At 43.9% G+C, this 57,671-nt stretch carries 56 protein-coding genes and 1 pseudogene (1 of these 57 running past the window's edge); 20 read left to right on the top strand and 37 right to left on the bottom strand.

From position 1 onward, the window contains the following. On the top strand, window positions 1-154 hold the 3' end of the coding sequence (locus F0231_RS18655) for a PhnA domain-containing protein (RefSeq protein WP_171761199.1). It extends 404 nt beyond the left edge of the window; only the last 154 of its 558 coding nucleotides appear in the window; its start codon lies off the left edge, out of view; it ends in the stop codon at window positions 152-154. A gap of 87 nt (window positions 155-241) precedes the next feature. On the opposite strand, the gene F0231_RS18650 is transcribed toward F0231_RS18655, so the two are convergent. The 10 genes from F0231_RS18650 to F0231_RS18605 form a co-directional block, all read right to left on the bottom strand. Further along, a complete protein-coding gene (locus tag F0231_RS18650) occupies window positions 242-973 on the bottom strand; it encodes a hypothetical protein (protein WP_171761198.1) in 732 nt (243 codons plus the stop codon). Window positions 974-1,203: 230 nt separating this feature from the next. Continuing rightward, window positions 1,204-2,517 carry an MATE family efflux transporter gene (locus F0231_RS18645; protein ID WP_171761197.1) on the bottom strand — a complete coding sequence of 438 codons (1,314 nt, stop codon included), beginning with the start codon at window positions 2,515-2,517 and terminating at the stop codon, window positions 1,204-1,206. A 108-nt stretch (window positions 2,518-2,625) separates the two neighbouring features. Continuing rightward, complete coding sequence (locus tag F0231_RS18640; RefSeq protein ID WP_171761196.1) at window positions 2,626-4,362, bottom strand: ABC transporter permease subunit; 1,737 nt, start codon at window positions 4,360-4,362, stop codon at window positions 2,626-2,628. A gap of 4 nt (window positions 4,363-4,366) precedes the next feature. Next, a complete protein-coding gene (locus tag F0231_RS18635; RefSeq protein WP_171761195.1) occupies window positions 4,367-5,872 on the bottom strand; it encodes an ABC transporter substrate-binding protein in 1,506 nt (501 codons plus the stop codon). Window positions 5,873-5,911: 39 nt separating this feature from the next. Beyond that, window positions 5,912-6,709 (bottom strand): ABC transporter ATP-binding protein, encoded by a 798-nt coding sequence (locus tag F0231_RS18630; RefSeq protein WP_171761194.1) that lies wholly within the window; start codon window positions 6,707-6,709, stop codon window positions 5,912-5,914. A 7-nt stretch (window positions 6,710-6,716) separates the two neighbouring features. Then, on the bottom strand, window positions 6,717-7,481 hold the full coding sequence (locus F0231_RS18625; RefSeq protein ID WP_171761193.1) for an ATP-binding cassette domain-containing protein: 765 nt from the start codon (window positions 7,479-7,481) through the stop codon (window positions 6,717-6,719). A gap of 134 nt (window positions 7,482-7,615) precedes the next feature. Continuing rightward, complete coding sequence (locus F0231_RS18620) at window positions 7,616-8,314, bottom strand: DUF1223 domain-containing protein (protein WP_171761192.1); 699 nt, start codon at window positions 8,312-8,314, stop codon at window positions 7,616-7,618. A 122-nt stretch (window positions 8,315-8,436) separates the two neighbouring features. Continuing rightward, window positions 8,437-8,631, bottom strand: coding sequence for a hypothetical protein (locus tag F0231_RS18615; RefSeq protein ID WP_171761191.1), 195 nt, complete (start codon window positions 8,629-8,631; stop codon window positions 8,437-8,439). Between the two features lie 286 nt (window positions 8,632-8,917). Beyond that, window positions 8,918-9,877, bottom strand: coding sequence for a TerC/Alx family metal homeostasis membrane protein (locus tag F0231_RS18610; protein ID WP_171761190.1), 960 nt, complete (start codon window positions 9,875-9,877; stop codon window positions 8,918-8,920). A gap of 469 nt (window positions 9,878-10,346) precedes the next feature. After that, window positions 10,347-12,098, bottom strand: a complete 1,752-nt coding sequence (locus tag F0231_RS18605; RefSeq protein WP_171761189.1) for a bifunctional UDP-sugar hydrolase/5'-nucleotidase — start codon at window positions 12,096-12,098, stop codon at window positions 10,347-10,349. A 229-nt stretch (window positions 12,099-12,327) separates the two neighbouring features. On the opposite strand from F0231_RS18605, the gene F0231_RS18600 reads away from it, so the two are divergent. Further along, window positions 12,328-13,959: an ATP-dependent endonuclease gene (locus F0231_RS18600; protein WP_171761188.1), complete on the top strand. Its 1,632-nt coding sequence runs from the start codon at window positions 12,328-12,330 to the stop codon at window positions 13,957-13,959. A 100-nt stretch (window positions 13,960-14,059) separates the two neighbouring features. Here the strand turns inward: F0231_RS18600 and F0231_RS18595 are convergent, their stop codons facing one another. Together F0231_RS18595 and F0231_RS18590 are read right to left on the bottom strand one after the other, a co-directional pair. Further along, complete coding sequence (locus tag F0231_RS18595; protein ID WP_171761187.1) at window positions 14,060-14,542, bottom strand: DUF1097 domain-containing protein; 483 nt, start codon at window positions 14,540-14,542, stop codon at window positions 14,060-14,062. A gap of 172 nt (window positions 14,543-14,714) precedes the next feature. Further along, window positions 14,715-15,620: a LysR substrate-binding domain-containing protein gene (locus F0231_RS18590; RefSeq protein ID WP_171761186.1), complete on the bottom strand. Its 906-nt coding sequence runs from the start codon at window positions 15,618-15,620 to the stop codon at window positions 14,715-14,717. 253 nt (window positions 15,621-15,873) lie between these two features. Here F0231_RS18590 and focA point away from each other — a divergent pair, with 253 nt between their 5' ends. Next, window positions 15,874-17,325, top strand: coding sequence for a formate transporter FocA (gene focA / locus F0231_RS18585; RefSeq protein WP_171761185.1), 1,452 nt, complete (start codon window positions 15,874-15,876; stop codon window positions 17,323-17,325). A gap of 129 nt (window positions 17,326-17,454) precedes the next feature. Here focA and F0231_RS18580 read toward each other — a convergent pair whose 3' ends face one another. The 3 genes from F0231_RS18580 to F0231_RS18570 all read right to left on the bottom strand — a co-directional run bounded on the left by F0231_RS18580 (window position 17,455) and on the right by F0231_RS18570 (window position 18,962). Next, window positions 17,455-18,024, bottom strand: coding sequence for a YceI family protein (locus F0231_RS18580; protein WP_171761184.1), 570 nt, complete (start codon window positions 18,022-18,024; stop codon window positions 17,455-17,457). Continuing rightward, complete coding sequence (locus F0231_RS18575; protein ID WP_171761183.1) at window positions 18,021-18,560, bottom strand: cytochrome b; 540 nt, start codon at window positions 18,558-18,560, stop codon at window positions 18,021-18,023. Before F0231_RS18575 ends, F0231_RS18580 begins: the two co-directional genes overlap by 4 nt. A 153-nt stretch (window positions 18,561-18,713) precedes the next feature. Further along, a complete protein-coding gene (locus F0231_RS18570) occupies window positions 18,714-18,962 on the bottom strand; it encodes a DUF2164 domain-containing protein (RefSeq protein ID WP_171761182.1) in 249 nt (82 codons plus the stop codon). A gap of 104 nt (window positions 18,963-19,066) precedes the next feature. On the opposite strand from F0231_RS18570, the gene F0231_RS18565 reads away from it, so the two are divergent. The 4 genes from F0231_RS18565 (at window position 19,067) to dcuC (ending at window position 23,296) form a co-directional block, all read left to right on the top strand. Next, on the top strand, window positions 19,067-19,702 hold the full coding sequence (locus F0231_RS18565; RefSeq protein ID WP_171761181.1) for a hypothetical protein: 636 nt from the start codon (window positions 19,067-19,069) through the stop codon (window positions 19,700-19,702). 74 nt (window positions 19,703-19,776) lie between these two features. Further along, window positions 19,777-20,568 carry a lipase gene (locus F0231_RS18560; protein WP_171761180.1) on the top strand — a complete coding sequence of 264 codons (792 nt, stop codon included), beginning with the start codon at window positions 19,777-19,779 and terminating at the stop codon, window positions 20,566-20,568. A 270-nt stretch (window positions 20,569-20,838) separates the two neighbouring features. Further along, on the top strand, window positions 20,839-21,678 hold the full coding sequence (locus F0231_RS18555) for an EAL domain-containing protein (RefSeq protein WP_171761179.1): 840 nt from the start codon (window positions 20,839-20,841) through the stop codon (window positions 21,676-21,678). 250 nt (window positions 21,679-21,928) lie between these two features. After that, window positions 21,929-23,296 carry an anaerobic C4-dicarboxylate transporter DcuC gene (gene dcuC / locus F0231_RS18550; RefSeq protein ID WP_171761178.1) on the top strand — a complete coding sequence of 456 codons (1,368 nt, stop codon included), beginning with the start codon at window positions 21,929-21,931 and terminating at the stop codon, window positions 23,294-23,296. A gap of 77 nt (window positions 23,297-23,373) precedes the next feature. Here the strand turns inward: dcuC and F0231_RS18545 are convergent, their stop codons facing one another. Both F0231_RS18545 and narQ read right to left on the bottom strand, forming a co-directional pair. Further along, window positions 23,374-24,006, bottom strand: coding sequence for a response regulator (locus F0231_RS18545; RefSeq protein ID WP_171761177.1), 633 nt, complete (start codon window positions 24,004-24,006; stop codon window positions 23,374-23,376). Then, window positions 23,993-25,726, bottom strand: a complete 1,734-nt coding sequence (gene narQ, locus F0231_RS18540) for a nitrate/nitrite two-component system sensor histidine kinase NarQ (protein ID WP_171761176.1) — start codon at window positions 25,724-25,726, stop codon at window positions 23,993-23,995. The genes F0231_RS18545 and narQ overlap by 14 nt, the downstream gene beginning before the upstream one ends. 243 nt (window positions 25,727-25,969) lie before the next feature. Between narQ and napF the strand changes: the two genes are divergently transcribed. The 6 genes from napF to F0231_RS18510 all read left to right on the top strand — a co-directional run bounded on the left by napF (window position 25,970) and on the right by F0231_RS18510 (window position 30,552). Then, window positions 25,970-26,452, top strand: coding sequence for a ferredoxin-type protein NapF (gene napF / locus F0231_RS18535; protein ID WP_171761208.1), 483 nt, complete (start codon window positions 25,970-25,972; stop codon window positions 26,450-26,452). A gap of 14 nt (window positions 26,453-26,466) precedes the next feature. Next, window positions 26,467-26,778 carry a chaperone NapD gene (locus F0231_RS18530; RefSeq protein ID WP_171761175.1) on the top strand — a complete coding sequence of 104 codons (312 nt, stop codon included), beginning with the start codon at window positions 26,467-26,469 and terminating at the stop codon, window positions 26,776-26,778. Further along, window positions 26,775-29,264 (top strand): periplasmic nitrate reductase subunit alpha, encoded by a 2,490-nt coding sequence (gene napA, locus F0231_RS18525; protein WP_171761174.1) that lies wholly within the window; start codon window positions 26,775-26,777, stop codon window positions 29,262-29,264. Before F0231_RS18530 ends, napA begins: the two co-directional genes overlap by 4 nt. Before the next feature lie 72 nt (window positions 29,265-29,336). Further along, window positions 29,337-29,792 carry a nitrate reductase cytochrome c-type subunit gene (locus F0231_RS18520; RefSeq protein WP_171761173.1) on the top strand — a complete coding sequence of 152 codons (456 nt, stop codon included), beginning with the start codon at window positions 29,337-29,339 and terminating at the stop codon, window positions 29,790-29,792. Window positions 29,793-29,822: 30 nt separating this feature from the next. Next, window positions 29,823-30,401 carry a NapC/NirT family cytochrome c gene (locus F0231_RS18515; RefSeq protein ID WP_171761172.1) on the top strand — a complete coding sequence of 193 codons (579 nt, stop codon included), beginning with the start codon at window positions 29,823-29,825 and terminating at the stop codon, window positions 30,399-30,401. Window positions 30,402-30,414: 13 nt separating this feature from the next. After that, window positions 30,415-30,552, top strand: coding sequence for a TIGR02808 family protein (locus tag F0231_RS18510; protein WP_171761171.1), 138 nt, complete (start codon window positions 30,415-30,417; stop codon window positions 30,550-30,552). A 121-nt stretch (window positions 30,553-30,673) separates the two neighbouring features. Here F0231_RS18510 and F0231_RS18505 read toward each other — a convergent pair whose 3' ends face one another. Continuing rightward, window positions 30,674-31,291, bottom strand: a complete 618-nt coding sequence (locus F0231_RS18505) for an OmpA family protein (RefSeq protein WP_171761170.1) — start codon at window positions 31,289-31,291, stop codon at window positions 30,674-30,676. A gap of 256 nt (window positions 31,292-31,547) precedes the next feature. Between F0231_RS18505 and F0231_RS18500 the strand changes: the two genes are divergently transcribed. Further along, complete coding sequence (locus tag F0231_RS18500; RefSeq protein ID WP_171761169.1) at window positions 31,548-32,168, top strand: thioredoxin domain-containing protein; 621 nt, start codon at window positions 31,548-31,550, stop codon at window positions 32,166-32,168. 17 nt (window positions 32,169-32,185) lie between these two features. Next, entirely contained in the window at window positions 32,186-32,659 is a 474-nt protein-coding gene (locus F0231_RS18495; protein ID WP_171761168.1) for an FKBP-type peptidyl-prolyl cis-trans isomerase, read from the top strand. A gap of 80 nt (window positions 32,660-32,739) precedes the next feature. Here F0231_RS18495 and F0231_RS18490 read toward each other — a convergent pair whose 3' ends face one another. The 4 genes from F0231_RS18490 to F0231_RS18475 form a co-directional block, all read right to left on the bottom strand. Continuing rightward, on the bottom strand, window positions 32,740-33,111 hold the full coding sequence (locus F0231_RS18490) for an NUDIX hydrolase (RefSeq protein ID WP_171761167.1): 372 nt from the start codon (window positions 33,109-33,111) through the stop codon (window positions 32,740-32,742). A 207-nt stretch (window positions 33,112-33,318) separates the two neighbouring features. Next, window positions 33,319-33,975, bottom strand: coding sequence for an ATP-dependent zinc protease (locus F0231_RS18485; RefSeq protein ID WP_171761166.1), 657 nt, complete (start codon window positions 33,973-33,975; stop codon window positions 33,319-33,321). 55 nt (window positions 33,976-34,030) lie between these two features. Then, window positions 34,031-35,212 carry an amino acid aminotransferase gene (locus tag F0231_RS18480; RefSeq protein WP_171761165.1) on the bottom strand — a complete coding sequence of 394 codons (1,182 nt, stop codon included), beginning with the start codon at window positions 35,210-35,212 and terminating at the stop codon, window positions 34,031-34,033. 154 nt (window positions 35,213-35,366) lie between these two features. Beyond that, window positions 35,367-36,224: an AraC family transcriptional regulator gene (locus F0231_RS18475; protein WP_171761164.1), complete on the bottom strand. Its 858-nt coding sequence runs from the start codon at window positions 36,222-36,224 to the stop codon at window positions 35,367-35,369. A gap of 125 nt (window positions 36,225-36,349) precedes the next feature. Here F0231_RS18475 and F0231_RS18470 point away from each other — a divergent pair, with 125 nt between their 5' ends. After that, window positions 36,350-37,735, top strand: a complete 1,386-nt coding sequence (locus tag F0231_RS18470) for an MATE family efflux transporter (protein ID WP_171761163.1) — start codon at window positions 36,350-36,352, stop codon at window positions 37,733-37,735. An 89-nt stretch (window positions 37,736-37,824) separates the two neighbouring features. Here the strand turns inward: F0231_RS18470 and nrdG are convergent, their stop codons facing one another. Both nrdG and nrdD read right to left on the bottom strand, forming a co-directional pair. After that, window positions 37,825-38,295, bottom strand: a complete 471-nt coding sequence (nrdG, locus tag F0231_RS18465) for an anaerobic ribonucleoside-triphosphate reductase-activating protein (RefSeq protein WP_171761162.1) — start codon at window positions 38,293-38,295, stop codon at window positions 37,825-37,827. Window positions 38,296-38,397: 102 nt separating this feature from the next. Then, window positions 38,398-40,518 carry an anaerobic ribonucleoside-triphosphate reductase gene (nrdD, locus tag F0231_RS18460; protein WP_171761161.1) on the bottom strand — a complete coding sequence of 707 codons (2,121 nt, stop codon included), beginning with the start codon at window positions 40,516-40,518 and terminating at the stop codon, window positions 38,398-38,400. A gap of 294 nt (window positions 40,519-40,812) precedes the next feature. Here nrdD and F0231_RS18455 point away from each other — a divergent pair, with 294 nt between their 5' ends. Then, a complete protein-coding gene (locus tag F0231_RS18455) occupies window positions 40,813-41,703 on the top strand; it encodes an endonuclease/exonuclease/phosphatase family protein (protein ID WP_171761160.1) in 891 nt (296 codons plus the stop codon). Here the strand turns inward: F0231_RS18455 and F0231_RS18450 are convergent. From F0231_RS18450 to F0231_RS18440, 3 genes are read right to left on the bottom strand one after another with little or no spacing between them, the layout of a single operon-like run. Further along, entirely contained in the window at window positions 41,683-42,141 is a 459-nt protein-coding gene (locus tag F0231_RS18450; protein WP_171761159.1) for a YeeE/YedE family protein, read from the bottom strand. The genes F0231_RS18455 and F0231_RS18450 overlap by 21 nt on opposite strands. Before the next feature lie 14 nt (window positions 42,142-42,155). After that, window positions 42,156-42,569, bottom strand: a complete 414-nt coding sequence (locus F0231_RS18445; protein WP_171761158.1) for a YeeE/YedE family protein — start codon at window positions 42,567-42,569, stop codon at window positions 42,156-42,158. Then, a complete protein-coding gene (locus F0231_RS18440) occupies window positions 42,570-42,893 on the bottom strand; it encodes a metalloregulator ArsR/SmtB family transcription factor (protein WP_253825831.1) in 324 nt (107 codons plus the stop codon). It abuts the gene before it with no gap. Between the two features lie 161 nt (window positions 42,894-43,054). On the opposite strand from F0231_RS18440, the gene F0231_RS21180 reads away from it, so the two are divergent. Both F0231_RS21180 and F0231_RS18435 read left to right on the top strand, forming a co-directional pair. Next, window positions 43,055-43,180, top strand: a complete 126-nt coding sequence (locus tag F0231_RS21180) for a hypothetical protein (protein WP_301337929.1) — start codon at window positions 43,055-43,057, stop codon at window positions 43,178-43,180. A 166-nt stretch (window positions 43,181-43,346) separates the two neighbouring features. Continuing rightward, complete coding sequence (locus F0231_RS18435; protein ID WP_171761206.1) at window positions 43,347-43,529, top strand: hypothetical protein; 183 nt, start codon at window positions 43,347-43,349, stop codon at window positions 43,527-43,529. Between the two features lie 71 nt (window positions 43,530-43,600). Here F0231_RS18435 and F0231_RS18430 read toward each other — a convergent pair whose 3' ends face one another. The 9 genes from F0231_RS18430 to F0231_RS18390 all read right to left on the bottom strand — a co-directional run bounded on the left by F0231_RS18430 (window position 43,601) and on the right by F0231_RS18390 (window position 55,959). After that, window positions 43,601-44,293 carry an aspartate/glutamate racemase family protein gene (locus F0231_RS18430; RefSeq protein WP_171761157.1) on the bottom strand — a complete coding sequence of 231 codons (693 nt, stop codon included), beginning with the start codon at window positions 44,291-44,293 and terminating at the stop codon, window positions 43,601-43,603. 114 nt (window positions 44,294-44,407) lie between these two features. Then, entirely contained in the window at window positions 44,408-45,502 is a 1,095-nt protein-coding gene (locus F0231_RS18425) for a carbohydrate porin (protein ID WP_171761156.1), read from the bottom strand. Between the two features lie 448 nt (window positions 45,503-45,950). Further along, entirely contained in the window at window positions 45,951-47,729 is a 1,779-nt protein-coding gene (phaC, locus tag F0231_RS18420; protein ID WP_171761155.1) for a class I poly(R)-hydroxyalkanoic acid synthase, read from the bottom strand. Window positions 47,730-47,787: 58 nt separating this feature from the next. Beyond that, on the bottom strand, window positions 47,788-48,135 hold the full coding sequence (locus F0231_RS18415; RefSeq protein WP_171761154.1) for a phasin family protein: 348 nt from the start codon (window positions 48,133-48,135) through the stop codon (window positions 47,788-47,790). 34 nt (window positions 48,136-48,169) lie between these two features. Further along, window positions 48,170-49,378, bottom strand: coding sequence for an acetyl-CoA C-acetyltransferase (locus F0231_RS18410; protein ID WP_171761153.1), 1,209 nt, complete (start codon window positions 49,376-49,378; stop codon window positions 48,170-48,172). Window positions 49,379-49,389: 11 nt separating this feature from the next. Then, window positions 49,390-50,130 carry an SDR family oxidoreductase gene (locus tag F0231_RS18405; RefSeq protein ID WP_171761152.1) on the bottom strand — a complete coding sequence of 247 codons (741 nt, stop codon included), beginning with the start codon at window positions 50,128-50,130 and terminating at the stop codon, window positions 49,390-49,392. Window positions 50,131-50,769: 639 nt separating this feature from the next. Further along, window positions 50,770-53,829: an efflux RND transporter permease subunit gene (locus tag F0231_RS18400; protein ID WP_171761151.1), complete on the bottom strand. Its 3,060-nt coding sequence runs from the start codon at window positions 53,827-53,829 to the stop codon at window positions 50,770-50,772. Then, complete coding sequence (locus F0231_RS18395; RefSeq protein WP_171761150.1) at window positions 53,826-54,881, bottom strand: efflux RND transporter periplasmic adaptor subunit; 1,056 nt, start codon at window positions 54,879-54,881, stop codon at window positions 53,826-53,828. Before F0231_RS18395 ends, F0231_RS18400 begins: the two co-directional genes overlap by 4 nt. A 1-nt stretch (window position 54,882) precedes the next feature. Further along, window positions 54,883-55,959: an efflux RND transporter periplasmic adaptor subunit gene (locus F0231_RS18390; RefSeq protein ID WP_171761149.1), complete on the bottom strand. Its 1,077-nt coding sequence runs from the start codon at window positions 55,957-55,959 to the stop codon at window positions 54,883-54,885. A gap of 182 nt (window positions 55,960-56,141) precedes the next feature. On the opposite strand from F0231_RS18390, the gene F0231_RS18385 reads away from it, so the two are divergent. After that, the gene (locus tag F0231_RS18385; protein WP_171761148.1) at window positions 56,142-56,855 is read left to right on the top strand and encodes a TetR/AcrR family transcriptional regulator; all 714 of its coding nucleotides are present in this window, start codon (window positions 56,142-56,144) and stop codon (window positions 56,853-56,855) included. A 136-nt stretch (window positions 56,856-56,991) separates the two neighbouring features. On the opposite strand, the pseudogene F0231_RS21175 reads toward F0231_RS18385, so the two are convergent. Then, a pseudogene (locus F0231_RS21175) lies at window positions 56,992-57,671 on the bottom strand (hypothetical protein); the annotation flags it as partial.

Here is a 57,671-nt window from a genome sequence, read left to right as displayed (position 1 = left end):
TAAAGACCTACCAGTTAAAGGCACTAACCAAGTAATCAAGCAAGGTACGGTTATCCGAGGCATCAGTGTTGGCGACGATCCTAAGCTAGTTTCTGGTAAAACAAACGGCGGTCAATCGATGTACGTTATCGCTGAGTTCTGCCGTAAGAAGTAATCACAAGTTACTCTCGACAGACAAAGCAAAGGCGCTCACTGGAGCGCCTTTGTTGTTTTTAACGTCTAGGAAGAGATCCTGCACTACTTAACCCTTATTTAAACAGTCCATATAGTAGTCGGGCCAGAAGTAATAAATGAGTTTTGCCTTATTAGACCAATCGACAACAAGGCCATCGACCCCTGCCCCAAATTGATAGAATTTCATTAAGTCACATGTTTCGAAAGTCGTGAAACGAGCAAACATACTCGCCCAGACGTTAGACTTAGAATTGTCGATCTCTTTGACTTGTGTTTGATAGAGGTGTTCGAACCCAGCAACCTTATACCCATCGTCCGCAAGTTGCGCTAAACCTCGTAAGTACTCATCAAAGGAGAGCTTTTCTTCAATCGGAGCATTGTATGAAATATAGAGGTAGAGGAATTTAGCATTAGGGTCACCTTTCTCTGCTGCATACCAAAGTCGATTCAGTCCACGTTTTTTGTCGCCACAAGCATAATAGTAACTGCCTAAAAAGTAGTACTTGAATGTAATCATGTCAGGGTATTGTTCGAAATTGCTGTCATCAAGCGTTTCGAGTAAGTCGTTCGACTTCTCAAAATCCAACTTAACACCAATTCCATAACGATATTTCAACGCGGCAAGGTAGTAATCAATCGGTTCAGAGAGTTGCTCAACACTGAATGACTCTAGTTCGTTCTCTACTCTTCCTTGCAAAGATTGCTTGGCCGTTTGCTGGAAAAAAGGCGCGCATTCACTCGCTAGTGAAGAGAAGGAAATGAGTAGAGTCAATGGAGCCAAGAGTCTTATGATATTCATTAGATTAACAGTTACTTTGTAAACTCAAACCATAATGAATATATGTACTGGTAATATCCATACTCATTATTCATTTACGTGCACAAGATGGCTATTTGAGTTACTCAATCTTCCCCGCTCCCGTTTGAATCGCTCAAATCTACCTGCCGATGAACCCATGCAGCAACGGTGCAGAACAAAAGTGACGACGTAACGGCTCTCAAAGACCTACCAGAGCGTCTTTGTTGTTTCTAGCTTGTCGGAAGACACTTGTCTCTCACCTTCCCTATATATGGATATAAGAAGAGAAAACGTCCGATGTAAAACAGCGTGAATGCGAGCCATAATCCGTGGTTGCCCCAAATCGGAACCATCAAAAATTGCACAGCGAGAAAGACTAGCAACGTCATGGCTGTGGAGTTTCTTACTGGGCGAGTTGTTCCTGTTCCAGTGAAAATACCGTAGAAGGTTAATCCGTACCCTGCTACTAGCGGGAAGACCAACAGCCAACGGGACATATCTTCGTAGATCGCAATCAGCTCAGGTAGTGTTGTAAACAGCATTACAATCTGAGATTTAAATATCCAAGTAAGCAGCGTCAATACGACCACAAATGCCGTTGTCCATACAGTAGTCAGCTTGAGAACTTGTTTGAGTAACGCTGGATTCTTTTGACCGACTGCTTTACCTGCAAACACGCTTGAAGCATTGGCAACGCCATCATACATATAGCTGATTATGAAAGTGACTTGCATCAAAATTGCGTTAGCCGCGAGCACATCAGCACCCAGCTGAGAACCTACACGGGCGAACATATTGAAAAATGTCAGCAGACACACTGTTCTTAGTAGTAAGTCGAGATTAGAAGAGACAATCACATTTAAATCTGCTCGACTCATTTTTGCAGTATCAAGATACTTGAGCAGAGAGAAACTGCATGTTTTGACGACAAGAAGAGCACCAATCGCAAATGTCGATACTTGCGCGATCAGCGTAGCGTATGCGACACCAGCGATTCCTAGATCCAGATAAAGCACAAAGATGATATCTAGTACGATGTTAAGCACATTGCCAAACACCTGTGTATAGAGTGTTTCTTTGGCTTTCGCCTGCCCCATTAACCAACCGATGACGGTGTAATTAAGCAGGACAAAAGGCGCGCCGAAGATCATGATATCAAAATAGACTTGAGCGCTATCGGCCACCGCTGACTCTGGGTTGATGATCAACAGTGCTCCTTGCCATATTGGTGCTTGAAGCAGAATAAATACACACCCTACTGCAAAGGCTAAAATGGCAGGCTGAAACAAACTACTAGCAATATCTCTATTCGAGTTTTTACCTAACGCAATCGCACTTTGACCTGTCGTGCTGACACGGAAGAAACCGAACAACCAATATAAGGTATTCATGATAACGGTACCGATCGCCACACCACCGAGAAGTTCAGCAACGCCCAGTCGACCGATGACTGCCGTATCCACAGCCCCGAGCAGTGGTTGTGTCATAGTCGATACGATAAAAGGTAACGCGATCTTAAAATAATCTTTATGAGATAAGGTCATGATTTAATCTTGGAAGTGTCTATAACTCGATAATGGCTCCTGAAAGAGTGCTTGGGGCCAATATCGAATCATGAAAGTTGAGACGGCATTATAGAATGATAATCGTTATCAGTCATCAAATAACAAGTTGATTGCGATGCCTAATAAGACTAACCCACCTATGGGTAACAAGACAGCTTGTGGCGCGCGTTCTATGTATGGAAGATTCTCTGCAATCAATAAGCCCCACTCTGGTGACGGTGGCTTTACCCCCAAGCCGATAAAGCTCAGTGATGTAAGGCTTAATGTAATGACTGGCAGTCGCAATAGAGCGTGCCTAAACAAAGGCGGGAGTATATAAGGCAATGTGTAGTACCTTAGAATGCGCCACTGACTTGTTCCCCAAGTTGGGGCCAAATGCGTCGAAGGATGTGCTTTTGCCTCACGGACTAAACTTGCACAATGTGCCGCCAACGGAGCCCAAGAGACGAGAACAATAGCGATCAAAGCGCTATTAGGGTTCATATTCGTCAGACCTGCCACCAGCAATCCCGCAATAATGTATGGAATACCCTTGGTGATCTCGATTAAGCCCTGTGTATATCGAGTAAAAAATCCCATGAACATACCGACTATCAACGCTAAAGCAGTAGCGATTATGCCTGCGTGAACGGTTGATAGCATCCCCATGCCTACTCGAGCTAGTAGATCGCGTCCTATCGCATCGGCCCCAAACGGCGCAGCAAAACTTGAATTTTCTAATCGCATAAATTGACTCGTAAACGGGTCACGGATTGACGCCCACAACACACAACCAATCATTAATGCAAAAATAGAGAAACTCGCCAAACGTTTCGCTTTACTCTTGGTGAAGCTAAATGTCGAATGGGTACTGATCAACTTACCACTAGACAATGCATTCCCAAGAATGGTTTTCTCAACAAATAAACTCAAACTGCTGATCAGAATCGAGAATGCAAAAAGCGCTAACAAACCACCTTGGAGTACGGGCAAATCTTGGGCTTTTACCGCTCCAAGCAACAAACGTCCTAACCCTGGGATAGAAAAGATCATTTCGACCGCAACGGCGCCGCCAGTTAAGCCAATAATGATCATCGCAACCTGTGAAACGAGATTACTCAACGCTCTCTTTACAGCAAAACGTGCAATCTGCCACGGTTTAATGTTGGCAGCTAACCAAGTGATTACCCAAGGCTCATTCAGCACTCTCTTCAAACTATCATTTAACAGGCGACTAAAGAGCCCGCTTGCAGGTAGTGCGAGCGCTAAACACGGTAACCATAGATTTTGGATACCTTGCCAGCCAAACGGCGGAAACCAACCTAACCAGATAGAGAAGAATAGAATCAAAAGAGAGGCAATCACATACTCTGGCAATGCGACCAGCACAGAACTCAAACTGTTGTGTCCTGAGTCTAATTTCCCCTTGAACCACCGCCTTATCGTGTACAGCGCACTAACCAACGACAAAACAGCAGCCATTCCTAACGTTGTCGCCATCAAAAATAGTGATGTTTTGGTTGTAGATAGGACACTTTGCGATACGGATGAGCCGTCAATCCATGAACGACCTAAATCACCTTGAATCACACCCATGAACCAATCCCAAAGCCTTTGTGTTGCACTTCGGTCTAGTTGAAGGTCTTCCCTGATTGCTTGTAGTGCTTCGGCCGTAAGCAGTTGCTGTTGCCCTGACCTCGCTCTTAATATTGACTGAGAAGGATCAATGCCCGCAATATCAGGCATCAATCCAACTAAGATCACAACCGCAATCAAAGAAAGCAGTCGTGATAGCCAAGGCAAAAGTGCGTTAAAGCCTACTCGCAGCGTAACTGCTGAGTGCATTAACTTACTGTACCTGAGTAAACTGAGTAACTAAGCGGCGTTCACGTGGGTCGCGCTCAACGTTGCTTACTGATGGTGTTTCACCTTGAATTACACGCTCATGCAGTAACGGAATCGCTGCGTAGTCTTCAAGAATCTTGCGTTCCGCTGCGATAATTGCTTTGTTACGAAGCTCACCAAGTGGTTGTAGATCAGCATTATCTAACGCTTTGTCTACTGATTCAGAACAGTATAAACCAAGGTTGAATGAACCATCACAGCTGAAGTCACTTTGCATGTACGCCACTGGGTCACCAGAATCGAGCACTGTTGCACGTGACAAGATGAAGGCATCAAACTTACCTGCCAACGCGTCATTTTCAATTTGTGCATACTCACGAATGTCTAGCTCTACAGCAAAACCAGCTGACTCTAACTGTTGCTTTAAAATCGCAGCGACTTCAGGCAGTTCTGCTCGGTCAGTAAAAGTACCGATGACAATCTTCTCGCCCTTGGCTTTTTTCTGCTCTAACGTAGGCATATCAGCACGAAGTGGCGCAGCCCAAGCAAGTGCAGGACCTAAAAGACCTTGCGCGATATCTGCATGGTTCTCATAAACGGTTTTTACGATTTGTTCACGATCAACCGCTGCTGCGGCAATCTTACGCATTTCTAGCTGGCTGAATACATCAGAGGTGTTGTTTAAGTAAAGGGTATTGGTACGCGGCATAGCAACTTCAGTGAGAAGTTCTTTGTCGATCATAGCAATTTGAGAAACAGGAACAGCTTCTACAACATCAGCCTCACCGGTACGTAGTGCCGCAGCTCGAGCAAAACCATTTGGTACGTATTCAGCGATGATAGTTTCAACGTTGGCTTTTTCACCCCAGTAACCGTCAAAACGTACGAGTTTTGCGCTCGTTGTGCCGTTAATTTCAGTCAGTACAAACGGACCAGTACCCGCTTGAATAGAATTAACACGTCCATCTTCTTGGTATGCGCTCTTTGCCATGATTGCAAGTTGTGGGCTGGATAGACGGCTTGGTAGTAGAGGATCGTTAAACGTCGTTTTGATCTCTACTACACGGTCAGAAATCGCTGTAACTTGCCACTCGATACCATCAAGAATACGCGGTTTTGGCGCGGCGTTCTGAGCCTTGTTTAATGCGTTTACAACCGTATCAGCATTCAGCTCTGAGCCATCATGGAATTTAACACCGTCGCGAATTGTAAACTCCCATGTCATAGGATCGGTTTGTTTCCACTCTGTCGCTAACATCGGTTGTGCTGAAGCTTCAGGGCTAAGGTTGACCAAGGTTTCTGCCGTACTCCAACGTGATAATTTGAATGCATCATCAGACAATGGCGACAAGCCTGTACGTGGAGGCTGCATCATCGCTAGGCGAATTTCAGATTTTACGGTCTGATCGGCCGACGCAACGTCTTCTGCTTGAGGTTTAGAGTCGAAGCAACCAGTCAATGGCAAGGCGACAGCAAGGGATAAAGCGATTTTTAGAGGGCTAAAACGCATGTTGTGGTCTCTTAATATGTTTGGTGTTTTATTTAATGTTTAAGTAAGCGTTAACGTGTGGGCATTCAGTAGTGCCCGACTTGTCGAATGTTTTGGCGAAGACATAATGTCAGCAGATGGCGCGTGTTCAGCGACTTCACCGCGATCTAACACCAATATCTCATCACAGAGGTAGTTGGCCGCGTTTAAATCGTGTGTGACCAAGATAAGTCTCATGTGATGTTTCGTCTGTAGACTGATTAGTAGATCTAGAACTTGCTGCCGACTGATTGGGTCTAAGCTACTGGTCGGCTCATCAGCAACCAGTACGCAAGGTTCAATAATAATGGCTCGCGCGATGGCCACTCTTTGAGCTTGCCCAACGGATAAACGTGTCGGCGTTACATCGAGCAGCTTTTCACTTAAACCCACTTCTTGAAGTACAGACACAACCTTCTCTTCTTGATCTTCATATAGGCCAAGGTTATTGAGCGGCTCTAATAGAATTTGCTGCACCGTGTAATACGGGTTCAACGTCGTTTGAGGTTCTTGCGGTATCAACTGTATATGCTGACACAACGTCTTTCTTTGATTTGCATTTTGCCGCGATATTGCCTGACCACAGACATAAACTTCACCAGACGTCGGTGTTCTCAAACCGAAAAGTAACTCAATCAGTGTCGACTTGCCTGCCCCTGAAGGGCCAACAATTGCGATATTCTGTGTGTCGATAGATAAACTCAGCTGCTCAATCGCTTTAAAAGGTGTACCACCAAGCCACTTAGGCTTTGAATAATGATGAACACTGACATTATCAAAGTGGACTTGAGCAGAATTTGAGTGGGCATGTGAAGTCATGGTCAGTTTACTCAGCTAAAAGTCTCGTAAGTTCAACACAGTATGTATGTTGACTGGCTTTAATCGCCGTTCTTGGTTTCCCATAAGCGACTGGAGTACCGTCTGCAATAACAAGTATCTTGTCGCATGCTAATGCAGAATTTAAATCATGAGTGATTAACACCCCGCCGATATTGCGCTCTTTAACGCTCTTCAAAAATAGGGAAAGGATTTCTTGCTCAGTGATAGGGTCAAGCGCGCTGGTCAGTTCATCTGCGAATAGAATGTTGGATTGACCCAGCAGCGCCATCGCTATACAGATACGCTGACGTTGTCCACCAGATAGCTGACTTGGATATAAGTGCAATATAGAATCAGGGTCCGAAAAGCCGAGCTTTTTCAGTAGCGTAAAGACTGCACTTTGACCTTGTCCATTTAAACGTGTCTTTCCTGACGAATAGGCCAAGCTCAGTTGATGTTCTATTGAAGCGAGCGGATTGAGTGACTTAAGCGCGTCTTGAAAGATCACCGCAGGTCGCTGCAAAGAATTTCGTTGTAGCATTGGGGTATGACTAACGTCTATACCGTCAATCTCGATACTTCCCTGAGCTTCAACATCGGTTGGCAAGAATCCAGCGATGGCCTTAGAGAGCATCGACTTACCCGTACCAGATGGCCCCATTAATGCGAGCACTTCTCCTGGAAAAAGATCAAAGGCGATATCTTCGAATAGTACGCGCTTTTGATCGCTTAATGAGAGTCCCTTTACAGACAACAAAGGAAGGGGGTTCACAGACAACAGTTCCAATCGTTATGTTATAACATCCGAATGCTATCACCGTTTTTTACTGAATAAAAGACTCATTAAGCAATCTACCTATAAATGCGTAGGTGGGTAATTAGGTGGTTGAATCACAGGTAAGACTCTTATTCAATCTTACCTGCAACTGTTTGAATTCTTGTAAACTGACCGGCTGGAGAGACCCAAGCAGCTACCGCATCTATTTGAGTTAAATCTCCGCTGTAAGAAAATCGCCACTGGCCTTTATCTGATCGTCCCTGCTCTCTTTCCATCACGATAAAATCATGGTCTAACGACTTTCCTCTATTTTCACCTGCTTTAATGATCGTTGTTTGATCATTGGACAAAAATAGAATCGTAGCGTCGAGTAACTGCTCTGAAGCAAATTTGAGTTCAAACTCATTCCCTTTCCTGATTAAGGTAATGCGCTGTGAAGGTTCAAGGTCATTAACAGGAAGGCTTCGGTTGACCCAGTTAAAGAATCCACGCCATTCTTTACCATCAACAACAAACCCCGGGGTATAGACACTTCCAACTACACCATACGCACTATAAAGTCTTTGCAGTTGAGAAAATTCCGCTTTGGCGAACTTGTCTTCCCATCCTAGGTAGTCCCAATAGTCAACATGATACACAACGGGAATGACGCTCTCCCATAGTTGCTCGTGTGTTTGCAGCTTAGAGATATAATGATCGGCTGGTGGGCAGCTAGAACACCCCTCCGAGGTAAACAGTTCGATAACTTGGGCTGGCTTACCTTCATGCGACCAAATTTGTCCTGAAGATAGTGAAGTCACGACAGAAAGTGCGATGAGAGCAGTCATAGAACGAATACCTATATTTGTGGGTTCGAACTATATGACCGCCTCTTGGCGTTTACACTTTCAATAGGCATAAAAAAACGCCAGCAATGATGCTGACGTTTTTTAGAATTCTTTACTCGTGATTAACGGTAAAGGCCGATATCTTTTTGCATGTGACCTGACAAGTCGTTAGCGTAGTATGCACGTGGCTCGCTGTTGTCAGTGAAAAGAATATCTAATAGGTGTGCAATCAATCCTTTGAAAGAAACCGCGTAGGTTTTTTTATCCATAGAGATAGGTGCTTCGATAGTACCGATTTGCATTGCTTGTGCTGCCATGATTGCCTCTCTATAAACTGTGTGATTCGTTTTGTTGAGGCAATAATAGGCAATAATTATCAGCTCAAAAAATGACTATTTTTTCAATTTCGAATTAGTTTTTCTAATAAAACAAACCATTAACAGGTCAAGATGCGCATAATTCAACCAAAATGAATAGAATTGCACTAAAGCAAATTTAGTGTGAATTAAAATTCCATTTGCATTTTAATAACCTGCCTTGCTTCACATTTATTTTACAATCAATTAATTCACAAGGCAGGATGTTCGTCGCATCTTAATTAGATTATCTATCAGAAACTACGACCTTTTTTTCAGACTCATTTCTTTGTTTTATGATCGACGCGACGACCGCAATCGTCATTGTAACCAAAAGTACAAGTAAGGAGACTGCTGTAGGGATTTCCCATTCCGAACCAACAAGCATCATCTTGATACCAATGAACACCATGATGAATGACAATGCCGGTTTGAGATAGATAAACTTATCCATCATCCCTTGCAGAACAAAGTACAGTGAACGTAATCCTAACAGTGCAAATACGTTGGCCGCTAACACCAAGAATGGCTCTCTCGTTACCGCAAAAATTGCAGGGATCGAGTCTAACGCAAACATAACGTCCATAAACGCGATGACTGCGATAACCACAAACATCGGTGTTGCGATACGCTTGCCCTGCTCTATCACTGTTAACGCATTGCCAGAGTAATTTTCTGATACAGGCACAAACTTACGAATGATGCGCTCAGGTAATGGGTTTATCTCATCTTCCCCTTTATCACGCGCCAACTGAATACCAGTCCAAATAAGGAACAACGCAAACACGTAAAGAATCCAGTGGTACTGCTCTAGAAGTTGCGCGCCTACTGCAATCATAATTGCACGAAGTACCAGCGCACCAATTACACCCCATAATAGCGCTCTAGGGCGCAAATGCTCAGGCACTGCATATTGGTGGAAGATGATTGCGAACACGAACAAGTTGTCGACACTCAGTGACTTCTCTAGTAGGTATCCAGTAATGAATGATACCGTCGCTTTTTGAGCACTGTAGTCACTGTTCGGCGCGTACACATCCCAGAAAAGATAAATCGTAGCCGCGAATAGAAACGCTAATGCGAACCAGAAAACGCTCCAAATTGCCGCTTTTTTGATTGTGATTTTGCCGCCGCGAGTCTGCCAAATATCAAGCACAACAAGAGCAAGTGTCAGTACACCGAAAGAGATGTAAGTAATTGGGGTCATGTTTCCTCCAAAGGCGGAGGGATCGAAGATAGATTGAATTGTGACGATCCCTACCGCAAACAAACAACTTACCTAGCGTAAAACCACTAGATAAAATTTGATTACGTTGGTCTCGTCGAAACAGCTTGTGAACCATTGAGTTCAAGCAAGATGCTTATACTTACCGGATAGAACGACGTCTAACGAGATGACGATAAGTAAACCAGAGGCGACTACTCCCCAAACAGGGCGGATTCTATTCCTGAAATTTGAATTCGTCTATATATAAAATCAAAAAGGAGCAAATTTTTGCTCCTTTTTTACAGAATCCAATCCAGAACGCGATACTACACGCCCCCGATAGGAACAAAGTAGACAAGTGCAGACCAAACGCCAATCCAACTTACGACGACGGCCACATCAATCCAATCTCTACTCCACATAATGCCCCCTGAGTATTCTCAATACAATGCATGAGCTCAGGGATTATTTAGCAACCTTTGTGCCATCCTGTGTTAAGCCGTTGTTTGGATTGTCGGTTGAGCACATCAGGGCAGTCAGTAAGCAATTGAGTAAAACAATCGGCCATTGAGGCGGTGGTCGTTATCCCTTCGCCTTCCATGTTCAAAATAGCCTCATAACCTTCTTTACCTTTCATCGTATAAGCCGATGAAGTTCCGCTATATATACGGTCAGGCTCAATTGGATTCAAATGACCATCTGCTTCAATCAAGCTCAAGCTCTTAACGCGTTCACCTTTTTTAGCATTTGGGTCATATTCATAAGACAAGTTGTAAACGTATGGGTAAGAACCGTCACCAGTTCCTTCTACACCATTATTCAGCGCATTGTTGATTGCACCTTCAAGAATAAGCGGCAAGAATTGCCCCTTTATCTGGTAAACACCAATTGGTACGGCAAAAGGAAGCAGTTTTCCGGCAACATCAGCGACAGAGACAGGCCCCGCATTTAGTGAGTTTCTTACCCCTCCAGCATTATGAATGACGAACTCGACTTTGTGGCCAAGTTTAGTCATCACATGCGCGAAAGATTCAGCGACCAAAGGGGCAAGTTCGCTCGGGCCTTGTTGATCAGGCACACGGATATGACGTAATTTAGAGTCTGCGTTAGCAATGACTGCTTTTTGCAGTTCGCGCACTTTCGAAATGTACTTTTCTTGAAGAATCGACTGGAGCTCAATGTCTTTCTTACATACGATCACATTGGCGTGATTATCAACAAATCGACGTGCCGTGGTGTAAGGTGTTTCATCGTAAGTTTCGCTCATGCTGGCGTCGATGAACAAACGTCTACCAAGGAGCAATTCATTCTTGCCGTTAAACGAAACGATTTCACCATCTTGGGCGAATTCAATATCACAATGACCAAGGCTCAATGAGTGATAGCCGGCCTGAACTACAAAGGTCTTGTTAACTTTTACACCGTAGTCGTCATCTTTGATTAACCCCAAGGCACTAAAGTCACCCTGTAACCTGTGGCTGTGACCACCAACAATAACGCTAATACCATCTACATGATTGGCCAAATCCAAATCGGCATCATAGCCCATGTGACTGAGCAGAATAATTTTGTTGATTCCTGCCGAGTGGATTTTTTCTACTGTTCGCTTTGCCGTCTCGATGGCATTAACAAAAGGCGTATCGAAATCAGGGTTGGAGATATCCGCCATCTTATCTAGAGCGAGTGAGAATATGGCGACATGTTCACCATCGACCTTTTTAGTGATCCAGTCAGCGGTTTTATCGTGCGCGTCAAAGCTATGCACCATCGAGTTGTTCGACAGTCTTATCGCCTTGTTTGGCAGTTCATTCGAAAGATCCCAGTTGCCCGCCAGTAAAGGAAAGTCAATCCGCTTGGCGAAGTCTGCAACAGGTTCATTCCCCATGTCCAATTCATGGTTACCAAGCGCCATGGCATCAATTTTTAGTGCATTGAGCATGGTCGCGTTGGCTTCACCTTTAAACAATGAGAAGTAAAGCGTGCCTTGAAAACAGTCCCCTGCATGCAGGAATAGAAACTCAGAACCTTGCTTGGCTGACTCTTCACGGAGTTGTTTTACACGTGTTGCGATTCGCGCAAACCCGCCAGCGCTAACAAATGGCTGAAGAGTTTGACCTGTAACATTGATGGTAAGTTGGAGTGACGTTGGTTCAAAGTATGAGTGCGTATCATTAATGTGCGCAATTCTAATATTTGTCGTTTTATTGTTTTTATCTGTCATATTTTCTCTCTCTTTTCACCGCCATCCTACCGCAAGCAATATGACAGATTCATTATATTTCACACTTATATTGAACATATCGTTTTATATACATGATTTTATATGATGTTTATCCAGATAAGATCACCCAGCTAAAGCTTATACATCACATCAACTTTGTGAGCTAAATGTCTGCTACTACTCAATTTTTCTATTATGCTAAAGAGAGACTGTCAGCTGGAGGGACTCAATGAAGCTTGAACGTATCGAGATTTCTGGTTTTCGTGGTATTAAGAGACTTTCTATTGCCTTTGATGAGCTCACCACACTGATTGGTGAAAATACTTGGGGTAAGTCCTCTCTACTTGATGCCTTATCTGTTGCTTTGCCCCCAGAGGGAGAACCCTATCAATTCGAGATGGCGGATTTTCATGTCGACTATTCCGTATCACACCCACAAACCCAACACCTTCAGATTGTTCTGAGCCTCGTCTCAACAGAGAAAAACGAGATTCATTCTGGCCGCTATCGAAAAGTTAAACCTATTTGGGTTCAAGATACTCAGGGGGTTAATCGCATTATTTACCGTTTGAGTGCGTCGAGAGACGGATACGATATCGTCACACGTTATTCATTCTTAGATTTAGACGGCAATCCACTTCGCCTTCACCATTCCGAAAAGCTCGCGCAAGAACTAATGACGCTTCACCCTGCCATTCGATTAAAAGATTCAAGGCGCTTCGAGCGCCCTATCATCAACACCAATGACGTTAACGCTCGTATTGAGAAACGTATCGACAATACCTGCCGCCGTTTAATGGCAATCCCTGGTCATGTAAACAAAGGCGAGATGAAGAGCAGTTTGAATTCGATGAGTGCGCTTGTTGACCATTACTTTTCATTCAAACCCAATGCACGCAAGAATCTACGAAAACAGCGAGATGGCATCTTTTTTACTGCGCCACCAGCGAAAAAAAGTATTACTGAAGTTGTCGAACAGACAAAGGATAGACAGACACGGTTGCTTTTTATGGGTCTATTAAATGCCTACCTGCAAGCAAAAGGCCCTACCACTCTAAGGCGATGTGCCCGTCCACTATTGATCATTGAAGATCCTGAAGGACGTTTGCACCCAACCCACCTCGCTCGTGCGTGGGGTTTATTGCAACTCTTGCCGATGCAGAAGATTCTCACAACCAACAGTGGCGATCTTTTGGGGCAAGTACCATTGTCGAGTATTCGTCGTCTCGTCCGTCAGTCAGACCGAACCATCACTACCTATTTGTCTGATCAAGGGCTAGGAAAAGATGAATTAAGACGTATTGGTTTCCATATCCGTTTCCACCGCTCGGGCGCTTTGTTTGCAAGATGCTGGCTGCTTGTCGAAGGGGAAACAGAAGTTTGGTTGTTCAATGAGCTGGCCAACCAGTGTGGCTACAATCTCGCCGCTGAAGGTGTTCAGATCATCGAGTTTGCTCAATCAGGTCTTAAGTCATTAATCAAAGTGGCCAAAGCCTTTGGTATAGATTGGCATGTCGTCACCGATGGGGATGCGGCAGGTAAAAAATACGCAACTGCCGTGAAAGCGTTACTCGAAAATGACCAGCAGCGACATCGTCTGACGGAGTTACCTGACCGTGATATTGAACATTACCTGTACAACAACGGCTTTGAATCATTTTTCAAAGAAATGGTTCGTATACCACTTGAACATCCGATTCCAGCGAAAAAGGTCGTTACCAAGGTCTTGAAGAAGTTCGCTAAACCCGACCTGGCTCTCGCGATCGTATCTCACTGTGAGCAAAAAGGCGTAGACGGGATCCCGATTTTATTACGCTGGACGCTGAAGCGAGTTGTCACCATGGCTAACGGCAACACATAAAAAAGCGGCACCTAACTAGGTGCCGCGTATCAAAATCGGGTGATACAAATCAATCGGGGGTAATCCTATTTCTCGGTAAAAATAGGAATATCTAAGGCTTCTAGCGCGTCTGTAAACGAGTATCAGCCTCAGCATGTTTGGACTTTTGATGTAACCATAAACCACTTGTTTTCATTAGGTAACCAAAGATGCCGCCTAAGATCAGAGATGGAATCACCAGCTTCCAATTACCGTCTGCCGCAAACGTTGCGCACGAACCGATAAAAGTTCCTGGGATGTAACCGAGCCAAGACTGCTTTGCTTGAATACACATAAAAAACGCAACGATGGCGGTAATCACATACCCCAGTATTTCTAGAGAAGCAAACTGCGAACCGTGAATGATCACCATTGCCCAGAAAACACCGCTCATATTCGTTATCAAACTTTCTGATAGCCCTTTTAAGCCATCGTTTGGTGACGCAAAGTAACTGGTACAACCCAAAAACCCCGCCCATGAAAGTAGCCCTAGCGAGATGGCAATCCATCCCCATAGACCTGACAAGATACCTGTTGTTAATGATATTGCGACCAAAGTGCTCATAACGCCTCGTTGTGTGGTTTCACACATCAAAAGTACAAGTCCGCATGATAGGTAAAACCCAGCACATTAAGTAACGAATAGATCACACTATTTAAGTAACAGACATAAGAACAATCATAGTTATTGTGATGCAATCGATATTTCAACAGAATTGGTAAATATGACTCAGCAGTTAAAAGACCGAAGGTTTTCCTTTCATCATTCTCGCCCCTTCACGTTTGATACATTCAACAAGCGGATTTTCGACCATATCTGCTCGCCATACAAACGACAGCGTTCTTTCAAGTTTCAGTTCAGGCACGTTCAGAGCCACTAACTGACCGCTCTCTATAAAGCGTTCCACATCAAGATAAGGTAGGCAGGTAATGTATTGACCGTGCTCAACCATACTACGCAGTACAGGAACGTGTTCGTACTCGCGCCAAACATCCAAATCTTCAATTAAATGTTGAATAGAGCTATCAAAAATCATGCGAGTACCACTGCCGTGCTCTCGAAGTACCCATTTTGCTTGTTCTAGCTGAGCAAGACTTACGGTTTCATGGCGTGCAAAAGGATGGTGAGCAGCGGCAACAACGGTCAAATGGTCGCGGCACCACTCTTCTTGTTGCAGTCGGTTATCATCACAGCGCCCTTCAATGATGCCAACATCGTATTTGTAGTCGAGAACACCTTGAATGACACTGTCGGTACTTTTGACCTTGAGTGAAATACGCATTTCCGGGAAAGAATTATCAATAATACTGATAAGGTCTGGTACTAGGTGCTCCGCCGGAGTCTGACTAGCGCCAAGTTTGACATGACCACTAAGTAAATGTTGTTCGTAGAACCCCATTTCGATTTGCTGAGCATCTTGCAACAGTCGCTTCGCTTTCGGTCGTAACCACATTCCCCAATGGGTAAGCGCCATCTGTTTACCTTGACGTTCAAACAAAGGTCTACCGAGCATTTTTTCTAACTGAGCAAGCGACATACTGGTTGCGGATTGGGTCAATGCGAGTTGCTCTGCGGCCTGACTAACACTTCCAGTATCGGCGACAGCATCAAAAACCGTTAGCTGCTTTAGTGAATAACGCATGGCGCTCCTTTTCTACTATTCCTCGTGAGCTTTACACCTTAAAAAGCTCTGATTACTTGCTGACTTTTCGTCAAATATACGCAAGCCGTTTCATTTTACTCTCTCTTTTCCCTATATCAATATTTTTGATAAGGATTCTAAAAATTATCAATTTTACCTGTAGGTTCGAGGTGATTAATCTGATTTGGCAGTCAACGAACAAGGGCTGCCTAATCAAGGAGATTAACTATGACATTCAACGTTGGGAGTGCTTATGTCTACAACCCAAACGAATAATCAATACTTTTCGCCGATGGAAATGATGGCTGAAGCTGAAAAGTTCGCACTCAGTAAAGCTAAGAAAAGCAGTGGTATGACACTTAGCTTAGCGGTCATGGCTGGCGCGTTCATCGGACTTGCGTTTCTTTTCTATATCACGGTGACAACGGGTACCGCTGATACAGGTTGGGGCCTAAGTCGGTTAGCAGGCGGTCTAGCTTTTAGTATGGGACTGATTTTGATCGTGATCTGTGGTGGTGAACTGTTTACAAGTTCCGTCCTTTCGAGCATTTCGTGGGCAAACAAACAAATCAGTTTTACAAAGATGCTCGCTGTTTGGGGAAAGGTATATGCAGGCAATTTTGTCGGCGCCATGTTTCTACTGGTTTTGGTTTCAGCTGCCGGTTTGTACCAAATGGACCATGGTCAATGGGGATTAAACGCTCTCAATATCGCGCAGCACAAACTGCACCATACACCCGTTCAGGCATTTGCATTAGGCGTGCTATGTAACCTTTTGGTTTGTTTAGCGATTTGGCTGACCTTTAGTAGTGCAAATGCATTAACCAAAGCAGCGATGACCATCATGCCAGTAGCGATGTTCGTCTCAAGTGGCTTTGAACACTGCGTCGCAAACATGTTTATGGTTCCGCTAGGTATCGTTATCCAGAACTTTGCTCCTGATAGCTTTTGGACACAAGTCGGAGTCTCCGCGAGCCAATACGCAGACCTCAACATTAAGCAGTTTCTGGTCGCGAATTTAATACCAGTGACACTCGGCAACATTGTTGGGGGCTCAGTTTTGGTCGGCCTTGCTAATTGGAGCATTTATCGCAGACCGCAACTTAAAGCAGCAAACATTCATTCAATTACAAAAACAACGCAAATTAATACGGCTAAGGAAAACACTATGAACAACAACATCACCGCAAAAGACGTAATGAACACCCACTCAGTCGTACTTCGTGCAGAAATGCCAACGGCAGTAGCGATCGACACCCTACTCGATAACCAACAAGTTAGTGCGCCTGTCTGTGACGTTGAAGGTCGATTGGTTGGCTTCTTCTCAGCGCATGACGTTATGGTTGATTTGTGGTGCCAAGATTACCTACCAGCAAAGGATCAAAAGGTGGTCGACATTATGGCAAGAGACGTCGTTGCTATCGATGCGAACGACAAATTGGTTGATGTCGCTGAGTTCCTTTGTATCGATAAAGAGCAACTTTACCCAACAACAAGCATGGGTATCGCAACGCAACTCACATCACTGTCTCTAGAAGAACGTGCAAAAGCAATGCGAGTACATAAGCCACATGTACTGCCTGTTTTAGAGAACGGTCAATTTGTTGGTGTAGTAACTCGTACTGATGTACTAGCAGCGATGCGCCCAATCTACGGTGAACGCGTTTCGATTGTTAAGCAAGAGCGTGAACTTGAAACTGCATAATACGTTGAAGTCAAAATAACTAAAACTCACTAACGACGTTACCGCTAGAAATTGGTCAGGAAATAAGTCGCTTGATCAAAAAAGCCCCCAAACATTTGCTTGGGGGCTTTCTTCGTAGAAAATCAACGCTTACTTTTTGATGCCTTCTACGTGTAGTTCCATATCAACATAGCTAGATGCACCCATCACTTTAATGTTGAAATCAGCCAATTCTAGGCGTGTTGTGCCGTAGAAGCCCGCACGTTCACCACCCCATGGGTCTTGACCTGCACCGATGAACGCAGCATCAATTGTGATTGGCTTAGTTACGCCGTGTAGGTTTAGATCACCATTCACTTCTAGCTTGCCATCACCCTTATCAACAACGCTTGTGCTCTTAAATGTTGCTGTAGAGTATTTTGATGCGTCAATGAAATCAGAGCTACGAATGTGCTTATCACGCTCAGCATGGTTTGAATCAAGGCTTGTTGTATCAACGTTTACGCTAACTACTGATGCCGTTACATTTGCAGGGTCGTAAGAGAACTCACCGTCAAACTTATTAAAGCGACCTTGAATAAAGCTGTAGCCTAGGTGGCTTACTTTAAAGTTCACAGAAGCGTGAGCTCCTTTTGTGTCGATCATGTAATCCGCTGCGCTTGCACCAAATGGTAATGCCATTACCATAGCCAGTCCTGTAGCAAATAACGTTTTTTTCATTTTGAAGCTCCTATCATCTTGCGTAGCGTGTTGTCTTTGTTAATAAAGTGGTGTTTTAGTGCAGCAATAGCGTGGACACCTGCAATCAGGATTAATGCCCAAGCTGCGTAAAAGTGAATTTCCCCTGAGAGATCGGCTTGCCCTTCAAACAAAGCTCCTAGACCAGGTACAGTGAATAAGTTGAATACATCAATACCGCGTCCATCTTCAGTCGAAATAAGATATCCAGAAATAAACAGTACAAATAAGATGGCGTACATGCCCAAGTGAGCCAGTTTAGCGCCAATCACTTCGTAAGCTGCGCCTTCCACCTTCGGTGACGGCGTAACAAGTTTCCAAACCAATCGGAATAACGTTAATCCCGCTAGTAGCAGTCCGATTGATTTATGCCAGTGCGGCGCGGTTCGATACCACTCACTATAGTAAGAGAGATCAACCATCCATAATCCAACACCAAACATTCCGAAGACAACTAAGGCTGAAAGCCAATGTATAACTCGTGCGATTGGGTTGTAGTTTTTAACACTTGGTTCCATCGGTTTACCCTGTCAGGTTAAATGCCTCTTGTTAAAATTTAGAGTACATTTCTCATCTTTGTTGCAACACATTATTTACTAATCTTTACACAGACTTAATCATTGTCAGTTGATTAAGTCGTTCGAAATATTTGAAGGAACTATTTTAGTCTTCTAAAACTCGCTAACTTGTTCAATTTCATAGATTTCATCAGCAATATCTATGATTTTGCGCTCCATTATTGATTGTGCATCTGCTAGGCCTTTGTTGTAGAACGCAGCGCCAAATTTATTGATGATAAAATCAAATAAAAAGTCCGCATCAAATTGCCCTATCTCTACATCTAACTCATCTTCTAAGTAGCGTTGAAGTTCGCTCGACATGGCTTCTTTTTGTTGTGACGTAAATTCAATCTTAGACATAAACCTCTAAAGCTCCGTACTATTTTGTCGACTAAGTGTAACGAAAGTTATCTGACGCATGTTAGTCTATATGCGGCTTACTGCTCATTATGGAGAGATGGATCTTGTTATTGGATGTACTCGTTCAGAGTGTTAATGAATTTCAAGCAGATTGTATGGCATTGTGCGAGAAGCACTACCCGACTATTCACAACAAAGGAATGAGTGAACATCACCTAGGCTTAGCTTTCGCACGTCGATTATCACGTACTTTGAACGAGTTTGGTCATGCCTATGACTACAAATCGATTGATGTTCCACACGCATCAGAGCTCCCACACCACTATCGCGTCAGCTCTGACATTGGAACAGTGTGGATTTTGACTTCCCATCTTGTCAGTGCCGGGCCTACCTGTCGTAAAAAGTTGTTCAAGACAATCGCACAATGGCAAGAGGAGTATGGTTTTGCCGTCCAACCCAATGACCTTTTACTGTTACTGACTGACCATTGGATTACGCGAAGCAAGCAAAGTCGTGAGTTGCTTCACTGGTGGACTGGTGAACTGCCTATCGAGATCGACGAATACCGTGTTCAGGGTATCTCACTGTATGAAAGTGAATCACAACTTGCTTACTCGCTCGACGAGCATTTTGGTTTGAGCCCTTACTTTGTTAAGTTTACCCACCCATTGAAGCGAGCAACCGATCAGCAATTAGTCCGTAAATACATTCAGCTTTATTCGGTCGTCCAACTGAGTTAACGCACTCTTTACCGTCATCACTCATTCATCTAGTTCGTCCATACTGTGTATAACGAGACGGATTAAGGTTGATTGTGAAGACACTTAAGCGTTATCAATATGAAAGGTATGCGGTGTTGTGTGACTTGTCCTACAAACCGCAGTTTGACCATACTCTTTATGGTTTTTCTAAAGACGGTCAGAGCGTCATTGAAAACCGCTTTGGTCAATCAATGATTCGAGTATTATCCAGCGCATCAAAGAGTGAAGCAATTGTCGTCATCAAAGGATCTCATAACGTCTATGACTGGTTGCTCAACATCGCGATTTGGCGAACGAACTGCAAAGATCTCAATCTCCCCTATTCAATCCATACTGGCTATCACTATCTACTTCGTCAGCAAAGCAAACCTAAACATCGGAACTGCACGACGAAAGATTCTGAAGTGATAGAACGATTATTCGAGGTATTGGGCCAATTAATCAAACAAGGAAAGCGCATCACATTTACTGGTCATTCGTCTGGTGGAGCCATTGGTTGTGTTTTGGCTGATAAGCTTGAACGAATGTATCCCAAGAGCGTGAAACGAGTAGTGACTTTTGGCCAACCTGCAATTGGAGGCTATCAGTTTAAGCGTCACTATCTGCTATCACACAAAACGTACCGGATTTGTTGTGATCTGGATATTGTTACCTTCCTGCCGCCATTTCCATTGCTTTACCTGCACGTAGGACGCATGCTCTGGCTTTACAACGGGAAGATTCATGAAAACACACCAACTGCTCGCAGGTTGTCTTTATCTTTTATCTCTTGGATAGCGAGACCATTTTCCTATCACTTGATGTCAAAATATATACGTAACAAAGACTTTTTCGATGAGCGGTGATGAGAGCTTACTCCCGAATTATAAAGGCTGGCAGAAGTTTACCTTTCAATCTAGATGAAACAAATTACACTGAGTTATGACATGATTTATTGATAATGCTATAACTTACACATTATGGCGATTAATAATTCATTAACTTACATGTATTCATAAATAGACACATTTATATGGCATGAAAGATTGACAGCTTTACGTCATTGTCAATAAAATGCCAACTGTTTGCACTACTCCATTCGGAATAACGCGGTACTGATGAGGTCGGTAGTAGATATGATTCTCTCCACAAAGAAAGAGTTTGTTCGTTGTCTTTCGATCGATGAAAGCGGTCAATACTGTGGTAATTACAAACAGTTGAGCTTGAAGAGTGTGTTCCAACCTATATTTAATGCACTTAATCAAGTAGTGGGTGTAGAAGCCTTGGTAAGAATTCAACATGAAGAGCGAGGCACAATTCGGCCCGATCTCTTCTTTCATTCTGACCACACTGACTTTTCCGACAAAATTAATGTGGAACGTTTAAGCCGAGTGATACACATCCGGAATTTTGCTCGTTCGAAATACCGCCACTTAAATCTTTTCCTCAATGTTCTACCTTCTGCTGGTGAATATCTCGCACTTGAAAATATCGACTCAAGCCTGCTTGCACAAAGATTGAGAGCCCTTCAGTTAGATAACTCTCAGATTGTTATGGAAGTGGTCGAGCTCAATGCCGAGAACGAAACAAACCTTACTGAAGCAATGCGCAAGCTCAATGACAACAATTTTAATATTGCGGTTGATGATTTTGGTGTAAACGCGTCTAACCGAGAACGTGCAGAAAAGCTTCACCCGCATATTATCAAGATGGATCGCTCTCTCCTTCTTTCTTATATGGATGGTGATAAATTCCCATTAATGTCGGGGATAAAAATTGCTAAAAAGCTCGGTTCCAAAGTCGTAGTCGAAGGCATTGAAACCAAAGAGCAGCTTGACGCCATGCGTGCAATTAATATCGATATGTATCAAGGTTACTTCTTGGCTATGCCTGAAGCTCTTGAGGCTGTCTATCTCGATGAAAGCTCAGACTTCAGTAAAATTGGCGATCCAAGCGCTGTCTATCGTAACCCTTAGTTTCCCCCCTTTTTTGTCGAAACCAAAACTTGATCAAGCTTGAGTTTCTGTTGTAGCACCCTCCATTATATTTAACATCTGTAGAACCTAATAAATACATGATGTTTCACCAATTTTAATACTTAAATCGATTTTTTGTTCTAGATCATCAGATGATTAACTTGCACTCGAACCACCGCATAGAATTCAGTACATTCTTTGTCACAGACTGAAACAAATTTTTATAACTTCGAGAATCGAGGAGATCTCTATGCTAGAACTCTTAATCGGCTTAGTCGTCACTATTGCGGTGGGTTACTTCATCGTTAAAGGCTACAAGGCCGCAGGCGTCCTACTAACAGCAGGTGTATTGCTACTTATTCTAACCGGTATTATCGGTCACACAGTTTTGCCTGCTAAAGTTGCCTCTACAGGTAATATGTTTACGGACGCCCTAGAGTATGTGAAATACATGCTTCAGTACCGTGGTGGCGGCCTTGGTATGCAGATCATGCTTTTATGTGGTTTTGCATCGTACATGACCCACATTGGCGCAAACAATGTTGTGGTTAAACAGTTCTCTAAACCACTGTCTGTGATTAAGTCTCCTTATGTCCTACTTGTTGCGGCTTACATCGTTGCATGTTTGATGTCTTTGGCGGTCAGTTCTGCGACGGGTCTTGGCGTGTTATTAATGGCAACCCTGTTCCCAATGATGACAGCCATGGGTATTTCTCGCCCGGCAGCGGTTGCGGTATGTGCATCACCTGCGGCAATTATTCTCTCTCCTACTTCTGGTGACGTTGTTATCGCAGCAGAGAAATCTGGCCTAGCACTTGACGTGTTTGCCGTTCAAACGGTTCTCCCTGTTTCTATTAGCGCAATCATTGTGATGGCAGCGGCAGCTTTCTTCTGGAACAAATACCTAGATAAGCGTGATAACTCTCCTATGGAACGCGTCGACGTATCAGAAATTGAAGTCAATGCCCCAGCTTTCTACGCCGTGCTGCCATTCCTACCAATCATTGGCGTATTCCTATTTAATGGACGCACTATTCCAGGTCTACAACTCGACATTTACACAATCGTTGTGCTCTCGATCTTTATTGGTGCAGTTGTCGACTACATCGTGAAAAAGTTTGATGGTGAAAAGACGCTTTCAGATCTAGAGTCTTGTTATCAAGGAATGGCTGACGCATTTAAAGGTGTTGTTATGCTTTTGGTTGCGGCTGGTGTGTTTGCCCAAGGTCTAATGTCTATTGGTGCTATTGATAACCTACTACACCTTGCAGAGTCTGCTGGCGCAGGCGGTATCGCGTTAATGCTGATTCTAACTGGCTTAACCGTCGCTGCGGCGATCGCGACAGGTTCAGGTAATGCACCTTTCTACGCGTTCGTTGAATTAGCACCATCATTGGCGGCGAAAATGGGCTTAAACCCAGCATTCCTAATCATTCCAATGCTTCAAGCGTCTAACCTTGGTCGTACAATCTCGCCGGTTTCGGGGGTAGTTGTTGCTACGTCAGGGATGGGTAAAATTAGCCCGTTTGAAGTGGTAAAACGTACTTCAGTGCCAGTTATCTGCGGCCTGATTACTGTGATTGTTGGTACGCTAGTACTGGTTCCAATGTCTGCGTAACTCTTCTGAACGCGAAAAACTGAACGTAAAAAGGGAGCTCAATTGAGCTCCCTTTTTTAATTGTACTTGGCGTTGGGTTATTTCATTTCACCATAACGCTCAAGATATAGGACAGTCGCCGCAGTACGAGAAGGTACTTTTAACTTCTTCAGCAGGCTTTTCATATGCACTTTAACCGTAGATTCAGAGATAAACAGCGTGTCAGCAATCTGTTTGTTACGTAGACCTTTCGCAACTTGTTGAAGAATCTGCATTTCACGTTCTGTTAGCTCATCAAATACCGTGCTCGTATTTTCACGATCAACGAGGTATTGGGCTACTTCTTTACTGTATGCTTTGTTACCACGTAACGACACTTTTAGTAAATCAATCAGCTCATCAGGCTCAGTATCTTTAAGTAAGTAACCATCTGCGCCCGCTTTAACGATCGCTTCTATATCTGCTGGGCTATCCGAAACAGTTAAAATTACAATCGTTGCGTCACACTCGTCAGCACGAAGCGCATTTAGTGTATCTAACCCAGACATGCCTTTCATATTGAGATCCAAAAGGATCAGGTCAGGTTGGTGTTCATGATTCTGTGCGACAGCATCAGTTCCATTGCTCGCTTCTGCAACAACTTCGAATTCATCTTCAAAGCTCAATAGCTGGTTAATGCCTCGGCGCATCAATGGATGGTCATCGACCAATAACACTTTATACTCTGTCAATGTTGGAATCCTTAAATTTTGGGTATTTCAAATAGACGACACAGCCTGTATTTTTATCTGCTGTGATAGTTAGCTCACCGTTAAGCCTTGAGGCACGCTCTTGCATGATACTGAGTCCATAATGGTTGGCCTTCTCTTTAGTTGCATCAAAGCCAATCCCATTATCTTTCACATAGACCTCTACGTGTGTATCAGTTTCGTCGCACTCTATTGTTATCTCTTTCGCCTGCGCATGTTTAATCGCATTGGTCGTTGCTTCACGAATCAATTGCAGTAAATGCACCTGCTGATTTGTTTCCAATTCGATAGATGACAGTTGATTTTTAAGCACGATTTCAGAATCTGTCTGATCTGATAGTTGCTCTGTCATGCTATATAGAGCCGATCCAAAACTCCCCTCTTTAATGGTGAGTCTAAAGGTCGTTAATAGCTCTCGTAACTGAGTATATGCCGCAGATAGCCCAGTATCCAATTCAGCGAGCACTGGCGATGTTTTTTGCAGTGCTGGAGAATCCGGGAGCTTACTCATTCCGCGCTTCAGCAATGAGACTTGTATCTTCAAATACGATAAAGCTTGAGCTAAAGAATCATGTAACTCACGAGCAATCGTCGCGCGTTCTTCCATAACCAGTAGCTGTTCAGCCTGTCTTTGTGCTTGATTGTAATATACCGCACGAGAGAGGATTTGTACAAAGTTGTCAATCAGTGCTTGATCTGGGCAAGGTAATGAAACCTTCCAATATAAGGTCCCAAGTTCAATCCCATCAAGAGTTAACTCTCGGCTTTGGCAGGTGTCTTGACACTCTAAGCACCCTTCACCTTCAGTCAAGGAGATAGACTTTTCGCCAAGCTCATTGATCTCTAATCTTGCTGCAGTGATGCCCTCTAAGCTCACGATGTTTTTCAATATCGCTGAGAAGTTCTCTTGTGTAATACGTGAAGCGGTTAGCTCTTGTGAGGACTGATAAAGCACTCGAAGTGAATCATTAGCATTTTGGAGCTTATGGGTTTTTTCGTTTACTGCAGACTCTAGACCTCGGTATAAATTGCCCAGATCTTTTGCCATGTTATTGAAAGTGTTCGCTAATATGCCCATTTCGTTATCACTGGCAACATTGAGCTGTACATCAAACGAACGTGACTGAATTTGTTCACTCGCTAACACTAATGCGTTTAACGGCGTCACGACTTGCTTTCTCGTGTAGTGAACGACAAAAACACTGATAAGTAGAACACCACCTAGCCCAAGTCCGCCAACCCAAGCCAATGAGATAAGCTTGGTTTCTGAGTAATCTTGAAGTTTAAATACAAAACCATCAATTTGGTTAACAAAACCTGCAACGAGCACGAGGTAACGTTCTCGATCTTGGCTTTGTAATACGTACTTTAGCTCATGCCAACGAGTGATGAGACTGTAATAGTCTTGGGTAATATCCTCTGGGACAGACCATCCCTGAAGCGCTTTCATTGAAGGCGAGTAGATTGAACGTTCGAACATCTCTATATGATCAGAGTAATCGCTCGATTCGGCATGGATATCGTAGGCTAAACGATAACTTTGCATACGCATTGAGCCAGAAACATTCACTGCTTCAGCATCATTCAAGCTCGAAGCTAGAGTAAATATGGCAAAACCCGTTGTTGCTACCGAAAGCAACAAAATGCATATCATTGCCTTGGCAATTGTCGTTGTTACGGAGCGCTTCACATTCTTAAACATGTGATTTTTTAACACCTTTATAGAATTTCATTGGTTAGATACTAAGCTTAAAAGGTAGTTCGGCGTCAATATGTGATCACTTCACCCTAAGTTTATTGATCTAAAACATATTTAAGCATTAATTACCCCCAAGGGGGTATTTATACAAATGTATCAAAAACTACAATTTATGTATGGATAAATGACAAAATATGAACAACACTTTGTCATACATTTCAATATTTAACGAGTATGGGTGCGTTAGTGGTAGACCTATCAAAGCGACGTTTTTTTAATCGACGTACAGTTGACGATAACACAGTTCGTTTACCTTGGCTTAAACCAAATACTCAATTTACTGATCAGTGTACTCGCTGTGGTAAATGCAGTGAACATTGTGAAACCAACATCATCGTGACTGGTGATGGTGGTTTTCCTCGTGTTGATTTCTCACTAGGGGAATGTACGTTTTGTTATCAGTGCGCAGAGGTTTGTCCTGAGCCACTTTTTGAAGAGCAGCAAAACACACCTTGGAATGCGAAGGCGGTCATCGAAGAACCTTGCCTCGCTAAGCAAAATGTCGAATGCCGAAGCTGTGGTGATATGTGCGAGACCATGGCTATCCAATTTAAGTTAGAAATTGGCAAAGTCGCACAACCGAAATTAGAACTTGATGATTGTACAGGTTGCGGTGCTTGTGTCGCTGTCTGCCCTACTTCAGCCATCAATGTGAGCAATGCAGTTTAATACGGAAGTACTTTATGTCACTGAACGAAGTGCACATCTCTAGCTTAGTTGTCCATTGTGCTCCAGAGCACTTAGAGACAATTAAAGTGCAGATTAATCAAGTTGAGAATGCTGAAATTTATGGCGACAGTCCTGAAGGCAAGATTGTCGTGGTGATGGAGACCGAAAACCAAGGTTTTATCACCGATAACATCGAAGCAATCAACAACCTACCTAATGTACTTAGCACGGTTTTGGTCTACCACCAGATAGAAACCGAGCTAGAAGACGAATCAAATAATAAAGACACTGGAACTCAATATTCCCAAATCGAGGGTGAAGTATGAAGATGACAAGACGTGCGTTTGTGAAAGCAAACGCGGCAGCATCAGCAGCAGCTGTAGCAGGTATTACCCTACCCGCTCACGCTACTAACCTGATTGCTAGCTCAGACCAAACAAAAATCACATGGGACAAAGCGCCTTGTCGTTTCTGTGGTACAGGTTGTTCTGTTCTTGTGGGTACACAAAACGGCAAAGTTGTTGCGACACAAGGTGACCCTGAAGCACCTGTGAACAAAGGCTTAAACTGTATTAAAGGCTACTTCCTTTCTAAGATCATGTACGGTCAAGACCGTCTGACTCAGCCACTTCTTCGTATGAAAGACGGCGAGTACGATAAAGAAGGTGACTTTACCCCTGTATCTTGGGACGTTGCGTTCGATACTATGGCTGACAAATGGAAAGCGGCTCTGAAAAAGAACGGTCCAACTGGCGTTGGTATGTTCGGTTCAGGTCAGTGGACTGTAATGGAAGGCTACGCTGCAGCTAAGATGATGAAAGCGGGCTTCCGTTCAAACAACATCGACCCTAATGCACGTCACTGTATGGCGTCTGCTGTAGTTGGCTTCATGCGTACATTCGGTATCGATGAACCTATGGGTTGTTATGATGACTTCGAAGCAGCGGATTCTTTCGTTCTTTGGGGTTCGAACATGGCAGAAATGCACCCTGTTCTTTGGACTCGTATCACTGACCGTCGTCTAAGCCACCCACATGTTAAAGTAAACGTACTGTCTACTTACTACCACCGTTCATTTGAGCTTGCAGACCAAGGTTATATCTTTGAACCACAAACTGACCTTGCGATTGCTAACTTCATCGCTAACTACATCATCGAGAACGATGCAGTAAACTGGGATTTCGTTAACAAGCATACAAACTTCAAGCAAGCAGCTACAGACATCGGTTACGGTCTACGTGATGAAGATCCTCTGCAAAAAGAGGCGGCTAATCCAAACTCTGGTGCAATGACTTCAATCTCTTTTGAAGAGTACAAAAAATCTGTTGCGCCATACACTGTAGAAAAAGCATCTGAAATGTCAGGTGTTGCTCCTGAGAAACTGATCGAGCTTGCTAAGCAATACGCTGATCCAAACACTAAAGTGATGTCACTTTGGACTATGGGTATGAACCAACATACTCGTGGTGTATGGATGAACAGCCTTGTTTACAACATCCACCTACTAACAGGTAAGATTGCAACCCCGGGTAATAGCCCATTCTCTCTAACAGGCCAGCCATCAGCGTGTGGTACTGCTCGTGAAGTAGGTACATTCGCTCACCGTCTACCTGCAGATATGGTTGTTGCAAACCCTAAACACCGTAAAATTGCTGAAGGCATTTGGAAGATTCCAGATGGCGTAATTCCACCGAAACCAGGTAAGCACGCTGTTGCTCAAGACCGTGCACTTAAAGACGGCACGATCAACGCTTACTGGGTAATGTGTAACAACAACATGCAAGCAGGTCCAAACATCAACGGTGAACGTCTACCAGGTTACCGTAACCCAGACAACTTCATCGTATGTTCAGACCCATACCCTACTGCGACAGCTCAAGCAGCTGACCTTGTTCTTCCTACAGCGATGTGGATTGAAAAAGAAGGCGCTTACGGTAACGCAGAGCGTCGTACTCAAGCTTGGTACCAACAAGTTGAGACTGTTGGCGAAGCGAAATCTGACTTATGGCAGATCATGGAGTTCTCTAAACGCTTCACGATGGAAGAGGTTTGGGGTGAAGAGCTTCTTGCAAAAGCGCCTGAGTACCGTGGCAAAACTATGTACGACATGCTGTTCAAAAACGGCCAAGTTGATAAGTTCCCTATCGAAGAAGCTCGTGAGCTTAACGATGATGCACACGATCAAGGCTTCTACGTTCAAAAAGGTCTATTCGAAGAGTATGCAGCGTTTGGTCGCGACCACGGTCACGATTTAGCACCATACGATGTTTACCACACTGTACGTGGTCTGCGTTGGCCAGTTGTTGATGGTAAAGAGACCCTTTGGCGTTACAAAGAAGGTTCAGATCCATACGCTAAACCAGGCAGTGGCTGGGACTTCTACGGTAAACCGGATGGTAAAGCTTTAATCATCTCTGCACCATACGAAGCACCACCTGAGTCGCCAGATGAAGAGTTCGACATGTGGCTATGTACTGGTCGTGTTCTTGAGCACTGGCACACAGGTACTATGACACGTCGTGTTCCGGAACTTTACAAAGCCGTTCCTGATGCAGTGTGTTACATGCACCCTGCTGATGCAAAAGCTCGCGGCGTACGTCGTGGTGAAGAGGTTCTGATCGCGAACAAGCGTGGTGAAGTGCGTGTTCGTGTTGAGACTCGTGGCCGTAACCGCCCACCTCAAGGCTTGGTATTCGTACCGTTCTTTGACGCACGCATTCTTATTAACAAGCTGATCCTTGATGCGACTGACCCACTGTCTAAACAGACAGACTTTAAGAAGTGTCCAGTTAAGATCACTAAGATCGCTTAACTATGAATGCACTGGCTGCTGTTTTAGCAGCAGCCAGACTAAAGAATTTGGCCATTAGGCGGAGAATTAATAATGAAAAAATTTCTAATTGCACTGTTGTCTGTAAGTGCTCTTATCAGTGGCGCAGCCGTTGCTGAACTTGAAAACCCGGGTGGTATTGGTGGTCTTGAGTCACTTCGTGGCGCGAGCGAGCTTGAAGCGACCCGCGCAGCTGATGACTTTAAAAAGTTCCCTCGTGAACAGATCTTAGATAGCAGCTATGTTTATCAGCCACCACTGATTCCTCACAATATTCGTAGCTACGAAGTCTCTCTTAACGCGAACAAATGTCTAGCTTGTCATAGCTGGAAAAACGCGAAAGAGATGGGCGCAACGAAAATCAGTGTGACTCACTACGTAAACCGCGAAGACGCTGTATTGGCAGATATGTCTCCTCGTCGTTACTTCTGTCTTCAGTGTCACGTTCCTCAAGCTAATGCTAATCCATTGGTAGAGAACGAGTTTAAGAGTGTTGATTCACTTAAATAAGTAGACACGTGAGTTTATAAGAGGCTACCTATGAAATTATTGAAAGCGTTTTGGAAGAGACTAGCAAGTCCGAGTAAAGCTGCCGTTGGCGTAGTTTTATTCATGGGCTTTGCCGGTGGTCTTCTGTTCTGGGGCGCATTTAACACGGGTATGGAAGCAACCAACACAGAAGAGTTCTGTTCTGGCTGTCACGCACCTATTGTTGAAGAGATCCAAGAGACGGTCCACTACTCTAACCGTTCTGGTGTTCGTGCTATCTGTTCTGATTGTCACGTACCGCACGAATGGACGGATAAGATCGTTCGTAAAGTTCAGGCATCTAAAGAGCTGTATGCTCACTTCATCGCGAAAACGATTGATACTCCTGAAAAGTTCAAAGAGCGTCGTGCTCATCTGGCTGAACGTGAGTGGGCTCGTTTGAAGAAAAATGACTCTTTAGAGTGTCGTAACTGTCACCAGTTTGAGTACATGGACTTCTCTGAGCAAGGTACACGTAGTGCTAAGCAACACTCAACTGCCCTAGCATCAGGTGAAAAGACTTGTGTAGACTGCCACAAAGGTATCGCACACAAACTGCCTGACATGCACGGTGTCGAAGGCTGGCAATAAGGAGCCCTGAATAATGAGTACTTTAGAATCCGTTATTTGGCATGTCTTAGGCTACGGAGCAATGCCATTCATCATCCTATCTGGTTTCGCAGCAGTCGCAGCAGTGTCTGTTTGGATATTGTCACTAGGTAAAGATAAAGAGATTGATTAGTCTCGATTGACGAGTTAACTCAAACACGCTGAAACAATTTTGCCTATTTTGTATCACGCGTAAAAAAGCCACCGCATTTGCGGTGGCTTTTTTTATTGATGGATTTTCAAGCCGATAACATTTAATTATTTGAAACAATGAACAGCACTTCAACTCGGCGGTTACATGCTTTTCCTGCCGTTGTATTGTTGGAACAAGCAGGAACGTATTCTCCGTAACCTCGCGTAAAGATGGAATTCATCGCAACGTTGTTACGCACTAATTGTTGTTTAACAGCTGAAGCGCGTTGCATTGAAAGACCATCATTAAAGGTTGGCGCGCCTGTGCTGTCTGCGTGTCCATCAATCACAACGTCGATGCTTGGTTGAGTCGATAGATACTCGCCCATCATATCCAACCAGTATTTTGAATCAGGTGAAACGTTTGAAGAGCCAGTGCTGAATTTAATCGTATCTTTAAGTTTCACCATCACGTGGTTGCCCGGCAAAAGCTCATAATCAACGCCATTACTTACGAGAAAGCTTTGTAAATCTTGGTAGCTTTCGGTGCGCTGCTGCCCCAGAGGCCCTTTAACTCCAGAAGGACTGATGTTGGTTGGGCTTCCCCACTCAGGATAACGGACATCAAAATCTGACCTCGGTGCCGTATCAAGCATATCGCTGCCAAGCATTGCCATTTCACTAGGCATGGTGCCACAACCAGAGAGTAGTAAGATAAGAGGTAATGCTAAGCGCTTCATTCGTTCACCGTTAAATCCGTTCCGATACATTAGTTATATCGGCCAACTTAGCCAGACTTTAGCCTTTTCATCCAAATTTATTGTCTAGAATTAAACGTTATGAATAAACTTCACTCTTCTTTCATCTCTCGAAATACTTTAATTCAATAATCTGCTATCCAGTTGTTTCTCTTCCAATTAGGAAACAGTAAAATCGGAACACCATTAACTCACGATTGAGCAGATGCCCTGCCTCGTGATGATTCGAGAATCTAGAATGAAAAAAATTGCCGCTCTATTTATCGTCGCGTTCTCCACGCTACTGGTTGGCTGTTCAGAAAGTACAAGCCCAGTAGAAGGAACTCACTACGAACAACTGCCTGCTAACCTGTCTACCTTCCGTCTACCTGTCGTAACAGAAGTATTTTCTCTTAACTGTGGTCACTGCCGTACGATGGAAAACGAGATTCCAAAAATCGAGAAACTGACTGGCGAGAGTATCGGTAAAGTCCACGTTACGTTTAACGAGAGCGCACAAATTGGCGCGATGATCTATTACGCAGCAGAAATGCAACTTGGCCAAAAGCCTGATCATCAAATGATGCTTGACCTATTTGCTGCGACTCAAATGGGTGACGGCGCTTCATTGAACGATAAAAAAGACGCCATCGACAAAGCATTCCAAAGTCGTTCATTGGTCAGCCCTTATAACTTCAATGAAGAACAGCAGAAACAGTTATTTGCCGCAATGCAATTGGCAGACGACATCACAACAAAAGGTGAAGTGAACTCAGTACCAACGTTTATCGTTAAAGGTAAATATCAAGTACTGACAACCGGGCACCAAGATGTTGAAGGCATTGCGAACACCATTAAATATTTAATCACTCAACCTTAATTCAACGGAAAGGATTTATGTCTAAGATTATTATTCCTATTGTTATCGTTATTCTTGCTGGCTTTTTTATCTATCGTTCTTGGACGACGAGCAAAGCAGGTGAAGAGAACTTCGCATTAGGGCAAGCATTCCTACTAGAAAACGCTCAAAAAGAAGGGGTTGTGTCTACTGAAAGCGGCCTTCAATATGAAGTTCTACACAAAGGTGAAGGTACTGAGCACCCAACGAAAGCGAGCAAGGTGAAAGTACACTATCATGGTACTTTGATAGATGGCACTGTGTTCGATAGCTCTGTCGAACGTGGCGAGCCAATCAGCTTTAAACTTGGCCAAGTGATTAAAGGTTGGCAAGAAGGCCTCACTTACATGAACGTTGGCGATAAGTTCCGTCTGTATATTCCTAGCCCTCTAGCTTATGGAAAAAGTGGAACTGGCCCTATTCCACCAGCATCAACGCTTATCTTTGATGTAGAGCTTTTAGAAATTCAATAGGATTTCACTCTGTAAAACTTAAAAGCCAATCATATTGCATGATTGGCTTTTTTGTTTCGTCGAGTTTTCGCAGCGAAGCGCTACTCACATTCTACTAAGTGCTTTTTAATAAAATCAGCATCGGCGGCATTAACCTTTTGCGCCAATATCTCTTTCGGCGCTAGCCACTGAAATGATGAACGACTTGTTTCTTTCTGTTCTACCGTCTTTGTCTTAAAGATAGAGTAGTAAGTTCTGCCACCAAGGTCATTTCGCCCACTGAATGTTGCAGTGTGCTCAATATCGTTAATAAATGTCTCGTTAATCAAGCCTCTAGCGGCTTCTGTCGCTGACTCATTATCGTGAACCTGACCACCAGGAAAGAGGTGCGAGTTACTCTGCTGTTCTTGAGAACGCTCCTGAACAAGCACTTTGCCATCTTTGATCACCACAGCCATTGATAAATGTTTCATGTCCCTACTCCTTATAGTTCTTTTTCTAGATGAACAACCTTATTTTTAGATATGGGGGAATGGGTTGTTCTATCCACGTTACCGACTTGTAGAGTAAATATTACCTTATGAAACCTGATGAAAAAGATATCGGTCGCAAAAATATGATCTCGCAACAAAAAAAGCCAGCACGATAATGTGCTGGCTTTTGAGCAATTTGATAGATGATTACTTGTGCTTGTCTTGCACGTACTTACGGCTTACATCGACAATCGCCACATCTCTGAAGAAACTGCGGCCAAGCAAAAGAGGGAAAGATAAATGCGTACGATCCACTAATGTAAAGTCGGTTTTTTCTTTCAGGTCACCGAGCTGTACCCAAGCTTCAATAACAGCGCGTTGCTTAACGTCATCGGAATTCGACTGCCTAATCTTAACCCAACGTTTTACTGGTAATGCTATCTCTTTGCTTTTGACTTCTTCATGCTGGATTTTGAACTTAACCCAAACTTTACCGTCTCGCTCAAAATAGACAATATCGACCGCACTAATCGAAGAAGTCGTCGCACCAGTATCAACTCGTGCTTTAAAGTTTTGCTCTAACCCAGGAATGTAAACCCATTCCTCACCGCCAAGTACCAATTTCCCATCATCGGTTTTCTTTGGTAACACGACGACTTTAGGCTTAGTCGGCTCAGGCTTAACCTCAGGCTCCTTCGGTTTCTCTACCTCTTCTTTAGGCGTTTCTACTTCTGGAGTTTCTACGGCTGGCTCTTCAATAACAGGTTTTTCTTCTGGTTCAACTGGCGCAGGCCCCGTCGTAGAACAGGCCATCAGACCGCCACTCAACATAATTGGAATCAGTGCTTTCCACGTTTTATTCATTCGACCACCTAATCTCAACAAAACAGTGAAAGGGACGCCGAGCGCCCCAATTCAATTAAGATACGTTTACAATCGCTTCAGCTACGTAAGGAATATCCTTTTCGGTTAAGCCCGCGATATTAATACGACCATCACCTACTCCATAAATACCATATTGTTCACGGAGTTGCGTCATCTGGTCTTGGCTAAAGCCTAGCACAGTAAACATACCTTTGTGGCTTTCAATAAAGTCGAACTGTGACGTATTGTGAGTATTTCGAAGCTCATTGCATAGCGTTTGACGTAAGTTTACCAAGCGCTGTTGCATCTCACTCAACTCTTGCTTCCATACTGAAGTCAGATCAGAACTTTGCAGGATCGTCTTCACCAACGCTGCACCGTGATCAGGTGGCATAGTGTAGGTAGAGCGTGCCAGAGTCAGCAATTTACCTTTTGCATTACCGACATCTTGCTGAGATTTACCAATTACAATTGCGGCACCTGTGCGTTCACGGTACAGACCAAAGTTCTTTGAACATGACGTGGTGATTAACATCTCTTCGACGTTATCAGCCATAAAGCGAAGACCTTTTGCGTCTTCCTCTAAACCATCACCAAAGCCTTGGTAAGCAATATCAACAAATGGCGTAAAACCGTTTTTCTGAGAAAGCTCAGTAATCGCTTGCCAAGCAGAAAAGTCGATGTCTGCCCCAGTAGGGTTATGACAACAGCCGTGAAGCAACACGACATCAGATGGACCAGCCTTTGAAAGGTCCTCTAACATACGCGCTGTATCAACTTGCTTGGTCTCAGGTGAGAAGTAGTGGTAGAACTTAACCTTAAGTCCCGCCGCTTCCATTACTGGCTTATGGTTAACGTAGCTCGGATTCGAGATCCAAACCGTCGTATCTGGTTGAGCCACTTTCATCAAATCACCCAGCATGCGCAGTGCACCACTCGCACCTGGTGTTTGAATCGCCGCCACACGGTCCATGGCAGAAGTGCCAGAAAGAAGCAGATCAACCATACTCTGGTTAAACTCTTCACAGCCCGCAAGGCCAACGTAAGATTTGGTCTTTTGATTTTCGATAACAACGTCTTGAGCTAGTTTAATAGCTTTCATTACTGGCGTTTCGCCATCGCTGTTTTTGTACACGCCAATGCCAAGGTCAACCTTGTTTAAGCGCTCATCGCTGCGGTATGCAACGGATAAAGATAAAATAGGATCTAATACTGGAGTTGGTAGATTAGAAAACATGAAAGTCATAACCCTTTGAAATTCAAGCATCGAACTTCACGTTAACACTTTCGCAAAAAAACGCGAAATGATTTTTTATGTTTTTCGTCAATTAGAGAAGATTATTCTGCCAAGCACGTTTAATTGCACTTTAACTGTTCATAATTAGAACAATTCACGCACCTAAGGTTTCGTCAGACCGCCCTTTATTCCTAAACTGCCTTGGCGTCATCTCTGCCCACGCCTTAAAACGCGTACTGAAGTTCGCACTATTCGGATAACCGACTATTTCACCAATATGTTGTATTGGCCATTCAGTCGAGCGCAACAGTCTCGCGGCATATTCCATACGCATACGCGTCAAATGAGAGATTGGGCTCCTACCATAGAATTGTTGTACAACGCGATGAAAGTGCGGCTCAGAGCATGGATAGAGGTCAGCAAGTTGCTCTACCGTCCACTCTTTATGTAGCTGACGTTGGGCAAGGTCGAACACTCGCTGCAGTCTTAACTGGTTTTTACATACACCTTCAGAATGTGGCACGCGCAGCATTAACTCGAGTTGGGCAACGCAATGACCGCCAATCGCCCCGCCAAAGTTAATCGGTAGGTTTATGCTACGCAATAGCGTTTGAATGCACGAATACATAACCTCAGCGACAGGCGTATATTGATAACAGATCTCTGTGCTCATCATTTCCCAATGCATGTCGGTAGATAGAAAGACCCAAGCTATCTGCCAAGTCTCATCTTCCATTCCAAATGCATTCTCAATTCCAGCAGGAACTGAAATGAGTGAACCGGGTTCGAGTTGATATCGACATGCGCCACTTTCTAGCCAACCCTGACCACGTACTGTGTAAAGCAACATGTGTTTCTTTTGGTTCTTTCTATAAACAGAGAAAAAGTCACGACATGTCGCGATACCACACTGAACTATACCCCGCTCATCCAGCGCAAGTACTCGGCCATGGTCAATAAACTCTTGATGGGTGTTCTCTGAGATGGAATAACGCTCTAACTTATCGTCCATCGTTTCCCTTGTTGGTCGTCGACTTATTACTTTGATAGTTTCGCAAAACTTTTGGATGCTCCTAGAAAATACAATGCCGGTGCTTATGGATACACTACTTGCATCTAATACAACGGAGAAATGCGATGCTCTTAACACGTCAGTACATCGACAAAACATTTTGGAAGAAGATGATCCAAATCGGGGCACCGGTCTCTCTGCAGTCGATGCTATTTTGTCTCCTCGGTTTGATTGATGTTTTTATGGTTGGAAAGCTGGGTGAATCAGCTACCGCAGCCGTTGGAATCGGCAATCGCATATTTTTCTTCAACCTTGCCGTTGTTTTTGGCCTATGCGGCGCTGTCAGCATACTCGCTTCGCAATATTTTGGGTCAGGTAACATCGCAGGAATAAGACGCACACTCGCTCAATCTTGGGTCATATCGTTACTGTTTACCGTTCCGTTCATTGTGCTTTATCTCATGTATTCCGAAGAGATTGTTTCGTTCGTTGCCCAAGAACAAACGTATGTCTCTTACGCGAGTGAATACCTTGCCGTAACAGGTCTTAGCTTGGTCGCAACAGTGATAGTTGTACCTATCGAATCGGTATTACGCTCAGTCGGCGAAGCAAAAATGCCAACTAAAGTGAGTATCGCTGCGATTTTGGTGAATGTAATACTCAATGCGGTTCTGATTTTCGGTCTGCTGGGCTTTCCTCAACTAGGTGTACTTGGCGCAGCGTTAGGAACCTTGATCTCCCGATTTTTTCAAACCTTCATCTTGGTCTATTTCTTTTGCAAGCACTACAAACACCTAATACCAACGAGAAATGATTGGACACAAGGAACCATCAAACAACATAGGAATAAGTATTTTAAGGTTTCACTACCTATGCTCATCCATGATGCGCTCTGGACTGGTGGACTTATCGTTTATAGCGTTCTTTATGGGCAATTAGGCGTGACCGAGCTCGCCGTTATCTCGTTCTTATCACCCATTGAAGGGGTACTAATTTCAACATTTATGGGCTTTGCTGTCGCCGCTTCAGTGCTTCTTGGTAATGATATTGGCGCAAAACACTATGACCGAGTAGAAAAAACCGCTTGGTGGTATGTCGTCACCAGCTCTGCCCTTGCTGTCTTGCTATTTTTGCTTGTTTGGGGATGTTCGCCTTTAATACTCGATGCGCTTGAGTTTACGCCTTTGAGTGATAAGCAGATGGCACTTAACGTCTGTTTAGTGCTCGCATTTGGAATGATCTTTCGCGTCTTTAATATGGTTGGCATTGGCGGCGTACTGAAAAGTGGTGCAGACATCCGCTACAGCATATTCATAGACACATTTGGCCAATGGGCGATTGGAATTCCCCTGACCTACTACACGGGTATGGTGTTAGGGCTGCCTCTACACTATGTATTGTTATCTTTGATTGTGGAGGAATTGGTCAAAGGCGCATTAACGATTCATCGTATTCAATCAAAACGCTGGATCAACAATATGGTTGATGACGATACAGCGCTCGCGGCTTAACACACCTGACATTTAAACGAACTCACACCAAAAGGGCACAATCTCTTGCAAAGATGTGCCCTTTTTTTCATGTATTCATATCAGTTGAATTAGAGTTCAGTGAAGTGGTGAATAATCTGATTCGAGCTTCCACGCCATTTAAGATTGAGGTCTTTTTTGTCCTGCTCGAACTTACCATCGATTAAGGTATCAATGTATTGTGTGACTTCTCTTTGCTCACTACTGAGCTCTTCAAGCGTATACCCTGTCCACACCCAAATATCTTTACCCGGACATTCTTCTCTTACACGTTTAACAAGTCTTAAGATCGTGCTTACATTGGCCGGGTGAAGTGGATCACCGCCGGATAAAGAAAGCCCTCTTCGCTTGATACGCTCATCGTTCAGATCAGCAATGATTCTGTCCTCTGCCTCTTGAGTAAACAGCTCACCAGAATCCAGTCGTTGGGTCGATTGGTTATAACAACCACGGCATTGGTGCACACATCCAGCAACAAACAGCGTGCAGCGTGTACCTGGACCGTTAACAACATCAACTGGATAGTATTGGTGAAAGTTCATTTTGTTTACCGTTCCTGGAAGTGAAAAACAAAGAGATTAGAGAGCAAATAACCTGGCCAGTTAAGCCAGGTTATTGAAGTAGTGATGAATCAGCGCGTTAGGTTAAAGGTGTTTTACACGACGTTTAACTTCTTCTTGTTTACCAAAGTTAAATGGTCGAGCATCAGGACTACCAAGGTAACCACACACTCGACGTGTTACCGATACTTTCGTCGAGTCATGATTACCACAACTTGGGCAGGTAAAGCCTTTACTTGTACAGTCAAACTCACCCATGTAACCACACTCATAGCACTCATCAATTGGCGTGTTTGTTCCGTAGTAAGGAACACGGCTGTAGCTGTAATCCCACACATTCTCGAGTGCTTCGATGTTGCGTTGCATGTTCGGGAACTCGCCATAACAGATAAAGCCACCACTTGAGATCTCTGGGTACGGCATTTCAAAGTCAATCTTGTCGTATGGGTTGACCTTCTTCTCTACGTCTAGGTGAAAACTGTTCGTGTAATACCCTTTGTCAGTAACACCTTTAATCACACCGAACTCTTTGTTATCGATGCGACAGAAGCGACTACATAGGTTTTCACTCGGTGTGCCGTAAAGACTGAAGCCGTAGCCTGTTTCATCTGTCCATGTATTTACTGCTTCTTTCATGTACGCAATGATGCCAAGTGCTTTTTGACGCAGTATTTCATCATCGTAGACATGCGCTTCAGTACCAAACAGTGCGTTTGCAGTCTCGTGAATGCCAATGTAACCCAGAGAAATAGAAGCGCGGCCATTCTTAAAGATATCTGCAATAGAATCGTCTGCTTTTAAGCGAACACCACACGCCCCTTCCATATATAGGATTGGCGCTACACGTGCTTTTACGTTTTCTAGGCGCGTGATACGTGTTTCTAGTGCTCGACGTGCAAGCTTAAGTTTCTCATCAAGTAATTCGTAGAACTTAGATTCGCTACCATTTGCTTTAATTGCGATACGAGGTAGGTTTAAGCTCACCACTCCGAGGTTGTTACGTCCTTCGTGTACAAGCTCGCCATTTTCTTCGTAAGTGCCTAAGAATGAACGACAACCCATTGGCGTTTTGAATGAGCCTGTGATTTCCACCAGCTTGTCGTAGTTCAAAATGTCTGGGTACATACGCTTAGACGCACACTCAAGCGCTAACTTTTTAATATCGTAGTTTGGATCTTCCGCTTTGTGGTTTAGGCCATCTTTGATGCCAAACACCAGTTTAGGAAATACTGCAGTTTTACGGTTCTTACCAAGACCTGCGATACGGTTTTTCAAAATGGATTGCTGAATAAGGCGTGAAGCCCAGCTTGTACCTAGACCGAAGCCAAAAGTAACAAAAGGAGTTTGACCGTTCGCTGTGTGCAGTGTGTTTACTTCGTATTCAAGAGATTGGAATGCGTCATAACACTCTTTTTCAGTGCGTGCTGTCGCGAACGCTTCAGGGTTTGGAATCTCCCACTCTTTCGCGATCTCTAAGTGCTTCTCGTAACTGGTTATTACGTAAGGCTCAAGTACTTCATCAATACGGTTAATCGTCGTACCGCCATAAATGTGGCTTGCCACTTGCGCGATGATTTGTGCCGTTACCGCTGTTGCTGTTGAAATGGACTTTGGCGTATCAATCTCCGCGTTACCCATTTTAAAGCCGCTGGTCAGCATGCCTTGAAGGTCGATGAGCATACAGTTAAACATCGGGAAGAACGGTGCGTAATCTAGATCATGGTAATGGATATCACCCTGCTCATGAGCTTGAACAATGTCACGCGGTAAGATATGCGTTTTAGCGTAATGTTTAGCGACAATGCCAGCGAGAAGATCGCGTTGAGTCGGAATAACTTTACCGTCTTTGTTGGCATTCTCATTGATTAGATCAAGGTTGCTCTCTTCGATCAATCCTTCGATCTCTTGCGTTAATGCACTCTGCTTTTCACGCGCTGTGTCGCGGTCATGACGGTATTCAATGTACGAACGAGCCAAGCCTTTGTACGGGCCTTGCATGAGTTCATCTTCAACCAAACTTTGAACTTCAGTGATTTCAACTTCATCGCGATCTTGTAACTTCAACTCAACGGCCAATGCGACATTTAACGCATAGATTGCTAACTCTTGGCTGTTGTGATCGGCTGCGGCTTCCACTGCTGCTTGGATGCGGTCTCGACTAAATGGTGCTCTCGACCCATCACGCTTGATTACGATTGGTTTCACTGATTCTCCTTACCCTTAGTATACTCACAGAGTTATCCACAAATACACTATATAGGCGATTTATTATTGAGCTAACACAATATGTTGTGGCCGTATTTAACGAGATGGAGGGTTAAAAAGTATTGATTTTGATCAATAAAAAGAGACCCTAGGTTAAGAACAGTTCAATCTTCTGGGCATCGATCTCAGATGCAAAGAAATGTATGTAATTAAGAAATTTCCGATGATTTTAGCTTGATTTTTTACGATGGCTTATCGGATAAAGGCTGTAGAAAAATCGTTAGGGCTTAAGCTATGGATACGTTGAAAAAACGCTCACTAATTTCACTTTTATCACTTACATTTTCTTGTACTGCATTTTCGCAAACCAGTTTTACCACTTGGAATTTAGAATGGCTAAGCAGCACACCCGATCCAAAGTTCTCAGCCTCAATGCGAGACGGTTCGGATTACCAAGCCTTACAGAACTACAGCGATAAAATGAACAGTGACATCATCGCTTTCCAAGAAGTAAATGACGAAAAAGCATTGCGACGAATCATTGGTGACGGATACCAAGTCATCTTTTCAGATAGAAACACTAAAGCGTATCAAGCACAGCAATTCAGTGACATTAACCAGTTTACTGGGTTTGCAGTAAGAAAAGGGATTGAAGTGAATAATCAGCCAGATATTCAACTCGACACCAACCCTAGAAGCAAACTCAGATTTGCCAGCTACGTTGTTATTCACCCTGACAGCAATACGCCAATCCATGTATTATCTGTTCACTTGAAAGCGCGCTGTTCAGGTGCATATAACAACAGCGACGCGTGTAAAACATTAAAGTCTCAAGGCGCAGCGTTAAACACTTGGATTCGAGAACGCGAGCGCAACAATCAATCGTACGTCGTATTAGGAGACTTCAACCACAACATGAGTTATCGGGGGGATTGGCTATGGGAGCGTATCTCGAAAAATAGTAACGCCCTACTCGCGAGCCAAAAGAGTAAGGCGCTATGTAAAGTCAGATCAAACAAGAACCCGAAGAGAACACATCAATTTCGCTCTCTGATTGACCATATTGTCGTAAGTGACGATCTCGCGTTTACCATTCCAAAGCAGGTCACTTATTCGACCGACGACGTGCTTAAGTATCAAATGAGTGACCACTGCCCAGTAACGTCATTGATTACGACTCGCTAATGATACTTTCGGTTCACTACTTGCAAGATTCATTGCCAGTAGTGAACCTATTATCATTGAGCTTAGAAAAATAATAACTGGGAGCCCGCCGATCATTAAGCTCGAAATCGCTGGGCCTGGACAAATCCCTACAAGCCCCCACCCGATACCGAAGAGAGCTGAGCCAGTCAGCAGCCTTGAATCTATCTTTTGGTTGGTCACGGCAGGAATAGAATCACCACTTAACGTTTGCATTTTGGGCTCAATGAACAAGAAATAACTCGGCATAAACACCAACAGTGCCCCACCCATGACAAACGCTAGGCTTGGATCCCAGTTACCAGTGACATTTAGGAATCCAATGACTTTCTCTGGGTCGATCATTCCAGATAGAGCCATACCAACTCCAAACAAAATACCGCTAATGAGAGGCATTAAACGAATAATCACAGTTTTCATGGCGATAGCCCCTTCTAATTTAAGCTGATATAAACAGTCACGGCGGCGGTCAACATGAACACGCATGTCGCGACAATTGAGCGCTTGGATAAGCGTCCCATCCCACATATACCATGGCCGCTGGTACATCCATTGGCTAGTCGAGTTCCAAACCCCACAAGCAGTCCACCAATGACAAGCGTAGATGAAGAAAGCTGTGCAAAGTTTGGGGTATCAATGTTCAAAGCAACGACCGCAGATACGCCCCCTAACACCATGCCAATGAGAAACAGCACTCGCCAAGAGGTGTTGTTCTTTTTAGGTGTTAAGACGCCATTTAATATCCCGCTAATACCCGCTGTACGTCCATTCACCACCATAAGCAGTGTCGCTGAGACTCCTAACAACATACCGCCAAACAAAGATGACCAAGGAATAAGTTCAAACATTTAAGCCTCCACAGATTCACAAAATAGATGATGAAGCGTCCCAATAAGCGTTTCTATTCGTGGGTCTAAAAGAGAATAGAAGACTTGCTGAGAGGATTTGCGAACGCCGACCAAGTTGTGTTTTCTCAATACTGTTAAGTGCTGGGACAGCGCTGACTGGCTTAAACTAGAGTGACGTTGTAACTCACCTACCCCCACCTCGCCCTGTGTGAGTTGGCACAGCACCATTAACCTTTCAGGGTGGGACATGACTCTGAGCAATTCTGATGCTTCTAGAACGTTTTGCTTCATATTGTCTAACTGTTTAACTTCCACACCGGCCATTCCAATCTTTTCGACATTAATTTAGAGTTTACTAATTAATGTAATTTAGTCAATGCTAATTTAGGCATTTTAAATTTAGCCCTGCAAATATTAGGCTTTGCTAATTTAAATTTCTATATTGGGGCGCATCTCTCGTAAAGACTCAATTTATGGAGCAAAGTATGACTAAGATTTTGATTTTAGGTGGTGTTGACGGACTGTTTAGTCAGTACAAAAGACGTGAATTGCTTGAGCGTATTCGTTCATTAGCAGCTAAACGACGCCAGATCACTTTGCGCTATTACTGATGAGAAGCAGTTGCTCGATTCCCTTTTTCGTTCCAATAAAAAGTTATCAGTTACTACCTTAGTATAGTGGTCGACATTCGTTGATCTAGATCAATTAACCACATTCAAAACAAGGTTATGTTGTTATTGTGTTAACGGTAATTTAACAAGGAGTAACCGCATGGAAATGGAACTTAAAAAGGATCCTCGCTGCTACACAGATGTTTGTGTAAACGGAAAATGGTTTCACCATGATCACTGTACGAGCAGTGCGTACATGCTAAAAGGTGGGGCTTCGTGCGAGGTCGAGTTGAAAAAGACCCCTGAAACGGAATCTGAATTGATCAAGCTGATAACGGACCAATTTTAACTTTCTTTTTTTAGTTTTCAGTCATTGATATGTATTTGGGCGACTGTATGTCGCCCAAACTCACTTAAGCGTTATTGAACCGCTTTCGCTACTGCCATTTCAGCATGTATCTCTACGGTATCAAACAACTTCACGTCGGTTTCGTCTTGAGATACGAGCAAACCTATTTCGGTACAGCCAAGAATAATCCCTTGTGCCCCATTTTCAGCTAAGTCTGCAATAATGGTGTGGTAATCATCTTTCGAACGGCGTGAAATCTTACCCAAGCAAAGCTCATTGTAAATTACATCATGAACCAGCTTACGCTGAACCCCATTTGGAACGACGACTTCAATGCCGAACTTCTCGGTCAGTCTATCCTTATAGAACGCTTGTTCCATAGTAAACGCCGTACCGAGTAATCCAACTTTAGTGATCCCTTGCTCTACAAGTTTATGTCCTGTTGCATCAGCAATATGGAGTAAAGGTATAGAAACTGACTCTTCGACTTGTTCAGCGACTTTGTGCATCGTATTAGTCGCAATCAATACAAAGTCAGCTCCTGCTTTTTCGAGAGATTGGGCGGCTTTACACAGTATGTCTGCGTTTTTATCCCACTCACCACTGCGCTGAAGTGCCTCTATCTCTGCGAAATCAACACTGTTCAGAATAATCTTGGCTGAATGTAAGCCACCAAGCGCTTGCTTAACCCCTTCATTGAGCATTTTGTAGTACGTAGCGGTTGATTCCCAGCTCATACCACCAATCACTCCAATTGTTTTCATGCCTATTCCCTCAAGTACGATTGATATAATTAATTAAACAGATCGAGCCCAGTAATACAAACAAAAAAGCGGAGCCATTTGGCTCCGCGAAACGAGGAAGTTCCTCAAGACAGATTAGAACTCGTAGAACAAACGAACACGTGCACCAAAGTCATCATCTTCAGAAAACGCAGTCGCATTATCGGTATCGTTTTTCACTGTTGTGTAGTAAGTCCCTAGCAGTACCGAGAAATCTTGGACTTCTAGTACATTCTCAAATTCGTATGAAGCATAAGCTGTGTTTACGTTCACATCGCCTTTCGCCCAGCTTGAATCGTATTCGTTCGCGCCATAGACATAACCAATACCAAAGTTGCTGTATAGTGCGTTGACCCCTGCGGTCATATTCGTTTCATCAACAGCATCTAGGTAGGCAAAGTTAGCGTTCAGGTTTAGTGCACCGTTATTCCAATTACCTGTTAAGCCGTAACCAGTACGATCTGAAATGTCCTTACCTTGCACATCAACAATAGCGTCACTGATTAAATTCGTTTCCATCGAGGCTGCGACCGTAAAATCACCCATAGCGTAAGATACAACTGGGCGAACTAAGAAAGAGTCTTTCGAACTGTCGTGATCAACCGCAACACCGTGGTAAGTATCAGCGAAAAGATTCGAACGATCGCCAATCATAGTGCCGACTTCAACATAAAGGTTACCGAAGCTCTGACTGTACATCAGCTGACCGTCAGAACCGCGTCCACGAGCTTCTTTCATTTGATAAACGTATGCGCTGTCACCTGTATAAAGCTCATTTGAAGTATCACCCGAATACTCTAGGAAAACATCTAGACCAACAGGGAACATATCGTAGGCTTCAAAACGACCCGCTTTGATTGCCCAGCTATCTTTCTTACCAAACTCAAAATACGCATCATCGAGTGCAACGTTACCTGTACTTTCAAATAACGGCTGCGCCTTCACGCCAACATAGTGACCATTGCTCGTGTATTTTTCACCTGCAAACTCAATAAGAACACGTCCGTCTTGGTTGAACTCGGCATCGTTGTTCTCGTTAGACTCACGATCTTGATAGTTGAAGTTTAACTCAACATTACCACCTACTGAAAAGTTGGCTTCTTCTGTATCAACAATACTGATGCCGGCATTTGCAGCCATTGCAGACGAAACAAGTACGGCAGCTAAAGAGAGTTTAAAAGTGTTTTTCATGTTAACCCCAAAATGTAATTTTATTGTTATTGGCTGGTTTCAGCCTTTAAATGAACGAGCATTCCGCTATTGGACAGTAGTAATGGACAGTGGACCACTCGATTTCTGGGGATAATATTTACGAATTTTATTCTGGCTAACAATTGTGCTAAACCGATTTTGCAGACCTAAATCACCGTTTTATAATTTCGGACTTTTCTCCTTATTTACAGATACTTAAACATAAAAATTAGAACGCATGATATCAATTGATATTTTTATACATAAAAATTCGAATTCTAAACTTTATTTACTCAGCGAATGTGATCGCCATCTACATACGCAATGAGAATATAAGTTCATAGTAAGCCCAACCGAACGATATCCATTTCAATAAAAACTTCGTAGAAACAAAAAAAAACCTCTCGCTTTCGCCAGAGGTTTTTTGCTTTTTATCCTTCAAATATCATTACTCGTTGACATCAATCGGTAACACTTGCTTTACATAGTTACCCGGAGCACTACCTAAAACAGGGAACTGTTCACTGCCGATTCTGAATGGCTCAACCTTTTCATCATTCTCAAAGCCAAGTAGCCACTGGTGCCAGTGTTCCCACCATGAACCTTCTGTATGTGATGCATTGGTTAGCCATTCATCTGCACTTTCATCGAGGGAATCATTGGTCCAAAAACCATATTTACCTTTAGCTGGATGATTCACTATGCCAGCAATATGACCAGATTCACCAAGCACGAATGTCTTGTTACCACCCACGTTCAACGCGCCACGGTAAGTGCCTTGCCAAAGTGCAATATGATCCTCTTTAGTTGACACAAAATAACTTGGAACTTTTATCTTATTTAAGTCAATCCAAACACCACCAACCTTAACGCCTTTCTCTTCAACAAGCTTGTTGTTTAGATAAAGCTCTCGCAGCATGAAGTTATGTGTTTTTGCCGCCACATTGGTGCTATCACTGTTCCAATATAGAAGGTCGAAGTCGACTGGACTTTTGCCCTTCAAGTAGTTATCAACGTAATAGTTCCAGTACAGACTGTTTTCACGTAATAGGCTGAAAGTAACACTCAGTGAGCGCCCATCCATATAGCCTTTGGCATTATTCTGAAGCTCGATGGCATTGATGATGGTGTCATTGATATACGCCCCTACTTCTCCTGGTTGTGAGAAGTCGAGAAGTGTTGTGAAGAATGATGCGCTTTTAATGCGTTTCTTCATTCGTTTCGCCGCGTAATAAGCAATGGTTGAAGCTAAAACCGTACCTCCAATGCAATAGCCAGCCGCATTGATTTGCTCTTTGCCAGTGATCTCTTCAATTGCCGTTACGGCCTTCGCGACGCCTTCAGTTACGTAGTCACCAAATTCCACATCTTTCTGTTCGGCTCCAGGGTTACGCCAGGACATCATAAATACTGAGTGTCCTTGTTCTAGAAGCCAGCGAACCATCGAGTTTTTCTCTCGCAGATCCAATATGTAGTATTTATTGATAAATGGAGGAACAATCAGCAAAGGCGTTGCATGAACTTGCTCTGTAAGCGGCTTATATTGGATCAACTCAAACAGTTCATTCTTAAAGACGATATCCCCTTGGGTATTCGCAATGTCCTCTCCGACGCGAAACGCGTTGTTGTTGGTCATACGAATCTTGAGGATATCTGCGCTCGATTCTGCATCTTCCTTAAGCTGCTCTAAACCAGTAAGGAGGTTTTCACCATTCTGCTCTAGAGTGAGTTTTAGTAACTCTGGATTGGTTGCGATATAGTTGCTTGGCGAAAGTGCATTGATAGCCTGGCGAGAAAAGAAACTGATTCTCTCTTTACTCTTTTCATCCAAACCTTCAATACTGTCGATGGTATTGAGATAGGTTTTGCTGAACAAAAGATAAGACTGCTTGATAAAACTGAAGTAGAGGTCGTTTTGCCACTCTTCATGACTGAATCGTTTATCGCCTTTATCAGCAGAGACGACCTCTTTGTCGCTCGCCTGAAGTGCGACGTTTTGCCATATTTCAAGCTGCTGTTGCCACCAGTCTGATTGGATTTTTAGCAATGCTGCAGGTTGATTCACCGCACTCTCGAACAACTTCGTTGTGTCCTCAAGATTGATTTCTTGCATTGCTTTATTAAGGGGAGTGTTTGCGGCTGCCCTGCTCAGTTCTAGATCTTCCCACCATTTTAGATTGGTTTCTTGGAGCTTAACAAGGTAGTCCGAAAAGAAGTTATGTAACATGGTGCGACTCCTGAGTTCGGAAAAAAAGCCGCCTTTCGGCGGCATAAAATAGGCAGTGTTATGCGGGAGTCACTGTCTTAAGGTTTTCCGTAGTCATCTGTTCAACATCATCTTTGAACTCTTTCGCCACAGCTTGCAGCTTGTTGCTGTCTTCCATCATTTGCTGTGACAACTTAGTCAACGCACCCAGTTGTTGGCTGTTAAACGCTGTCAGTGAAGTCACATCTTTGATCTCACTTGCCGCTTTCATTTGCGCTAGACCTAAATCGCTGTATGTGCGCATTGCGTTGAGTTGCAGCTCAGTAAGAACCTCCACGTTCTTTGTCACAAGTTTGTTGAACTTTAGGTATGGTTCTAAGCTTTTTTCAGTTTGGTCAGTAAATGTTTTAAAAAAATCTGTGTACATTGGAGAATCTCCTAAGTTAATTCCATTTAATAAGTTAGCTAATCGATTTGATAATAACTGCGGTACCCATGCCCCCGCCCACACACAAAGAAGCAACGCCGTACTGGCTGTCGCCGCGGTTTAGCTCATGAATGAGGGAGACGAGAATTCTGTTACCCGACGCGCCAAGTGGGTGGCCCAATGCGATAGCACCGCCATTAACATTGGCTTTATCTAGAATGGTGTTCACTGCCACTTTATGTTTATCAGCCAGTTCGTGAATGACACCAAGTGCCTGAGCCGCAAACGCTTCGTTGAGTTCGAACAGATCGATCTGTTCAATCGTAAGATCGGCGTTCACTAGCGCTTTGCTAACGGCTTCCACTGGCCCAAGTCCCATAATTTCTGGGTCAAGCCCTGATTGCGCATAACTAACAACCTCCGCCATTGGTGTTAAGCCAAGCTCTTTCACTGCGGTTTCATTTGCAACTACAACAGCACTCGCACCATCGTTGATACCTGAAGCATTGCCCGCAGTCACCGTTCCTGCTCTATCAAATGCAGGGCGAAGCTTTTCAAGCCCACTCATTGTGGCGTCTGCCTTTGGGTATTCATCCGTATCGAATACGATCGTTTCACGGCGTTTTTTGACATCAACAGAGACAATCTCTTGTTCAAATTTTCCGGCTTCAATCGCCGAGACCGCTTTAAGTTGACTCGCTAATGCGTATTCATCTTGCTGTTCTCTTGTCAGATCGAGCTTTTTCGCGATGTTTTCCGCCGTCACACCCATATGGTATTGGTTATACACATCAGTCAGGCCGTCATTGATGAGCAAATCAGTAAGATTCATGTTGCCCATCTTGTGCCCATCACGAATACTCGACGGCGCCGTAAAAGGAATCTGAGACATGACTTCTACGCCAGCCGCGACGACAACTTTCGCATCACCTGCTCTGATATGACTTGCAGCATCCATGACAGCTTTCATGCCGCTACCACAGACCATATTCAAAGAGTAAGCTGGCACCTCATTTGGAATGCCCGCATAAATAGCGGCTTGGCGTCCAACGCCCATACCTTGACCTGCGCTGACTACATTCCCTACGATGACTTCGTCAATCTCATTGACGCTCACACCGCTTTGCGAAACCGCACCAGAAATCGCGATCGATGCTAGGTTACCTGCCGAGATATCTTTCAATGTTCCACCAAATGCGCCAATTGGAGTTCGTTTCGCGCCGACGATAAAGATACGTTCCATGTGTATTCTCCTTAATGCATGTATAAGCCGCCATTAACAGAGAGTGTTTCCCCTGTAATGTACGCGCCTGCATCACTGACTAAAAATGAAACGGACTTAGCAATCTCTTCGGGGCTCGCTAAGCGTCGCATTGGGATTTGAGCCTTAATTGACTCAAGCACTTCAGGCTTCATCGCTTCAACCATTGGTGTACCGGTGTAACCCGGTGCGACTACGTTTACCGTTACACCGTTGCGTGCACCTTCTGCGGCCAGCGCTTTTGAAAACCCAATCATGCCAGCCTTAGCCGCAGAATAATTGGTTTGACCGAATTGCCCTTTCAAGCCATTAACTGAGGAGATGTTTACGACTCGCCCGTTACCTTTTTCACACATCGCCGAAAACAGTGGTTGTGTCACATTGAATACACTATTTAAATTAGTTTCGATAACGTCTTTCCACGCCGATGCGGCCATCTTTTTGAACGTGCCATCTCGAGTAATACCTGCATTGTTGATCACAACATCTACGGTGCCTTCCTCTTGAAGGAGATGCGCTAATCGCTCTGCACACTGCTCAGTATTGGTTACATCCAACTCGAAAAGGCGAACCTGCTCTTCCGAAAATTGTTTTTCATTGAACCACTCAAGTGCGCACTCGTAATTACCCGTGAAGTATGTGGCAATAACACGATATCCATCGTTTACGAGTTGTTCAGAAATAGCCGAACCGATACCACCTTTCGACCCTGTAATCAAAGCGATCTTCTTCATTAAATGACTCCATTCATAACAGCAATAATAACAAAACAATCATTAGCCAACGGTGTTTTATATTTAAAAATGTACTTATCAATATAAAATCCGCTGTTCTTTAATTATTAAAGTTAATATCCAAATGTGACACTTCAAATATTTTATCAACGATATTTCGATAAAGTTGAGCAAGGTCTCATATGGAATGAAATGTTATAATGATGTTAACCAATCCTTAAGGCGCTGATTTTAAAGAGGTTAAATCTATAAACAAAATACATAACAAAAGATAAACCTTTGATTTTATTACTTAATGATTCATATGCATATTTTCATGATCTTAATACACATTCATTTCGCTCTTGAGTTTTGTGTTATTTATTTCATCCTAAGTGATACATTCTTACGGTTTATTTATTTTCACCTTGGTCTATATTCAAAATTATTATTTAAACTAGTTTTCGACATCGGCTATGTAAGTAAATGATGTCTATCTATTTACTCCAGAACCCTTTATTACACCAAAGTCTAATTTTTATTATCTTTTGATGAATAACGCAAAGTCGTATTAAGCGACCCAATCTATTTTATTCAGACGTAAAAAAGCCCGGAGTTATTCCGGGCTGGCTTTAAACGAATCGGTGTCAATCCTTTAACTTATCCGGCAGTGGATGGTTTGATTCGATAAAAAATAGCGAATAATACCGGTACCACGATTAACGTAAGTACCGTGGCAAAGCCTAGGCCTGCCATGATTGTGATCGCCATAGAGCCAAAAAATGCATCAAATACGAGTGGAATCATACCCAAAATGGTCGTCAGTGCAGCCATACTCACGGGTCTAACACGAGAGATCGCGCTATCAAACACCGCTTGATATGGGTCCTTACCTGAATCCAGCTCACTATTAATCTGATCTAATAGTACGATGCCGTTCTTCAAGATCATTCCACTTAGACTCAGCAAACCTAAGAACGCTGTGAAGCTAAACGGCATATCTGTTGCGAGTAAGCCAATCGACACACCAATAATAGACAGTGGCACCGTAAACCAAATAACAAGTGGCTTTCTGAATGAGTTAAACAACAACATAGTGATGATAAACATCAGTAGATAACCCATTGGTAGTGAACCAAATAGCGCTTCCTGTGCATCCTTAGATGACTCGTACTCACCACCCCAAGTGATAACATAACCTTCAGGCAGCGGAATAGCCTCAACTTGTGGTTGAATTCGGCTAAACAGACTCGCCGGCGTTTCGTGACCTAATACATCGTGGTCTGCTAGTACTGTTAAAGTACGTTTTCGATCGCGACGCTGTATTAACGGTTCTTGCCAATCGAGTGATACGCCATCAATAACTTGTTCAACTGGAATATAGCTTTGAAGCGTCGGGCTCCAAATCTTCACATTGCCTAACGATTCAAAATCAATACGTTCCTCTTCTGGCAGTCTAGCGATGATCGGCAGCATGTGTGTGCCATCTCTAAGCAGACCAATTGGTGTACCACCAAACGCCATTTGTAACGTATTGGATAAGTCTTCTTTCGAGATACCTAAACGTCGAGCTTTCGATTCGTTGAATTGAGGAACAAGCTCTTTCGTGCGCTCACGCCAGTCATGACGAACATTTCGTGAGCCAGGATCTTGCAGCAGCACATCTTCGACTTGAACTGCGATATCGCGTAGTACTTGTGGGTCAGGGCCTGTGATACGCGCTTCAATTTTTGAGGCTGGTGAAGGGCCAAACTCCATCAGCTTAAACTGGAACGTCGGTTTATTGAATGTGACTGGAAGATTGTTATCAAGCTTCTCTAGTAGTTCAAACATGGTCTCACGATCTGTCGTTCGAACTTGTAGCTGCGTATAAGCTTCGTAACTCTTCTCTGGTTGGTAAGTTAGCGCAAATCGCTGTAAACCTTGGCCTGATGTCGTCGAAACAAATTCAACATCATCTTGCTGGCGAATGTACTGCTCAACCTTGTTAGTCTCTTTAATTGTTTCACGTATATCCGTGCCTTCTGGCATCCACATATCAACATAAAACATTGGTGTGTTTGATGGTGGGAAGAACTGTTGTTTCACCATACCAAAGCCAGCTACAGCCACGACAAGTAGACCGACCATACTTACAACGGTTAACCAACGGAAGCGAAGAGCAAATTTCAGACTTGCACCAAACACGGTAAACAGCACACCTTTATATGGGTCTACATCTTCAGAAGCGTCTGATTTTTCTTCTTTTAACAGCAATTCGGCTAAGAACGGCGTCAACGTTAGCGCAGTGATCCAGCTTAAGAACAGCGAGTAACATAGAACCCAGAATAGAGAGCCCATAAATTCGCCGGTTGCATCTTCTGAGAGGCCGATAGGCGCAAATGCAGTAATCGCAATAACGGTTGCACCAAGCAGTGGCCATTGAGTTTGTTTGACGATATCAATAGCGGCTTGCGTCTTAGTTTTGCCTCGTTTCAGTCCAACAAGGATACCTTCGACAACAACAATGGCATTGTCCACCAGCATACCCAACGCGATGATAAGTGCGCCTAGAGAGATTCGGTGCAGCTCTACATCGTTTTGCTTCATTAGAATGAACGTACCCATTACTGTCAGCAGCAATACTGCACCAATAATCAATCCGCTACGAAGACCCATAGCAAACAGAAGTACGATAATGACGATAGCAACGGCTTGGCCTAAGCTGACAATAAAGTCATCAACCGATTTCTCAACTTCAGCTGATTGGTTGTAAAAGTAGTTGATGTCCACACCAGCCGGACGAATACTTTCAAGGGCTTCGAGTTCCGCTTCTAGTGCTTTACCTACTTCAACAACGTTTACACCTGCGCCAAAAGAGATAGCAAGGTTAATCGCAGGTTCGCCGTTGAACGTCACAACATTGGATGGCTTCTCTTGTATGCCACGACTGATCGTCGCAACATCTTTCAGTCGAATTAGGTTTCCGGTATCGCGACCATGAATGATCAGCTCTTGAAGCTCTTGCTCCGAACTCATGGTGCCATTAGGACGAATCGTCAACGTTTGACCGTTCACCATCACTTCGCCTGCAGACTGAACACTGTTTTGTTGACTAAGTAAACCCACAACCGTATTCATATCTAAATTCAAAGCAGCAAGACGCTCTAATGAAACCTCAACAAACAACTGCTCTTGTTGATCGCCTGCAATCGCCACTTTACCCACACCATCGACCAATTCAAGTTCACGGCTTAGGTAGTCTGCATAGCGTTTAAGCTCAATGTAGTCATAACCACTGCCCGTTAGCATCAGCATAACGCCGTATACATCACCGAAGTCGTCAATGATTTGAACTGAGCTAACACCGCTAGGTAATGTAGGCTGTAGGTCATTGATTTTACGACGCATCTCATCCCAGATCTGTGGTAGTTCATCTGGGCCATATTCCATTTCCATGCTCACCATAATTTGAGACATGCCATTGGACGATGTTGATGTAATCTTATCGATATAAGGGAGCTTGCGGATCTCTTTTTCCAATGGATACGTTAGTTCTTCTTCCACCTCTTGCGATGTTGCACCTGGATAAGTCGAGATTATCATGGCGTCTTTGATCGTAAAGGCAGGGTCTTCTAAGCGACCCAAGTCCATAAATGAGGTGTAACCCCCAATCGCTAAAATAACGAGAAATAGCCAACTAATGACTTTGTTTTTTATTGAGTACTCAGCAATGCTCACAGCTCAGCTCCCTTAATTTCCATACCTTCACGCAGTTTGCGTAGATTTGAGTTGATCAGTTCATCGCCTTTCTGGATACCACTTCCGACTAACGCACCATTACCTGTTATTTGATCTACTGTTACGGGGTAACGATGTGCAGTACCTTGCTCAAGCTTCCACACATAGAAATCTTGGCTAGAGCGTCCAGCATCAATGGCTGTCATCGGTAACTGGTATGCTTGATAGGTGTTGAGTCCAGCTTTAACGAGATCGACCGATACGCGAGCACTCGTGCCCGGTAAAATTTCATGTTCAAGTTGGTTCATCTTTAACCACAGCTCGTAAGTTTGGCTCTGTGGATGAAGTTCACTTGTATGCTCTAAGTAGCTCACGGAGTAGTTGCCTTCATGGCCTGCAAACGTCGCTGTCGGTTGGTAATCCTGAGAGCTCGCTTCAGGATTAAGCATGGCTAGTACTGAATCTGACACTTCGATCTTTACGTAGACCTGCTCATCTTGATAGATAGAGACGACTTGCTCGCCAGGTGTCACGTTCTCGAATTTTTTCTTATCGACAGATGAGATAACGCCACTGAACGGAGCGCTTAGTCTCATGTAGCTCATCGTCGCTTTGGCAGCACCTAGGTTGGCTTTTGCTAATTGGAAGTTAGCGGTCAGCTCATCAAGTTCTGCTCGAGAGATCATCTTATTCGCTCGAAGCTCTTCGCCTCGCTTAACCTGTTTAAGTGCGAGTTCAAACTTGGCTTGGGCATCGTTTAGCTGCTGTTTGGCTTTAGAGTCATCAAGAATAGCGACGGTTTGACCTTTTGAGACTCGATCACCCTCTTTAACCAAAATCGATGAGAGTTCACCATCACGACGAAATGCTAAAGGGGTAAGTTCAGCGGGCATAACTTGACCGTTGAACGTTCTAAACTGGGTTTCTGATGCTTGTGATACGGTAAATGTTTCTACCATCATTGAGTGATTTGGTCGATGCTCAGTGTCTGGCGTACAAGCCACCAAAGTTGCGAGTGACAGTGCCGTCAATGTGAGTTTTGCACGTTGCATTTTAGATACCGCCCTCTTTCGTCCATGCTTTTACTTGTTGGCCAGGTAATAGGTTTTCTACACCCGCTTCTACAATCAGGTCACCTTGGTTTAACCCTGCAATGACATTGCCTTTTTCATCGAGTTCGACTTGAATCTTATTGATCATTTTCGTCTCTTGATCGAATCGGTATAGCTCACCTTTCTTGTCCATTTTGCTCACCCAAGCGGTATCAGCAAGCGTGATCGTTTGACTATTGGCGTGCTTTAATAAATGGACTTGAGCAGTCATGCCCGGTAGCAAATTAATCTTCTTAGGTCGTTCAAACGTCAGACTTGCGCTGTAACTATTGGTATCCGTGTCCGGTTGTGTCGAAATTTCTTTGAAGACAGCAGGGATCACCACATCACGATGGCTATCCATAACGACGTCAAAAGAAGAATTAGCAATATGGTTTAACCCGTACTGCTCTGCATAACTAACAGGGATGGTCAAAACGACATCCATCACACTGTTGTCTATGATGTTTAGTATCGGTTGGCTCGCGGCAACCACTTGGTTTTGCTTACTCAGCGTTAGCGAAATAACACCGTCAAATGGCGCAATAATTTGCGTGTAATCGAGGTCTGTTTTCGATTGCTCTAATGCTGCCTCTGCCGCTTTGTATGTGGTATAGCTTTGATCAAAGGTATCGACACTGATGAGCTTTTTATTGTGCAGTTGTTCTGCACGCTGATAAGCCGTTTTTGCAAGATCGAACTCAGCTAGACGCGCTTCATAAGCAAATTGGTAGTCAGTCGGATCCAATGAAGCAAGTACCTCACCCTTTTTCACCGCCGTTCCCATTTTTACCGCTATTGATTGTATCTCTCCAGAAACTTGGAACGAGAGAGACGCTCTTTCAGTCGCATCAATGTTCGCGATAAATGAATCGTATTGTTCAGCACTGGCGTTTGGAACTTCAATCAGTTTTACAGGCTTTATCACAGGATCTGAAATTTCCGAATTAGCCTTATTACACCCTGCTACCGAGACAAGGATCAGCCCCATCACTCCAAGCTGTGCTAAATGCTTTATTCCTTTTATTGATGTGATCATTGTTTGTCATCTTGATTTATTACACAGGCGTGCAGTATATGCGGATTATGCGTGAGATCAATATTTATTTTCCACCCGTGCAATATAACTCCAATGTAGGCTATACTGTTTATGCGGTTGAGTGATGAAATGACACGGCTTTTCTGGTAGAAAGAGTGTGTTAAAGGAAACTGATTGAGATTATGACTGAAAGAAAGCAAGGCAGAAGAAGCGCGCAAGACGCAGAAAAGACCAAATGTGAGATCATGCGAGTCGCCACGAACCTATTTTGTGAACTAGGTTATGAGCGAGTCTCTCTTCGAAATATCAGTGAGAAAGCGGGTGTATCACACAGCCTTATTCGTCATCACTTTGGCAGTAAAGAGCAAATTTGGTATGCCATTAGCGATGGTTTGCATTTGTATATGGAAAAGTACATGCGAACAATCATTGCTCATATGCCTGAAGACGCGGATTCTAACGTCAAGCTTTATACTTTCTCGGTTCGTCTTCTTGCTCACATGCTTGCATTTAAACAACCTATTCAGCTTATCGCTGATGCTGTACGACAAGAAGACGCCTTGTTTGACTACTTTATTGATAATAGCGGTGAAATCGAAGCGCTTGTTCACGGTTTAGCGGATAACTACAACACTCATCACCCTGACACACCTGTTAAGATTTGGGAAATCAAGTGGCAGATGATGATGTACGCTCATGGCGCGGCTAGCTTAACGCCGTTTATGAAAGAGACTTGGGCTGATGAAACGGATGACGAACAAGTGTGTCTGTTCAATCACTGGAACATGTACAACCAGATGATGGCGTGTCGATTCCAAATACCTAATGAAAATATTCTTCGTCCAAGTACAGTATCCGATCTTGTTTACGATGTGGAGTGTGAGAATGCCGTATAGCGTGACCTTTAAGTAGAGTCTTTACGCCTTAATATCCCATCCTCGATTGAATACCCTTCAATAGTTCAATGACTCAAAAAATGACAGTGCTAAACAATAAGTGTTGTCTAGCACTGCCCATTTTCGTCTAGGTTGCTTATTGCCAGGTGAAAGATATTGATAGTTTTCTTCCACTCAAGTCAATTGGAGCACCTGAAGCATCTGAACAAAGAATATGGTACTTGTCAGTAGACAAGTTTTCCGCCCACACGGCACATCTGGCCGCAGGTTCACTGACAGAGTTTCTCATTAAGAAAACGTGATGATATGGCCCTAAGTTGTTGATACCAAGGGTCATTTCTAATGATTTGCTTGTTGTATTATAAGTGACGGTCGATGGCGCTGATATTAAGCCACCACGATCATACCATGTAACATTGCCACCTGAACTAATAACCGTGGTGCCTAAGATTTTAAAACCCGCTCCTCTAGGCCCTGTAGGCCCGGTTGGCCCTGTGTCTCCTTTACCCCCTGAACTACCCGCCGGGCCTATATCACCCGTTGGACCTGTGTCACCCGTTGGACCTGTGTCACCCGTTGAACCTGTGTCACCCGTTGGGCCTGTGTCACCCGTTGGGCCTGTATCACCCGTTGGGCCGGTATCACCCGTCGCACCCGTGTCACCCGTTGGGCCTGTGTCACCCATTGCGCCCGTATCACCCGTTGGCCCGGTATCACCCGTTGGACCTGTGTCACCCGTCGCACCGGTATCACCCGTCGCACCTGTGTCACCCGTTGGACCTGTGTCACCCGTTGGACCTGTGTCACCCGTCGCAC

The sequence above is a fragment of the Vibrio sp. RE86 genome (genome assembly GCF_013114545.1).
Taxonomy (GTDB): domain Bacteria; phylum Pseudomonadota; class Gammaproteobacteria; order Enterobacterales; family Vibrionaceae; genus Vibrio.
The sequence above is the reverse complement of the archived record's forward strand: the minus strand, read 5'-3'. Positions and strand labels throughout refer to the sequence as shown.

Coding starts and splice junctions, on each gene's coding strand:
- F0231_RS18495 (WP_171761168.1), top strand. CDS start 32,186: ATGTCTAAGATTATTATTCCTATTGTTATCGTTATTCTTGCTGGCTTT.
- narQ (WP_171761176.1), bottom strand. CDS start 25,726: ATGTTTAAGAATGTGAAGCGCTCCGTAACAACGACAATTGCCAAGGCA.
- F0231_RS18505 (WP_171761170.1), bottom strand. CDS start 31,291: ATGAAGCGCTTAGCATTACCTCTTATCTTACTACTCTCTGGTTGTGGC.
- F0231_RS18470 (WP_171761163.1), top strand. CDS start 36,350: ATGCTCTTAACACGTCAGTACATCGACAAAACATTTTGGAAGAAGATG.
- F0231_RS18500 (WP_171761169.1), top strand. CDS start 31,548: ATGAAAAAAATTGCCGCTCTATTTATCGTCGCGTTCTCCACGCTACTG.
- F0231_RS18605 (WP_171761189.1), bottom strand. CDS start 12,098: ATGACAGATAAAAACAATAAAACGACAAATATTAGAATTGCGCACATT.
- F0231_RS18600 (WP_171761188.1), top strand. CDS start 12,328: ATGAAGCTTGAACGTATCGAGATTTCTGGTTTTCGTGGTATTAAGAGA.
- F0231_RS18485 (WP_171761166.1), bottom strand. CDS start 33,975: ATGAATAAAACGTGGAAAGCACTGATTCCAATTATGTTGAGTGGCGGT.
- F0231_RS18555 (WP_171761179.1), top strand. CDS start 20,839: ATGATTCTCTCCACAAAGAAAGAGTTTGTTCGTTGTCTTTCGATCGAT.
- F0231_RS18450 (WP_171761159.1), bottom strand. CDS start 42,141: ATGAAAACTGTGATTATTCGTTTAATGCCTCTCATTAGCGGTATTTTG.
- F0231_RS18415 (WP_171761154.1), bottom strand. CDS start 48,135: ATGTACACAGATTTTTTTAAAACATTTACTGACCAAACTGAAAAAAGC.
- F0231_RS18425 (WP_171761156.1), bottom strand. CDS start 45,502: ATGAAAAACACTTTTAAACTCTCTTTAGCTGCCGTACTTGTTTCGTCT.
- F0231_RS18645 (WP_171761197.1), bottom strand. CDS start 2,517: ATGACCTTATCTCATAAAGATTATTTTAAGATCGCGTTACCTTTTATC.
- F0231_RS18390 (WP_171761149.1), bottom strand. CDS start 55,959: ATGATCACATCAATAAAAGGAATAAAGCATTTAGCACAGCTTGGAGTG.
- F0231_RS18530 (WP_171761175.1), top strand. CDS start 26,467: ATGTCACTGAACGAAGTGCACATCTCTAGCTTAGTTGTCCATTGTGCT.
- F0231_RS18610 (WP_171761190.1), bottom strand. CDS start 9,877: ATGACCCCAATTACTTACATCTCTTTCGGTGTACTGACACTTGCTCTT.
- F0231_RS18455 (WP_171761160.1), top strand. CDS start 40,813: ATGGATACGTTGAAAAAACGCTCACTAATTTCACTTTTATCACTTACA.
- F0231_RS18515 (WP_171761172.1), top strand. CDS start 29,823: ATGAAATTATTGAAAGCGTTTTGGAAGAGACTAGCAAGTCCGAGTAAA.
- F0231_RS18635 (WP_171761195.1), bottom strand. CDS start 5,872: ATGCGTTTTAGCCCTCTAAAAATCGCTTTATCCCTTGCTGTCGCCTTG.
- F0231_RS18395 (WP_171761150.1), bottom strand. CDS start 54,881: ATGCAACGTGCAAAACTCACATTGACGGCACTGTCACTCGCAACTTTG.
- F0231_RS18445 (WP_171761158.1), bottom strand. CDS start 42,569: ATGTTTGAACTTATTCCTTGGTCATCTTTGTTTGGCGGTATGTTGTTA.
- F0231_RS18580 (WP_171761184.1), bottom strand. CDS start 18,024: ATGAAAAAAACGTTATTTGCTACAGGACTGGCTATGGTAATGGCATTA.
- F0231_RS18630 (WP_171761194.1), bottom strand. CDS start 6,709: ATGACTTCACATGCCCACTCAAATTCTGCTCAAGTCCACTTTGATAAT.
- F0231_RS18520 (WP_171761173.1), top strand. CDS start 29,337: ATGAAAAAATTTCTAATTGCACTGTTGTCTGTAAGTGCTCTTATCAGT.
- F0231_RS18490 (WP_171761167.1), bottom strand. CDS start 33,111: ATGAAACATTTATCAATGGCTGTGGTGATCAAAGATGGCAAAGTGCTT.
- F0231_RS18385 (WP_171761148.1), top strand. CDS start 56,142: ATGACTGAAAGAAAGCAAGGCAGAAGAAGCGCGCAAGACGCAGAAAAG.
- F0231_RS18510 (WP_171761171.1), top strand. CDS start 30,415: ATGAGTACTTTAGAATCCGTTATTTGGCATGTCTTAGGCTACGGAGCA.
- F0231_RS18595 (WP_171761187.1), bottom strand. CDS start 14,542: ATGAGCACTTTGGTCGCAATATCATTAACAACAGGTATCTTGTCAGGT.
- nrdG (WP_171761162.1), bottom strand. CDS start 38,295: ATGAACTTTCACCAATACTATCCAGTTGATGTTGTTAACGGTCCAGGT.
- F0231_RS18410 (WP_171761153.1), bottom strand. CDS start 49,378: ATGGAACGTATCTTTATCGTCGGCGCGAAACGAACTCCAATTGGCGCA.
- focA (WP_171761185.1), top strand. CDS start 15,874: ATGTCTACAACCCAAACGAATAATCAATACTTTTCGCCGATGGAAATG.
- F0231_RS18435 (WP_171761206.1), top strand. CDS start 43,347: ATGGAACTTAAAAAGGATCCTCGCTGCTACACAGATGTTTGTGTAAAC.
- F0231_RS18615 (WP_171761191.1), bottom strand. CDS start 8,631: ATGGCAGCACAAGCAATGCAAATCGGTACTATCGAAGCACCTATCTCT.
- phaC (WP_171761155.1), bottom strand. CDS start 47,729: ATGTTACATAACTTCTTTTCGGACTACCTTGTTAAGCTCCAAGAAACC.
- F0231_RS18480 (WP_171761165.1), bottom strand. CDS start 35,212: ATGTTTTCTAATCTACCAACTCCAGTATTAGATCCTATTTTATCTTTA.
- F0231_RS18475 (WP_171761164.1), bottom strand. CDS start 36,224: ATGGACGATAAGTTAGAGCGTTATTCCATCTCAGAGAACACCCATCAA.
- F0231_RS18590 (WP_171761186.1), bottom strand. CDS start 15,620: ATGCGTTATTCACTAAAGCAGCTAACGGTTTTTGATGCTGTCGCCGAT.
- F0231_RS18405 (WP_171761152.1), bottom strand. CDS start 50,130: ATGAAGAAGATCGCTTTGATTACAGGGTCGAAAGGTGGTATCGGTTCG.
- F0231_RS18620 (WP_171761192.1), bottom strand. CDS start 8,314: ATGACTGCTCTCATCGCACTTTCTGTCGTGACTTCACTATCTTCAGGA.
- F0231_RS18575 (WP_171761183.1), bottom strand. CDS start 18,560: ATGGAACCAAGTGTTAAAAACTACAACCCAATCGCACGAGTTATACAT.
- napA (WP_171761174.1), top strand. CDS start 26,775: ATGAAGATGACAAGACGTGCGTTTGTGAAAGCAAACGCGGCAGCATCA.
- F0231_RS21180 (WP_301337929.1), top strand. CDS start 43,055: ATGACTAAGATTTTGATTTTAGGTGGTGTTGACGGACTGTTTAGTCAG.
- F0231_RS18640 (WP_171761196.1), bottom strand. CDS start 4,362: ATGCACTCAGCAGTTACGCTGCGAGTAGGCTTTAACGCACTTTTGCCT.
- F0231_RS18440 (WP_253825831.1), bottom strand. CDS start 42,893: ATGGCCGGTGTGGAAGTTAAACAGTTAGACAATATGAAGCAAAACGTT.
- F0231_RS18570 (WP_171761182.1), bottom strand. CDS start 18,962: ATGTCTAAGATTGAATTTACGTCACAACAAAAAGAAGCCATGTCGAGC.
- F0231_RS18430 (WP_171761157.1), bottom strand. CDS start 44,293: ATGAAAACAATTGGAGTGATTGGTGGTATGAGCTGGGAATCAACCGCT.
- dcuC (WP_171761178.1), top strand. CDS start 21,929: ATGCTAGAACTCTTAATCGGCTTAGTCGTCACTATTGCGGTGGGTTAC.
- F0231_RS18650 (WP_171761198.1), bottom strand. CDS start 973: ATGAATATCATAAGACTCTTGGCTCCATTGACTCTACTCATTTCCTTC.